51 protein-coding genes, 1 tRNA gene and 1 pseudogene (1 of these 53 running past the window's edge) are annotated in these 57,260 nt (G+C 71.0%); 39 read left to right on the forward strand and 14 right to left on the reverse strand.

The window, feature by feature from the left end; translation table 11 throughout:
* Positions 1-325: 325 nt before the first annotated feature.
* Positions 326-2,128: a methionine--tRNA ligase gene (metG, locus tag GUI43_RS20585; protein ID WP_112699571.1), complete on the forward strand. Its 1,803-nt coding sequence runs from the start codon at positions 326-328 to the stop codon at positions 2,126-2,128.
* A gap of 45 nt (positions 2,129-2,173) precedes the next feature.
* On the opposite strand, the gene GUI43_RS20590 is transcribed toward metG, so the two are convergent.
* A complete protein-coding gene (locus GUI43_RS20590) occupies positions 2,174-3,421 on the reverse strand; it encodes a hypothetical protein (RefSeq protein ID WP_112699556.1) in 1,248 nt (415 codons plus the stop codon).
* Positions 3,422-3,550: 129 nt separating this feature from the next.
* On the opposite strand from GUI43_RS20590, the gene GUI43_RS20595 reads away from it, so the two are divergent.
* The 7 genes from GUI43_RS20595 (at position 3,551) to GUI43_RS20625 (ending at position 10,087) form a co-directional block, all read left to right on the forward strand.
* Positions 3,551-4,450 carry a TatD family hydrolase gene (locus tag GUI43_RS20595; protein ID WP_112699557.1) on the forward strand — a complete coding sequence of 300 codons (900 nt, stop codon included), beginning with the start codon at positions 3,551-3,553 and terminating at the stop codon, positions 4,448-4,450.
* A 46-nt stretch (positions 4,451-4,496) separates the two neighbouring features.
* Positions 4,497-5,366: a 16S rRNA (adenine(1518)-N(6)/adenine(1519)-N(6))-dimethyltransferase RsmA gene (gene rsmA, locus GUI43_RS20600; protein WP_112581645.1), complete on the forward strand. Its 870-nt coding sequence runs from the start codon at positions 4,497-4,499 to the stop codon at positions 5,364-5,366.
* A gap of 32 nt (positions 5,367-5,398) precedes the next feature.
* Entirely contained in the window at positions 5,399-5,983 is a 585-nt protein-coding gene (locus GUI43_RS20605; protein ID WP_225855386.1) for a Uma2 family endonuclease, read from the forward strand.
* The gene (locus GUI43_RS20610) at positions 5,980-6,927 is read left to right on the forward strand and encodes a 4-(cytidine 5'-diphospho)-2-C-methyl-D-erythritol kinase (RefSeq protein WP_112581644.1); all 948 of its coding nucleotides are present in this window, start codon (positions 5,980-5,982) and stop codon (positions 6,925-6,927) included. Before GUI43_RS20605 ends, GUI43_RS20610 begins: the two co-directional genes overlap by 4 nt.
* A gap of 120 nt (positions 6,928-7,047) precedes the next feature.
* On the forward strand, positions 7,048-8,853 hold the full coding sequence (locus GUI43_RS20615) for an ABC-F family ATP-binding cassette domain-containing protein (RefSeq protein WP_112581643.1): 1,806 nt from the start codon (positions 7,048-7,050) through the stop codon (positions 8,851-8,853).
* 100 nt (positions 8,854-8,953) lie between these two features.
* Positions 8,954-9,409 carry a DUF4383 domain-containing protein gene (locus GUI43_RS20620; RefSeq protein WP_112581642.1) on the forward strand — a complete coding sequence of 152 codons (456 nt, stop codon included), beginning with the start codon at positions 8,954-8,956 and terminating at the stop codon, positions 9,407-9,409.
* 201 nt (positions 9,410-9,610) lie between these two features.
* A complete protein-coding gene (locus GUI43_RS20625) occupies positions 9,611-10,087 on the forward strand; it encodes a DUF4383 domain-containing protein (RefSeq protein ID WP_112581641.1) in 477 nt (158 codons plus the stop codon).
* A gap of 6 nt (positions 10,088-10,093) precedes the next feature.
* On the opposite strand, the gene GUI43_RS20630 is transcribed toward GUI43_RS20625, so the two are convergent.
* Both GUI43_RS20630 and GUI43_RS20635 read right to left on the reverse strand, forming a co-directional pair.
* Positions 10,094-10,795 (reverse strand): TetR/AcrR family transcriptional regulator, encoded by a 702-nt coding sequence (locus tag GUI43_RS20630; RefSeq protein ID WP_112581640.1) that lies wholly within the window; start codon positions 10,793-10,795, stop codon positions 10,094-10,096.
* 224 nt (positions 10,796-11,019) lie between these two features.
* A complete protein-coding gene (locus GUI43_RS20635) occupies positions 11,020-11,985 on the reverse strand; it encodes an acyl-CoA desaturase (RefSeq protein WP_112699558.1) in 966 nt (321 codons plus the stop codon).
* A 313-nt stretch (positions 11,986-12,298) separates the two neighbouring features.
* Here GUI43_RS20635 and GUI43_RS20640 point away from each other — a divergent pair.
* From GUI43_RS20640 to GUI43_RS20675, 8 genes are all read left to right on the forward strand, one after another.
* Positions 12,299-12,370, forward strand: a tRNA-Gln gene (locus GUI43_RS20640).
* A 110-nt stretch (positions 12,371-12,480) separates the two neighbouring features.
* A complete protein-coding gene (gene glmU, locus GUI43_RS20645) occupies positions 12,481-14,040 on the forward strand; it encodes a bifunctional UDP-N-acetylglucosamine diphosphorylase/glucosamine-1-phosphate N-acetyltransferase GlmU (RefSeq protein ID WP_112581638.1) in 1,560 nt (519 codons plus the stop codon).
* A gap of 58 nt (positions 14,041-14,098) precedes the next feature.
* Positions 14,099-15,079: a ribose-phosphate diphosphokinase gene (locus tag GUI43_RS20650; RefSeq protein WP_091394633.1), complete on the forward strand. Its 981-nt coding sequence runs from the start codon at positions 14,099-14,101 to the stop codon at positions 15,077-15,079.
* A 333-nt stretch (positions 15,080-15,412) separates the two neighbouring features.
* Complete coding sequence (locus tag GUI43_RS20655; protein WP_112581637.1) at positions 15,413-16,108, forward strand: 50S ribosomal protein L25/general stress protein Ctc; 696 nt, start codon at positions 15,413-15,415, stop codon at positions 16,106-16,108.
* 94 nt (positions 16,109-16,202) lie between these two features.
* Positions 16,203-16,793: an aminoacyl-tRNA hydrolase gene (gene pth / locus GUI43_RS20660; protein WP_112605888.1), complete on the forward strand. Its 591-nt coding sequence runs from the start codon at positions 16,203-16,205 to the stop codon at positions 16,791-16,793.
* 132 nt (positions 16,794-16,925) lie between these two features.
* Entirely contained in the window at positions 16,926-17,756 is an 831-nt protein-coding gene (locus GUI43_RS20665; protein ID WP_091394622.1) for a 3'(2'),5'-bisphosphate nucleotidase CysQ, read from the forward strand.
* 75 nt (positions 17,757-17,831) lie between these two features.
* Positions 17,832-18,743 (forward strand): sulfate adenylyltransferase subunit CysD, encoded by a 912-nt coding sequence (cysD, locus tag GUI43_RS20670; RefSeq protein WP_091394617.1) that lies wholly within the window; start codon positions 17,832-17,834, stop codon positions 18,741-18,743.
* 74 nt (positions 18,744-18,817) lie between these two features.
* Positions 18,818-20,071, forward strand: coding sequence for a sulfate adenylyltransferase subunit 1 (locus tag GUI43_RS20675; RefSeq protein WP_124863102.1), 1,254 nt, complete (start codon positions 18,818-18,820; stop codon positions 20,069-20,071).
* A gap of 390 nt (positions 20,072-20,461) precedes the next feature.
* Here the strand turns inward: GUI43_RS20675 and galK are convergent, their stop codons facing one another.
* Positions 20,462-21,631, reverse strand: a complete 1,170-nt coding sequence (gene galK, locus GUI43_RS20685) for a galactokinase (RefSeq protein ID WP_112581634.1) — start codon at positions 21,629-21,631, stop codon at positions 20,462-20,464.
* The gene (gene galE, locus GUI43_RS20690) at positions 21,628-22,557 is read right to left on the reverse strand and encodes a UDP-glucose 4-epimerase GalE (protein WP_249037803.1); all 930 of its coding nucleotides are present in this window, start codon (positions 22,555-22,557) and stop codon (positions 21,628-21,630) included. Before galE ends, galK begins: the two co-directional genes overlap by 4 nt.
* A gap of 342 nt (positions 22,558-22,899) precedes the next feature.
* Between galE and GUI43_RS20695 the strand changes: the two are divergent.
* The 6 genes and pseudogenes from GUI43_RS20695 to GUI43_RS20720 form a co-directional block, all read left to right on the forward strand.
* Positions 22,900-23,814, forward strand: a pseudogene (locus GUI43_RS20695) (hemolysin family protein); the annotation flags it as partial.
* A gap of 219 nt (positions 23,815-24,033) precedes the next feature.
* A complete protein-coding gene (gene trpS / locus GUI43_RS20700; RefSeq protein WP_112581632.1) occupies positions 24,034-25,059 on the forward strand; it encodes a tryptophan--tRNA ligase in 1,026 nt (341 codons plus the stop codon).
* A gap of 67 nt (positions 25,060-25,126) precedes the next feature.
* Positions 25,127-25,654: a 2'-5' RNA ligase family protein gene (locus GUI43_RS20705; protein ID WP_112602069.1), complete on the forward strand. Its 528-nt coding sequence runs from the start codon at positions 25,127-25,129 to the stop codon at positions 25,652-25,654.
* Between the two features lie 109 nt (positions 25,655-25,763).
* Entirely contained in the window at positions 25,764-26,690 is a 927-nt protein-coding gene (locus GUI43_RS20710; protein WP_112581631.1) for a YihY/virulence factor BrkB family protein, read from the forward strand.
* Positions 26,690-27,076 (forward strand): GntR family transcriptional regulator, encoded by a 387-nt coding sequence (locus tag GUI43_RS20715; RefSeq protein ID WP_112581630.1) that lies wholly within the window; start codon positions 26,690-26,692, stop codon positions 27,074-27,076. The genes GUI43_RS20710 and GUI43_RS20715 overlap by 1 nt, the downstream gene beginning before the upstream one ends.
* 81 nt (positions 27,077-27,157) lie before the next feature.
* Positions 27,158-27,595, forward strand: coding sequence for a hypothetical protein (locus tag GUI43_RS20720; protein ID WP_091394593.1), 438 nt, complete (start codon positions 27,158-27,160; stop codon positions 27,593-27,595).
* A 4-nt stretch (positions 27,596-27,599) separates the two neighbouring features.
* Here the strand turns inward: GUI43_RS20720 and GUI43_RS20725 are convergent, their stop codons facing one another.
* The 3 genes from GUI43_RS20725 to GUI43_RS20735 all read right to left on the reverse strand — a co-directional run bounded on the left by GUI43_RS20725 (position 27,600) and on the right by GUI43_RS20735 (position 30,891).
* A complete protein-coding gene (locus tag GUI43_RS20725; protein WP_112581629.1) occupies positions 27,600-27,971 on the reverse strand; it encodes a VOC family protein in 372 nt (123 codons plus the stop codon).
* Between the two features lie 206 nt (positions 27,972-28,177).
* Entirely contained in the window at positions 28,178-29,812 is a 1,635-nt protein-coding gene (locus GUI43_RS20730; RefSeq protein WP_112699559.1) for a glycoside hydrolase family 13 protein, read from the reverse strand.
* A gap of 32 nt (positions 29,813-29,844) precedes the next feature.
* Positions 29,845-30,891 (reverse strand): LacI family DNA-binding transcriptional regulator, encoded by a 1,047-nt coding sequence (locus tag GUI43_RS20735; protein WP_112581627.1) that lies wholly within the window; start codon positions 30,889-30,891, stop codon positions 29,845-29,847.
* A 199-nt stretch (positions 30,892-31,090) separates the two neighbouring features.
* Here GUI43_RS20735 and GUI43_RS20740 point away from each other — a divergent pair, with 199 nt between their 5' ends.
* The 8 genes from GUI43_RS20740 to GUI43_RS20775 all read left to right on the forward strand — a co-directional run bounded on the left by GUI43_RS20740 (position 31,091) and on the right by GUI43_RS20775 (position 41,160).
* Positions 31,091-32,341, forward strand: a complete 1,251-nt coding sequence (locus tag GUI43_RS20740) for a sugar ABC transporter substrate-binding protein (RefSeq protein WP_112699560.1) — start codon at positions 31,091-31,093, stop codon at positions 32,339-32,341.
* Positions 32,341-33,981, forward strand: a complete 1,641-nt coding sequence (locus GUI43_RS20745; RefSeq protein WP_112699561.1) for an ABC transporter permease subunit — start codon at positions 32,341-32,343, stop codon at positions 33,979-33,981. Before GUI43_RS20740 ends, GUI43_RS20745 begins: the two co-directional genes overlap by 1 nt.
* Entirely contained in the window at positions 33,978-34,907 is a 930-nt protein-coding gene (locus GUI43_RS20750) for a sugar ABC transporter permease (RefSeq protein ID WP_112699562.1), read from the forward strand. The genes GUI43_RS20745 and GUI43_RS20750 overlap by 4 nt, the downstream gene beginning before the upstream one ends.
* An 87-nt stretch (positions 34,908-34,994) precedes the next feature.
* The gene (locus GUI43_RS20755; protein WP_091397247.1) at positions 34,995-35,336 is read left to right on the forward strand and encodes a hypothetical protein; all 342 of its coding nucleotides are present in this window, start codon (positions 34,995-34,997) and stop codon (positions 35,334-35,336) included.
* A 277-nt stretch (positions 35,337-35,613) separates the two neighbouring features.
* Positions 35,614-36,681 carry a BMP family lipoprotein gene (locus GUI43_RS20760; RefSeq protein WP_112699563.1) on the forward strand — a complete coding sequence of 356 codons (1,068 nt, stop codon included), beginning with the start codon at positions 35,614-35,616 and terminating at the stop codon, positions 36,679-36,681.
* 250 nt (positions 36,682-36,931) lie between these two features.
* Complete coding sequence (locus GUI43_RS20765; RefSeq protein WP_346265200.1) at positions 36,932-38,506, forward strand: ABC transporter ATP-binding protein; 1,575 nt, start codon at positions 36,932-36,934, stop codon at positions 38,504-38,506.
* A complete protein-coding gene (locus GUI43_RS20770; protein WP_112699565.1) occupies positions 38,503-39,876 on the forward strand; it encodes an ABC transporter permease in 1,374 nt (457 codons plus the stop codon). Before GUI43_RS20765 ends, GUI43_RS20770 begins: the two co-directional genes overlap by 4 nt.
* Before the next feature lie 3 nt (positions 39,877-39,879).
* A complete protein-coding gene (locus tag GUI43_RS20775; RefSeq protein WP_112581622.1) occupies positions 39,880-41,160 on the forward strand; it encodes an ABC transporter permease in 1,281 nt (426 codons plus the stop codon).
* A 54-nt stretch (positions 41,161-41,214) separates the two neighbouring features.
* Here the strand turns inward: GUI43_RS20775 and GUI43_RS20780 are convergent, their stop codons facing one another.
* Positions 41,215-41,568: a nitroreductase/quinone reductase family protein gene (locus GUI43_RS20780; RefSeq protein ID WP_249037801.1), complete on the reverse strand. Its 354-nt coding sequence runs from the start codon at positions 41,566-41,568 to the stop codon at positions 41,215-41,217.
* Between the two features lie 396 nt (positions 41,569-41,964).
* On the opposite strand from GUI43_RS20780, the gene GUI43_RS20785 reads away from it, so the two are divergent.
* The 3 genes from GUI43_RS20785 to GUI43_RS20795 all read left to right on the forward strand — a co-directional run bounded on the left by GUI43_RS20785 (position 41,965) and on the right by GUI43_RS20795 (position 44,890).
* Positions 41,965-42,669 (forward strand): cytidine deaminase, encoded by a 705-nt coding sequence (locus GUI43_RS20785; RefSeq protein ID WP_091394566.1) that lies wholly within the window; start codon positions 41,965-41,967, stop codon positions 42,667-42,669.
* 146 nt (positions 42,670-42,815) lie between these two features.
* The gene (locus GUI43_RS20790; protein WP_112581620.1) at positions 42,816-44,099 is read left to right on the forward strand and encodes a thymidine phosphorylase; all 1,284 of its coding nucleotides are present in this window, start codon (positions 42,816-42,818) and stop codon (positions 44,097-44,099) included.
* Positions 44,100-44,209: 110 nt separating this feature from the next.
* The gene (locus GUI43_RS20795; RefSeq protein WP_112581619.1) at positions 44,210-44,890 is read left to right on the forward strand and encodes a DUF4272 domain-containing protein; all 681 of its coding nucleotides are present in this window, start codon (positions 44,210-44,212) and stop codon (positions 44,888-44,890) included.
* Between the two features lie 2 nt (positions 44,891-44,892).
* Here the strand turns inward: GUI43_RS20795 and GUI43_RS20800 are convergent, their stop codons facing one another.
* Positions 44,893-45,771 carry a putative RNA methyltransferase gene (locus GUI43_RS20800; protein ID WP_112699566.1) on the reverse strand — a complete coding sequence of 293 codons (879 nt, stop codon included), beginning with the start codon at positions 45,769-45,771 and terminating at the stop codon, positions 44,893-44,895.
* A gap of 1 nt (position 45,772) precedes the next feature.
* On the reverse strand, positions 45,773-46,270 hold the full coding sequence (locus GUI43_RS20805; RefSeq protein ID WP_112581617.1) for a MarR family winged helix-turn-helix transcriptional regulator: 498 nt from the start codon (positions 46,268-46,270) through the stop codon (positions 45,773-45,775).
* A gap of 57 nt (positions 46,271-46,327) precedes the next feature.
* On the opposite strand from GUI43_RS20805, the gene GUI43_RS20810 reads away from it, so the two are divergent.
* Positions 46,328-46,786: a PPOX class F420-dependent oxidoreductase gene (locus GUI43_RS20810; RefSeq protein WP_112581616.1), complete on the forward strand. Its 459-nt coding sequence runs from the start codon at positions 46,328-46,330 to the stop codon at positions 46,784-46,786.
* Between the two features lie 52 nt (positions 46,787-46,838).
* Positions 46,839-47,912: an adenosine deaminase gene (locus tag GUI43_RS20815; RefSeq protein ID WP_112581615.1), complete on the forward strand. Its 1,074-nt coding sequence runs from the start codon at positions 46,839-46,841 to the stop codon at positions 47,910-47,912.
* A gap of 2 nt (positions 47,913-47,914) precedes the next feature.
* Here GUI43_RS20815 and GUI43_RS34670 read toward each other — a convergent pair whose 3' ends face one another.
* Positions 47,915-48,208: a hypothetical protein gene (locus GUI43_RS34670; RefSeq protein ID WP_225855241.1), complete on the reverse strand. Its 294-nt coding sequence runs from the start codon at positions 48,206-48,208 to the stop codon at positions 47,915-47,917.
* Positions 48,209-48,710: 502 nt separating this feature from the next.
* Between GUI43_RS34670 and GUI43_RS20825 the strand changes: the two genes are divergently transcribed.
* The 4 genes from GUI43_RS20825 to GUI43_RS20840 all read left to right on the forward strand — a co-directional run bounded on the left by GUI43_RS20825 (position 48,711) and on the right by GUI43_RS20840 (position 53,824).
* A complete protein-coding gene (locus GUI43_RS20825; RefSeq protein WP_112699567.1) occupies positions 48,711-52,352 on the forward strand; it encodes a nitrate- and nitrite sensing domain-containing protein in 3,642 nt (1,213 codons plus the stop codon).
* Positions 52,349-52,753, forward strand: a complete 405-nt coding sequence (locus tag GUI43_RS20830; RefSeq protein ID WP_030329023.1) for a roadblock/LC7 domain-containing protein — start codon at positions 52,349-52,351, stop codon at positions 52,751-52,753. The genes GUI43_RS20825 and GUI43_RS20830 overlap by 4 nt, the downstream gene beginning before the upstream one ends.
* Positions 52,754-52,851: 98 nt before the next feature.
* Positions 52,852-53,229: a DUF742 domain-containing protein gene (locus GUI43_RS20835; protein WP_091397239.1), complete on the forward strand. Its 378-nt coding sequence runs from the start codon at positions 52,852-52,854 to the stop codon at positions 53,227-53,229.
* Between the two features lies 1 nt (position 53,230).
* On the forward strand, positions 53,231-53,824 hold the full coding sequence (locus tag GUI43_RS20840; RefSeq protein WP_007455465.1) for a GTP-binding protein: 594 nt from the start codon (positions 53,231-53,233) through the stop codon (positions 53,822-53,824).
* Positions 53,825-54,030: 206 nt separating this feature from the next.
* On the opposite strand, the gene GUI43_RS20845 is transcribed toward GUI43_RS20840, so the two are convergent.
* Both GUI43_RS20845 and GUI43_RS20850 read right to left on the reverse strand, forming a co-directional pair.
* Positions 54,031-56,475: a transposase gene (locus tag GUI43_RS20845; RefSeq protein WP_112588247.1), complete on the reverse strand. Its 2,445-nt coding sequence runs from the start codon at positions 56,473-56,475 to the stop codon at positions 54,031-54,033.
* Positions 56,476-56,513: 38 nt separating this feature from the next.
* A protein-coding gene (locus GUI43_RS20850; protein ID WP_112588239.1) for a SatS C-terminal domain-containing protein crosses the window boundary here: on the reverse strand, positions 56,514-57,260 show its 3' portion. The gene runs 195 nt beyond the window's last position; only the last 747 of its 942 coding nucleotides appear in the window; its start codon lies off the right edge, out of view — the gene reads right to left on this strand; its stop codon occupies positions 56,514-56,516.

A 57,260-nucleotide genomic window follows, 5' to 3' on the forward strand; every position in this document is an offset into this window, starting at 1 on the left:
CCCGCCGGGGTGGGCCGCTGCGCACCCGGGTCGGCGCTGGGCTCGAGCCGGGGCTGCGGCGCGACCCCGGCGACCCGGGACGCGGCGGGCTCGGGCCCCGGGTCGTCGCCGACCGCCGGCCCGGTGGGACGGTCCTCGTGGTCCCGTGCCGCTCCTCTGCCCGTCACGATGTTCATTGCACACCGGGCCAGGAGGTGAAACGGGCAGGTGAGCCGCGTGTCGACGACAAATCGGACCAACGGGCGAGGTGGTCGGCCCGGTCCGCCGGTCCGGCACCCCCCATTGGTTCGCGAACGCCCCGGACGGGTCACTAGGCTCACTGCTCATGAGTCACGTTCTCGCGGCAGTGGCCTGGCCGTACGCCAACGGCCCCCGCCACATCGGCCACGTCTCCGGTTTTGGCGTTCCCTCCGACGTCTTCGCCCGGTACATGCGGATGGCCGGCCACGACGTGCTCATGGTCTCCGGCACCGACGAGCACGGCACCCCGATCCAGGTGCAGGCCGACGCCGACGGGGTGACCCCGCGCGAGCTGGCCGACCGGTACAACAAGGTGATCGTCGAGGACCTGCACGGCCTCGGTCTCTCCTACGACCTGTTCACCCGCACCACCACCCGCAACCACTACGCGGTGGTGCAGGAGTTGTTCGAGGGGATGTACCGCAACGGCTACATCGTGCCGAAGACCACCATGGGTGCGATCTCCCCGTCCACCGGGCGCACCCTGCCCGACCGCTACATCGAGGGCACCTGCCCGATCTGCGGGTACGACAGCGCCCGCGGTGACCAGTGCGACAACTGCGGCAACCAGCTCGACCCGATCGACCTGATCAACCCGAAGTCGCGGATCAACGGAGAGACTCCGAAGTTCGTCGAGACCGAGCACTTCTTCCTGGACCTGCCGGCCCTGGCCGAGGTGCTGCGGCAGTGGCTGGACACCCGCGAGGGGTGGCGGCCCAACGTGCTGCGGTTCTCCCGCAACCTGCTCGACGACCTCCAGCCCCGGGCGATCACCCGTGACCTGGAGTGGGGCGTACCGATCCCGCTCGACGACTGGCGCGACCGGCCGGACAAGCGGATCTACGTGTGGTTCGACGCCGTGATCGGCTACCTGTCCGCCTCGATCGAATGGGCCCGTCGCTCCGGCGACCCGGACGCGTGGCGGAAGTACTGGTCCGCCGACGGCGCGGGCAAGGACGCCCAGTCCTACTACTTCATGGGCAAGGACAACATCGTCTTCCACTCGGTGATCTGGCCGGCGCTGCTCTCGGGCTACTCCGGCGAGGGCTCCCGCGACGGTGAGCCGGGCGAGCTGGGTCGGCTCAACCTGCCTACCGAGGTGGTGTCGAGCGAGTACCTGACCATGGAGGGGCGCAAGTTCTCCTCGTCCCGCAAGGTGGTCATCTACGTTCGCGACTTCCTGGAGCGCTACGACGCCGACGCGCTGCGCTACTTCATCGCCGCCGCCGGCCCGGAGAGCAACGACACCGACTTCACCTGGGCCGAGTTCCTGCGCCGCAACAACGACGAGCTGGTCGCCGGTTGGGGAAACCTGGTCAACCGGTGCGTCTCGATGGCCGCTAAGAACTTCGGGGCGATCCCGCCGGTCGACCCGGCCGGGCTCACCGAGGCCGACCAGGCGCTGCTCGCTGTCGCCCGGACCGGGTTCACCACTGTCGGCGACCTGATCGGCCGGCACCGGCAGAAGCAGGCGATCGGTGAGGCCATGAAGGTGGTCGCCGAGGCCAACAGGTACCTCTCCGAGCAGGCGCCCTGGAAGCTCAAGGACGAGGCGGACAAGCCCCGGATGGGCACCATCCTGCACGTCGCCCTTCAGGTGATCAGCGATGCCAACACGCTGCTCACCCCGTTCCTGCCGCACTCCGCGCAGCAGGTGCACGAGCTGCTCGGGGGCACCGGCGTGCACGCGCCGATGCCGGTGATCGAGCAGGTCGACGACCTGGACGGCGGCCCGGCGTACCCGGTGCTCACCGGGGACTACACCGTCGGCGCGCGCTGGGAGTCGGTGTCGATCGAGGCGGGTCGCCCGCTGGCCGCGCCGAAGCCGGTGTTCCGCAAGCTCGACCCGTCGATCGTCGACGAGGAACTGGCCCGGCTCGCCGACTGAACGCACGACGCGCGCGGTGGCGGGGTGCCCTGCCGCCGCGCGCCGTCACATCGCGTACCGGGCGTCCATCACCTGGTCGTCGGTCACCTCGGCGCCCGGCGCCCAGGCCTCGTAGATGCCACGTTCCTGACACTGCGCGCCGGTCGTGACCACGGTGTCCGGGTTCGGATAGCGCAGGCGCACCCGCAGCCAGCCGGCCTCCTCCCGCAGTACCAGGCACGGCACCCCGCGCCACTGGGCGAACCGGACCCGGCGGGCCACCGTGTCCACCGGGTAACGGGCCGCGCGGGTCATCGCCAGCACCCGGAACCCACCGGGTAGGTCGGCGACCGCCTCGTACTCGCTGTCGCCGTACATGCCGACCAGCTGGGTGGAGCGGGGGGCGTCGGCGTTCGGCACGTACTCCTGGTCTGGGGAGAGGCCCGGCACCGCGGCCAGCAGGTGCCGCCACTGCGGGCCCACCATCCGCAGCCACCCGCGCTGCTCGGCCTGGTAGGTGTACAGCACCACCTCCACCCCCTCCGCCGGGTACGCGATGAGGGCGGCGTTCGCCGGCATCGGCAGGTCGGCGAAGTCCCGGGTGATGAACTCGGGGATGAGCTGACCGTTGCTGGGCACGAAGCCGGTGCCGAGCACCGGGGCGCCGAGCCGGTCCCGGGAGGCCAGCGCGGTCAGGCCGCGGTGTGCCGGGCCCACCGGCACGTCGTAGTCGCCCGGGTCGGACGCGCGCCAACGCAGCGCGTACGCCACGTCCGGGCCGTCCCGGCCGGCTTCGCCATCGGTACGCAGCACCGTCGTCGTCGCGGGCGTACGCAGGTGCGCCACGTCGTGCTCGCGATAGCAGAAGCCGTGCGGCAGCCAACCCCGTACGTAGCCGGCGAGCTGCTGGGCCGAGAGCACCTTCATCATCCGGGTGCCCCGCCGGACCACCGCCGACGCGCGCGCCTCCGTCAGCATCGGGTCGCCCGCCGCAGCCGGCTGCTGGCTGAGCTGGTGCAGGTAGGCCCAGCCCCGCTCGCGGTGAGCGGGGATCAGCAGCGGCGTCTCCGGCTCGTCGGCCGGCTCCGTCGCCCCGTGCACCGCGGTCACCTCGGTGACGTGCACGAACCGGTGCCACGGCAGGGCGCTACCCGGGCGGGGTGCCCACTCGAAGCCGGCCACCTCGTCGGCGCTGAACAACTCGTACGCGGCGCCTCGGGCGATCTCCTCGGCCGGGTACACGCCGCCGCCGAACGCCACGTGCAGTCCGGTCCGTTCACCGGCGCTGCCACCGGCCTGGGGAGTGACGCTCATGCCGTCGCCTCGCTGCTCGGTGGGATGAGGTTCGCACGCTGTCGCGTCCGCTCGTGAGCGACCGTAGAGTCGCGCGGCGTAGTCGGGGTGAACGTCGGGTGGCGGGCAGATGGACAGGCCCGGTGTGTGATGCTGTCGCTGATGAGCGAGCCCACTGAATCCCGCCGCGAGCGTGCCGCCCGGCGGGCCGGAGAGTTTCCGCCCGCCCCCGAGTCGTTGCCCCGGGCGGTGCTGGACAGCCACACCCACCTGGACATCACGGTCAGCGAGGCCGGTGTACCCGGCGGCGGGCCGGCCGACGATCCGGTTGCCGTGGCCATCGCGTTGGCCACGAAGGTCGGCGTGGACCGCCTGGTCCAGGTGGGCGTGGACGTCGCCTCCTCCCGGTGGGGCGCGGACACCGCCGACCGGTACCCCGCCGTGCTGGCCACCGTGGCGCTGCACCCCAACGAGGCGCCCCGGCTGAGCGACCTCGACGAGGCGTTGCGGGAGATCGAGGCACTCGCCGCCCGCGACCGGGTCCGGGGGATCGGCGAGACCGGAATGGACTTCTTCCGGACCGGCGACGAGGGGCGTGCCGCGCAGGAGCAGAGTTTCCGGGCGCACATCGCCATCGCCAAGCGGTACGACAAGACGCTGGTCATCCACGACCGCGACGCGCACGCCGACGTGCTGCGGATCCTCGACGACGAGGGCGCTCCCGACCGGGTGGTGCTGCACTGCTTCTCCGGCGACGCCGACTTCGCCCGCGAGTGCGTCCGCCGCGGCTACCTGCTGAGCTTCGCAGGCACCGTCACCTTCAGCAGCGCGACGGCGCTGCGCGAGGCCGCCGCGCTCACCCCGATGGAGCAGATGCTGGTGGAGACCGACGCCCCGTACCTCACCCCGATGCCGTACCGCGGCCGACCGAACGCGTCGTACCTGATCCCGCTCACCGTCCGCGCGCTCGCCGCGACCACCGGCAGTGACCTGGACGAGCTGTGCGCGGCCATCTCCGCCACCGGCGACCGGGCCTTCGGCCCGTGGTGAGCCCGGCCCGACGGTCGGCACCGACCCCGTCGCTACGCTGCCAGCCATGACCGGTCTGCTCGGCCCGGCGGAGATCCGGGAACTCGCCGCCCGGCTGGGCGTCGCGCCCACCAAGAAGCTGGGCCAGAACTTCGTTCACGACCCGAACACAGTGCGCCGGATCGTGACCGCCGCCGGCCTCACCCCCGACGACGTGGCCCTGGAGGTGGGGCCCGGGCTCGGCTCGCTGACCCTGGGGCTGCTGCCGGTCGCCGGGCACGTGCACGCCGTGGAGATCGACCCGGTGCTCGCCGGGGCGCTACCGGAGACCGTCGCGGGGCACGCCGGGGCCGACGCCGCCCGGCTCACCGTGCACCGCGCGGACGCGCTGCGCATCGCCGCCGCCGAGCTGGCCGACCCGGCACCGACGGCGCTGGTGGCGAACCTGCCCTACAACGTCGCCGTGCCGGTGGTGCTGCACCTGCTCGCCGTGCTGCCCACCCTGCGACACGGCCTGGTGATGGTGCAGAAGGAGGTCGCCGACCGGCTCGTCGCCGGTCCCGGCTCCAAGGTGTACGGCATCCCGTCGGTGAAGCTCGCCTGGTACGCCCAGGCCCGGGGCGCCGGCAAGGTGCCGCCGAACGTGTTCTGGCCGGTGCCCAACGTCGACTCCGGCCTGGTCTCCTTCACCTGCCACGAGCCGCCCCGAACCGACGTACCCCGGGAGCGGGTCTTCGCCGTGGTGGACGCGGCGTTCGCGCAGCGGCGCAAGACGCTGCGCGCCGCGTTGGCCGGCTGGGCCGGTGGGGCGGACCGGGCCGCCGCGGCGCTCACCGCCGCGGGCGTCGACCCCGGTGCCCGCGGGGAGTCACTGACCGTCGAGCAGTTCGCCGCCATCGCCGCGTCGGCTCCGGCCGGTACGCCGGCCGGGAAGTAGGCTGACGCCGTGCCCGCCGAGGAGGTGTACGAGTGACCGCGCAGCCGATCGAGCCCGCCGCCCACGGGATGTGGAGTCCGGATCCCGTCCGGCAGCGGCTGGCCAACCACACCATCGAGGACGTGCTGGCCCTGCCCGACGACGCCCCCCGCGTCGAGCTACGTGACGGAGTCCTCGTCGTGGTCCCTTCCCCGACCCTTGGTCATCAGAACATCGGCAACCTGTTGTGGATGTGGCTGCGGCAGCACGCTCCGGACGAGTTGACGCCGGCCACCGCGGTCGGGGTGGCGATCAACTATCGGAACACTCTCGAACCCGACGTCGTCCTACTGAAACGTCCGGTGGCGGCCGACCACCACTACTTCGAGGCTGATCAGGTTGTGCTCGCCGTCGAAGTTGTCTCGCCCGGCACCCGTCGTCGGGACCGGCTGGAGAAGCCGGCCGACTACGCCGACGCCGGTATCCGGCACTACTGGCGGATCGAGCAGAATCCGGTGCACGTGTACGCGTACGACCTGGTCGGCGGCCGGTACGAACTGGCCGCTGACTCCGCCGAGGAGCTGATCGTGGCCAAGCCGTTCGACATCCGCCTGCACCTGCGGGACATCACCCCGTGACCGAGGCCTGGCGACCGGACGACGACGAGCGACGCGGGGCCATCGGCCCGGTGCGGGTGCGGGTGCCGGCGAAGATCAACCTGCATCTCGGGGTGGGCCCGCTGCGGCGGGACGGCTACCACGAGCTGAACACGGTCTACCACGCCATCTCGATCTACGACGAGCTGACGGCCCGCCGGGGCGACACCCTCGCCCTGACCATGGAGGGTGAGGGCACCGGCGAGCTGGCCCTGGACGACACCAACCTGGTGATCCGCGCCGCGCACGCCCTCGCCGGGTACGCGGGGGTTCTGCCGCACGCCCGACTGCACCTGCGCAAGCAGATCCCGCTCGCCGGTGGGTTGGCCGGCGGCAGCGCCGACGCGGCCGCCGCGCTGGTGGCCTGCGACGCGCTCTGGGGCACCGGGCTGTCCCGCGACGAGTTGGCCGGCATCGCCGCCGACCTCGGCTCCGACGTGCCTTTCCTGATCTACGGTGGCACCGCGCTGGGCACCGGCCGGGGTGAGGCGATCAGCCCGGTGCTGGCCCGCCCCACCTCCTGGCACTGGGTGGTGGCGATCGCCGACGTCGGCCTCTCCACCCCGACCGCGTACCGGGAGCTGGACCGGCTCCGCGACTCCGGTGCCGCCGGTGCCCCGCTGGGCAGCACCGACGCGCTGCTGGGCGCGCTGCGCCAGCGTGACCCCCGGGTGCTCGCCCGTACGCTCGGCAACGACCTCCAGGACGCCGCGCTGGCCATGCGCCCAGCGCTGGCCGACACCCTGAAGGCCGGCGAGGCGGCCGGCGCGCTCACCGGGATCGTCTCCGGCTCCGGCCCGACCTGCGTGTTTCTCGCCGCCAACGCGGCCGACGCGGAGCGGATCGCCGCAGAGCTGACCGCCGCGGGCGTCTGCCGGGAGGCGCGGGTCGCGCACGGTCCGGTAGCCGGCGCCCGCGTCGGCTGACGAAGCGTTCCACCGGAGCTGCTGGCGCGCGGCGCGAGCGTTCAGGGCTTCCGCGTACCCTTGAGACAGGCGTCCAGGTGCCCGCCGGCATCGGGACGCCTTGATCATGAAGGGTGGAACGTGGCGAACATCGTCAATCTGGACCGGGTGTCCAAGGGGTACGGCGCCGCCGGGCGGCTGCTCACGGACGTCTCGCTCGGCCTGGACGACGCCGACCGGATCGGCGTGGTCGGCCTCAACGGCGCCGGCAAGTCCACCCTGCTGCGGCTGCTCACCAAGCAGGAGGACCCCGACGACGGTCGGGTGACCCACCGCCGTGACCTGCGTGTGCTCTGGCTGCCGCAGCAGCTCACCCTCGCCCCCGAGGCCACCGTCCGGGACGTGGTGCTCGGCACCGCCTGGCTCGCCGAGGGCATGGGGGCTGAGCACGAGTGGGCCGGCGACTCCGGGGTGCGGGCCATCCTCGACGGCCTCGGCATGCCGCACCTCGGCCTCGACCAGCCGGTCGGCCCGATGTCCGGTGGCGAACGCCGCCGGGTGGCGCTCGCCGCGCTGCTCGTGCGCGACTCCGACCTGCTCATCCTCGACGAGCCCACCAACCACCTGGATGTCGGCGGGGTCGACTGGCTGGCCCGGCACCTGGTCGGCCGCAAGGGCGCCCTGGTCGTGGTCACCCACGACCGGTGGTTCCTGGACGCGGTCTGCACCAACACCTGGGAGGTCGCCGACCAGACCGTCCGCGCCTACGAGGGTGGCTTCGCCGCCTGGACCCTCGCCCGCGCCGAGCGCGAGCGGGTCGCCGCCGCCACCGAGGCCCGCCGGCAGAACCTGCTCCGCAAGGAGATCGCCTGGCTGCGCCGCGGCCCGCCGGCGCGGACCTCCAAGCCGCAGTTCCGCATCGACGCCGCGAACGCGTTGATCGCTGACGTGCCGCCGGCCCGCGACACCATGTCGTTGCAGCGCATGGCCACCTCCCGGCTGGGCAAGCAGGTGTACGACCTGGAGAACGTCGAGCTGCACGCCGGCCCGAAGGAGATCCTTCGCGACGTCACCTGGCTGGTCGGCCCCGGCGACCGGATCGCCATCCTCGGTGCCAACGGCGCCGGCAAGACGACGCTGCTGCGGATGCTCGCCGGCATCACCCGCCCCGATGGTGGCCGCCTCGGCACCGGCTCCACAGTGCGGCCCGCGTTCCTCTCCCAGGAGCTCACCGAGCTGCCCGGGCACCTGCGGGTGCTGGAGGCGGTGGAGGAGGTCGCCCGCCGGGTCCAGCTCGGCGACCGGGAGGTCTCCGCCGCGCAGCTCGCCGAGGTGTTCGGCTTCGACGACCGCCGCCTCTGGACCCCGGTCAGTGACCTTTCCGGTGGGGAACGCCGCCGGTTGCAGATGCTGCGGCTGCTGGCCGGCGAGCCCAACGTGCTGCTTTTCGACGAGCCCACCAACGACCTGGACACGGACACCCTCGCCTCGTTGGAGGACCTGCTCGACTCGTGGCCCGGCACGATCATCGTGGCCAGCCATGACCGGTACCTGATCGAGCGGGTCACCGACACGGCGTACGGGATGTTCGGCGACGGTCGGCTGGTGCACCTGCCGGGCGGCGTGGACGAATACCTGGCGCGGACCGCGGAGCGGGCCGGCTCTCCTCGGGCGGGCGTCACCTCGACCTCCGCGCCCGCTGCCGCCTCGGGGGGTGGCATGTCCGCCGCCGAGGTCCGTCAGGCCCGCAAGGAGCTGACCCGGCTGGAGCGGCAGCTCAGCAAGCTCGACCAGCGCGAGACCACGCTGCTCGGTCAGCTCGCGGCGGACGCCACCGACTACGCCCGGGTCGCCGAGTTGGACACCCAGCTCAAGGATCTGCGCGCCGAACGGGAGCGGATCGAGGAGAGCTGGATGACCCTCGCCGAGGACCTGCCCGAGAGCTGACCGTCCGGGCGCGCCGGCCCGGGCCCCGTGTGCGGCGTCACACCACCACATGCGAGACAATCGTCGGCGACACCTACCCCACGGCGTTGGAGACACAGACATGGCACACACCCCCGTCAACCACCCCGCGCGGCCGATCTACCGGGCGATCGGCGGGCTGACCGGTCTGTACCTGGTCGTCTTCGGTGCGCTCGGCATCATCGCGAGCACCGGCAACGAGATCCTCGCCCAGGACGACACCCGGGTCCTCGGTCAGGGCACCAACCTCGGCTTCTCGCTGCTCAGCGTGCTGCTCGGGATCGTCGTGCTGGTCGGCACCGCGCTCGGCCGCAACATCGACGTGGCGATCAACCAGTGGCTGGCGTACAGCCTCATGGTGGTCAGCCTGGCCGGTCTCGCGTTCATCCGGACCGACGCCAACATCTTCAACTTCAGCATCACCACCGTGATCGTGGTGATGACGGCCGCCCTGGTGCTGCTCATGGTCGGCATGTACGGCAAGGTCGGCACGGAGGATGAGGCGGAGGCGTTCCAGAAGGCTCGCCTGGTTCTCTGATCGTTGGTTGCGGCGGTGGTTTTCGCCGGAGCCCGAACTGCTCCGGGCGGTCAGGCTTGATCCCTGCGCAGCTCGGGCTCCGGCGAAAACCTGACCTGGTCCAGCCTGTCGGCGGACCCCTTCGGCTTTGGGGTTCTGCGGACAGTTAGTGCTGCCCTGGGCGACAATTCCCCTGAAACGGTCACATCAGGGGGTCTGGGCATGCCACATTTTCCGGTCAACCATCCGGCACGGCCGCTCTACCGGGTCCTCTCCGGGCTGATCGGCGTCTACATCCTGATCTTCGGCGTCTGGGGCGTCGCCGAGACGATCGGGGATCCGCTCTTCGCCCGCAGCAGCACCTGGGCCCTCGGGCTCCGGACCAACCTGGCCTTCTCGCTCGCCTCGGTGGTCTTCGGGGTCGTCCTGATCATCGGGGCCTCGCGGCGTACCAACCTCGGCCACTACATGAACCTCACCGCGGGCGTGGTGTTCCTGGTGACCAGCATCCTGATGATGTCGGTGCTGCAGACCGACGCGAACTTCCTCAACTTCTCGATGTCGACAGTGGTCGTGTCGATGCTGTTCGGCCTGATCCTGCTCGGCACCGGCCTCTACGACAAGGTCGGCCCACCGGAATCCGCCGAGGCGGAGCTGGAGCACCGCAAGCACCCGGTGGCCGACGTGCACCGCCGCTGATCGGGGTCAGCTACGCCGCGCGGTGATCAGGGTCGGCTTGGCCTCCAGGTGCGACAACCCGTTCCAGGCCAGGTTGACGAGGTGCGCCGCCACCGTCTCCTTGCGCGGCTTACGCACCTCCAACCACCAGCGACCGGTCAACGCCACCATGCCGACCAGCGCCTGCGAGTACAGCTCGGCGAGCTTCGGGTCGTACCCGCGGCTCTTGTACTCGGCGCCCAGGATGTGCTCGACCTGGTGCGCCACGTCGTTCATGACGCTGCTGAAGGTGGCAGTCCCGGACATCAGCGGCGACTCGCGGACCAGCACCCGGAAACCGCTGGTCTCCTCCTCGATGTAGGTCAGCAGGGCGAGCGCCGCCTGTTCCAGCAGCTCCCGCGGGTGCCCGGCGGTCAACGCCGTGGTGATCCGGTCCAACAGGGCCCGGACCTCCCTGTCCACCACCACCGCGTAGAGCCCTTCCTTGCCACCGAAGTGCTCGTAGACCACCGGCTTGGAGACCTTGGCGCGGGCCGCCACCTCCTCGATGGAGGTGGCGTCGAAACCACGCTCGGCGAAGAGTTGCCGGCCGGTCGCGATCAACTGCTCCCGGCGTTGGGCCGCCGACATGCGGACCCGGGAGGGAGCTTTGGCTTTCGGTGCCGCCGCCGTCGGCGACGCCCGTCGGCCGCCGACAGCTGCCGACGCGTCGTCGCTGACCTCGGGCATGTCGCCGCCTCGCTGGCGCTCGGTGACGCCCTGCCGTGGAATGGTTCCTCCGCTGTGCCCGTTCACGTCGTCGCCTCACTGTCGGGCGGTCCGACCACCCTGACGCGCCGTTCGACCGTACCCGGATCGGGCTCGGCCCCCCGTCCGCCGAGCCGCCCGGTCCCCCCGCATGGCTCGGTCATCCGGCCATCCTGCCAGGCGGCATCCTCGGGCACCGCCCGGTTTCAGCGGGGTGCGACCGGCTTCACCAGCTTGGCGGCGAGGCGCTCGGGCTTTGGCCAGCGCACCTGCGTTGCCGCGCCGACCTTCTCGAACAACCAGATCACCCGCGCGGAGATGTCCACCTGACCGCGCAACACGCCGTGCCGGGCACTGGTCGGGTCGGCGTGGTGCAGGTTGTGCCAGCTCTCGCCGAACGACAGGATCGCCAGCGGCCAGAAGTTCGACGCGCGGTCGCCCTGGCGCATCGCGAACGGACGCTCACCGTAGACGTGGCACACCGAGTTGATCGCCCAGGTGACGTGGTGCAGAAGGCCGATCCGGACCAGCCCCGCCCAGAAGAACGCGGTCAGCGCGCCCTGCCAGGACCAGGTCACCAGACCGCCGATCAGCGCCGGGCCGAGCAGCGAGACGGCCACCAGCGCGGGGAAGAGTCGATCGACCCGGCTGATGTCCCGGTCGGCGATGAGGTCCGGTGCGAAACGCCCGCGGTTGGACAGCTCCCGGCGGAACAGCCAGCCCACGTGTGCGTGGAAAAGGCCGCGGGTCAACGCCCAGAAGCTGGTGCCGAAGCGCCACGGCGAGTGCGGGTCGCCCTCCAGGTCCGAGAACGCGTGGTGGCGCCGGTGGTCGGCGACCCACTGAATGATCTCGCCCTGCACCGCCAGCGAACCCGCGACCGCCAGAGTCACCCGCAGCCACCGCTTGGCCTTGAACGAGCCGTGCGTGAAGTAGCGGTGGAAGCCGACGGTGATGCCGAGCCCGGAGACGACGTACCAGACCAGGCCGATGATCACGTCGGTCCAGCCCAGCCAGCCGCCCCACGCCACCGGCACGGCGACCAGCAGGGCGACGAAGGGGATCACCACGAAAGCCCACAGGGCGGCCAGTATGCCGGGGGACTGGCTGCCGTCGGTGAGTGGTTTGGGGCCGGGTCCGGCGGTGTTGGAATCGAGCAGAGCAGTGGACATGGGACCTCGCAGGGGGATGGTAACGATCACGAAGCTACGCCTACGTCACCGTAACTTACGGCACCGTAGATCGCACGGGGAAGTTTCGAATCGCCTTCGCGTAACTGCTCGAAGTCGCAGGTCAGCCGGTCCGCTGGCGGGTGCCTGCCCGACCCGGGAAGCGGGCGGCCCAGGCGCGCGCCGACCACCCCAGGAAGGTCGACGGCATCGACCGCTCGCCGTGCGGCGGGATGAGCGCTGGCATCCGTCGGCCGGGGCGCTAAGGTGTAGCGGCGGGATGTCCATCCCTCGTGCGACGTGCTCACGTCGCTGATCGGCCGTGGTGTAATTGGCAACACCCGGGTCTTTGGTACCCGTATTTCAGGTTCGAACCCTGGCGGCCGAGCTGCCCACCTGCGTCCGTTTTAGGGTCCGGTGGGGGTAAGAGGGGAACGTGCCGGGCCTCGCGGCTAGCATGGCCGCGAGAGTGTCCGCCGTCCCGACGGGAGCCACGTCGTGCCCCAGCCCCACCTCCGTACCGTCGTCGTACTTGCCGCCGGTGAGGGCAAGCGGATGAAGTCGACACTGCCCAAGGTGCTGCACCCCCTGCTCGGGCGGACGCTCCTCGGTCACGTGCTGAGCGCCGCCGCCCCGTTGGGCGCAGAGCGCACCGTCGTCGTGGTGGGGCACGGCGCCGACCAGGTGCGGGCGCACCTGTCCGAGGTCGCCCCGGACGCCACTCCGGTGCTCCAGGCCGAGCAGCTCGGCACCGGGCATGCCGTACGGATCGCGCTGGAGGCCGTACCGGACGGTGCCGGCACCGTCGTGGTGATCAACGGTGACGTGCCCCTGCTGCGACCCGAGACGGTGGGCGCGCTGGTGACCGCGCACGAGGAGGCCGCCGCGGCGGCCACCGTGCTGGCCGCCGAGGTGCCCGACCCGACCGGCCTCGGGCGGATCGTGCGGGACGCCGACGGCCGCCTGGAGCAGATCGTCGAGGAACGCGACGCCGACACGACGCAGCGCGCGATCCGGGAGATCAACGCCGGCATCTACGCGTTCGACGCGATGCGGCTGCGCGAGGCGCTGGGCAAGCTCTCCACCGACAACGACCAGGGCGAGGAGTACCTGACCGACGTCTTCGGTCTGCTCCGTTCCGCCGGCGAGCCGGTGGCGGTGCACGTCGCCGCGGACCACGTCGAGACGTTGGGCTGCAACGACCGGGTGGAGCTGGCCACGCTGCGTCGCCTGCTGCGCGACCGGATCAACGAGGCGTGGATGCGCACCGGGGTGAGCCTGCTCGACCCCGCCACCACCTGGATCGACGTGACGGTCGCGCTGGACCGGGACGCGGTGGTCGACCAGAACACCCAGTTGCGCGGCGGCACGGTGGTCGGCGCGGGCGCGCTGATCGGGCCGGACGTCACCCTGATCGACACGATCGTCGGCCCCGCCGCGTCGGTGATCCGCAGCCACGCCGTCGGCGCCGAGGTGGGCGCGGGCGCGACCGTCGGGCCGTACGCGTACCTGCGGCCGGCCGCCCAGTTGGCCGAGAAGGCGAAGGTCGGCACGTTCGTCGAGGTGAAGAACTCGCAGATCGGCGCCGGCGCGAAGGTGCCGCACCTGACGTACGTCGGCGACGCGACGATCGGCGAGCAGACCAACATCGGCGCCGCGTCGGTCTTCGTGAACTACGACGGGGTCAACAAGCACCGCACGGTGATCGGCAGCCACGCGCGGACCGGTGCGGACAACATGTTCGTGGCACCGGTAGAGGTGGGCGACGGGGCGTACACGGCGGCTGGCTCGGTGATCGTCGACGACGTGCCGGCCGGGGCGATGGGCGTCGCCCGGGCGCGCCAGCGCAACATCGAGGGCTGGGTGGTCATGCGGCGCGCCGGCACTGCCGCGGCGGAGGCGGCGCAGCGGGCCCGCGACGCGAAGGATGCGCAGCCGGCCGGCGACGCGAAGGGTGCGTCCGGTACGACCGGTGCCGCAAGCCACAGTGAGGCAATCCACGGGGCGGCCGAGACGGTGGGCGGCGCATCCGGCGCGGGAGATACTGCAACCGAATAGTCCCTGACCCACCACCACCGGGTCGGGTACCGCCGACATAACGGGAGCAGACGGGCCCATGGGCAGCATCGTCGCCGAAAACCGCAAAAGCCTGATGCTCTTTTCCGGACGTGGCTTTCCGGAGTTGGCCAAGGAGATCGGCGAGGTGCTCGGCGTCGCGCCGACGCCGGCCGACGCGTACGAGTTCGCCAACGGTGAGCTCTTCGTACGGTTCAAGGACTCGGTACGTGGTTCGGACGCCTTCGTGGTGCAGTCCGTCACGCACGGGGTGAACACCTGGGTCATGGAGACCCTGATCATGGTGGACGCGCTGAAGCGGGGGTCGGCCAAGCGGATCACCGTGGTGCTGCCGTTCTACCCGTACGCCCGCCAGGACAAGAAGCACCGTGGTCGGGAGCCGATCTCGGCCCGCCTTGTGGCAGACCTGCTGAAGACCGCCGGCGCGAACCGCATCCTCACCGTCGACCTGCACACCGCGCAGATCCAGGGCTTCTTCGACGGCCCGGTGGACCACCTCTTCGCGATGGACATCCTGGCCGAGTACGTCGAGCACAAGTACGCCGGCCGGCCGATGACAGTGGTGGCACCGGATTCGGGCCGGGTGCGGGTGGCCGAGCGGTGGACCGACCGGCTGGGCGGCTGCCCGCTGGCGTTCATCCACAAGACCCGTGACCCGATGAAGCCGAACCAGGTCGTGGCGAACCGGGTCGTCGGCGAGGTGGAGGGCCGGGTCTGCCTGATCGTCGACGACATGATCGACACCGGGGGCACCATCGCCAAGGCGGCGGACATCCTCAAGGAGTCGGGCGCGGCGGAGATCGTGGTCGCGTCCACCCACGCGCTGCTGTCCGACCCGGCCACCGAGCGGCTGAAGAACAGCTCGATCAGCGAGATCGTGGTGACGAACACCCTGCCGCTCCCGCCGGAGAAGCAGCTGGACAAGCTCACCGTTCTGTCGATCGCGCCGCTGCTGGCGCGGGCGATCCGGGAGGTCTTCGACGACGGCTCGGTGACCACCCTCTTCGGTGGCCTGAGCTGAGCCTGAGCCCCGTTTCCGCCACTCGACCCGCTGGCGGGGGCGGGGCTGGCAAACTGGCGGAAACGGGGCCGGCGCGCTGGTGGGAGCACCACCGACGCGCCGGTCTTGAGCCGTGATCGGGGACTGCCGGAAACCCTGGAAACAGCTCGGGTAGACTGGTGCGGTTGCCACGGCGAGGGTGCCCGGCGGGCCGCTGAAAAGCGCCGCACGGAGGCACCGTCATCGACGCGGTGCTCCGGGCAGTCGTTCATGACGCATGAGCCCCAGCGAGCCCCTCGCCCCAGCACCGTTAGACGACAAGCCGCCGCAGCGAAAAGCATCAGGAGTTTCCCCGTGTCCGAGGTAAAGATCAGCGCCGAGCCCCGTACCGAGTTCGGCAAGGGTGGTGCCCGCCGTACCCGCCGGGCCGGCAAGGTGCCCGCCGTGCTGTACGGCCACGGCGAGAAGCCCAAGCACATCGCGCTGCCGTCGCGGGAGTTCGCCGCCGCGATCCGCAAGGGCGGTGCCAACCAGCTCTTCGCGATCGACATCGCCGACGGCACCCAGGTGCTGGCGCTGCCGAAGGCGATCCAGCGTGACCCGATCCGCGACACCTTCGAGCACGTCGACCTGATCCTGGTCCGCCGGGGCGAGAAGGTCACCGTCGAGGTCCCGGTCCAGCTGACCGGCGAGGCCGCCCGGGACACCCTGATCGTGCACGACCACGACACCCTCTCGGTGACCGCGGACGCCACCAAGGTTCCGGACCACCTCGAGGCGTCGATCGAGGGCCTGGAGGCGGGCACCCTGGTGACCGCCGGCGATGTCGAGCTGCCGACCGGCGTCGAGCTGGCCGTCGACTCGGAGCTGACCGTCGCGTCGGTGACCGCCGCCCCGACCGCCGAGCAGCTCGAGGCGACGCTGCCCGAGGTCGAGGCTGCCACCGACGAGGCCGAGGCCGAGGTCGGCGAGACCACCGAGGGCTCCGAGGGCGCGGACGCCGCCCCGGCCGAGGGCGCCGAGACGACCGAGGCGCGCACCGAGGCCTGATCGGTTCGTACTGTGCGACAGGCGTCCCCGGATGTTCGGGGGCGCCTGTCGGCATATCGGGAGTCGGTGGGATGGGCGTCGGAAGGGACGGGTCGTGACGGACGAGACGGGGCCGTGGCTGGTGGTCGGCCTGGGAAACCCGGGTCGGGAGTACGCCGGCAACCGGCACAACGTCGGGTTCATGGTGGCCGAGCTGCTGGCCGGGCGGGTGAGTGCGCGTTTCGGCCGGCACAAGCGGGCGGTGGCGGAGGTGGCCGAGGCGCGGCTGGGGTTCGGTGGCCCGAAGCTGGTGCTGGTCAAGCCACTGACGTACATGAACCTCTCCGGCGGGCCGGTCGCGGCGTTGGCACAGTTCTACAAGGTGCCGACCGCGCAGGTGATCGCGGTGCATGACGAGCTGGACATCGGCTTCGGCCAGGTGCGGGTCAAGTTCGGCGGCGGCGAGGGCGGGCACAACGGCCTGCGTTCGATGTCGAAGTCGTTGGGGACCAAGGACTACGCCCGGGTGCGGTTCGGCGTTGGCCGACCGCCGGGGCGACAGGATCCGGCGGATTATGTGCTGTCGGATTTTGGCGCGGCTGAGCGCAAGGAGCTGGATTTCCTGGTGGACCGGGCCGCCGACATGGTGGAGTCGGTGATCACCAAGGGCGTGGAGCCGACCCAGAACCTCTACCACGGCGGCTGAGCCGGGCGGGGCGTACCCGAATCGGAAACGGCGGGCCGGTAGTCTGCGCCTTTCAGCGTGCCGCGACCGGCGACGCGAGTCGCGGCGGATCGGCCCGTGTGGGCAGCGCGGCGAGGCGACGGGAGCGGACAGATGAGCAGTCCTCCGATGATCGATGGCGCGTTCGCCCGATGGTTGGCGTCCCGGGCCGGGCAGGCGCTGCTCGACCTGCGCACGGAGATGGGTTTCGCCGACGCCGGCGCGCTGAAGTCGGCCGGGGACAAGGTGTCGCACGACCTGATCCGCACGGAGTTGGCGAAGTGGCGTCCGGGTGACGCGGTGCTCTCCGAGGAGGACGAGGGGTCGCGGTTGGCCTGGGCCGCGGAGGTGAACACCGGAGCGGTGTCGCGGCTGAACGCGGACCGGGTGTGGATCGTCGACCCGTTGGACGGCACCCGCGAGTTCTCCGAGGAGGGCCGCTCGGACTGGGCGGTGCACGTGGCGCTCTGGGCGCGCAACGCGCCGAGCCCGCACGGGCTGGTCGCCGGGGCGGTGGGGTTGCCGGCGCAGCACCGGGTGCTGGGCACTGACTACCCGCCGGCGTACCCGCCGATGACCGTGGAGGCGGCGACGGCCGGCGAGCGGAAAATTCGCCTGGCCGCGAGCCGGAGCCGGCCGCCGGTGTTCCTGACCGATCTGGCCGAGGACGTCGGGGCGCACCTGGTGCCGATGGGCTCGGCCGGAGCGAAAATCGCCGCCGTGGTCACCGGCGAGGTGGACGCGTACATCCACGCAGGTGGGCAGTACGAGTGGGACTCGGCGGCCCCGATCGCTGTGGCGACGGCCACCGGACTGCACGCTTCCCGGATCGACGGTTCTGCGCTGAAATACAACGAGGCGGATCCGCGGCTGCCCGACCTCCTGGTCTGCCGCAAGGATCTCGCCACCCGGTTGCTTGCAGCGCTGCAGAAACATTCCGGGTAGCCTGAGCGAACTTTCTTGACATGCCCGACCGGAAAGGTCTGGAAATCGGATGAGCGAGCGAATCGAGCCGGTGTCATGACCACCCCCGCGGCGTACCAGGTCTCCCACCTGGACGCCTTGGAAGCGGAGAGCATCTTCGTGATGCGCGAGGTGGTCGCCGAGATGGAACGCCCGGTGATGCTCTTCTCCGGTGGCAAGGACTCGATCGTCATGCTGCGGCTCGCGCAGAAGGCGTTCGCCCCGGCCAACGTCCCCTTCCCGGTCATGCACGTCGACACCGGGCACAACTTCCCCGAGGTCCTGGAATACCGCGACCAACGGGTCGCCGAGCTGGGGTTGCAACTCGTGGTGGCGAGCGTGCCGGAGGCCCTGGCCAGCGGCATGGTCCGGGAGTCCGGTGACGGCATGCGCAACCGCATCCAGACACCGGTGCTGCTGGACGCGGTGGAGAAGCACCGCTTCGACGCGCTGTTCGGTGGCGCCCGCCGGGACGAGGAGAAGGCGCGGGCGAAGGAGCGGGTGTTCAGCTTCCGCGACGAGTTCGGTCAGTGGGACCCGAAGAACCAGCGGCCGGAGCTGTGGTCGCTGTACAACGGCCGGCACCACCCAGGTGAGTCGATCCGGGTCTTCCCGCTGTCCAACTGGACCGAGCTGGACGTCTGGCACTACATCGCCCGGGAACGCATCCCGCTGCCGTCGATCTACTACGCGCACGAGCGCGAGGTGATCGAGCGGGACGGCATGTTCTACGCCGTCAACGAGTTCTTCCGCCCCCGCGCGGGCGAGGAGCGGTTCAAGGCGCAGGTGCGCTACCGCACCGTCGGCGACGCCTCCTGCACCGCCGCGGTCCGTTCCGACGCGGACACCGTGGAGAAGGTCATCGAGGAGGTGGCGGCCACCCGGATCACCGAGCGCGGCGCCACCCGTGGTGACGACCGGGTCAGTGAGGCCGCCATGGAGGACCGCAAGCGGGAGGGCTACTTCTGATGAGCACCGAGATCGTGGCGTCCGCGAATGCGGAGGCGCGGGCTGTTACCGGGGCCGGGCCGGAGGCCCGGCCGATGGACCTGCTGCGGTTCGCCACCGCCGGCAGTGTGGACGACGGGAAGTCGACCCTGATCGGGCGGCTGCTCTACGACACCAAGTCGCTCTTCACCGACCAGTTGGCCGCCGTGGAGGCGGTCAGCGCGGCCCGCGGTGACGAATACACCAACCTGGCGTTGCTCACCGACGGCCTGCGTGCCGAGCGGGAGCAGGGCATCACCATTGACGTGGCGTACCGGTACTTCGCCACCCCCCGGCGCAAGTTCATCATCGCCGACACGCCAGGCCACATCCAGTACACCCGCAACATGGTCACCGGGGCATCGACCGCCGACCTGGCGTTGATCCTGGTCGACGCGCGCAAGGGCCTCGTCGAGCAGTCCCGCCGGCATGCGTTCCTCTGCTCCCTGCTGCGGGTGCCGCACCTGGTCCTCTGTGTCAACAAGATGGACCTGGTCGACTGGTCGCAGGAGGTCTACGAGCGGATCGCCGACGAGTTCACCGCGTTCGCGGCGAAGCTCGACGTACCGGACCTGACCGTGGTGCCGGTCTCCGCTCTGCGCGGCGACAACATCGTCACCCGGTCGGACAACATGCCCTGGTACGAGGGCCCGTCGCTGCTGCACCACCTGGAGCGGGTGCACATCGCCAGCGACCGCAACCTGGTCGACGTCCGGTTCCCGGTCCAGTACGTGATCCGTCCGCAGTCCACCACGGTCACCGACTACCGCGGCTACGCCGGCCAGGTCGCCTCGGGCGTGCTGAAGCCGGGTGACGAGGTGATGGTGCTGCCCTCCGGCTTCACCAGCCGGATCGCCGCCGTGGAGACCGCCGACGGACCGGTCCCGGAGGCGTTCCCGCCGATGTCGGTGACGGTACGACTGGCCGACGAGATCGACATCTCGCGAGGTGACCTGATCTGCCGGCCGAACAACGCGCCGGCGGTGGCCCAGGACATCGAGGCGATGGTCTGCTGGATGGACGAGACTGCTCCGCTACGGGTCGGCGGCCGGTACGCGATCAAGCACACCACCCGGTCGGCACGGGCGATCGTGCGCGGGCTGCACTACCGGCTGGACATCAACTCTCTGCACCGCGACGAGTCCGCAGACGAACTGCGGCTCAACGAGATCGGCCGGGTGCGACTGCGCACGACGGTGCCGCTGCTGGCCGACGAGTACCGCCGTAATCGCACCACCGGCGGCTTCGTCATCATCGACGAGGCGACCAACCGCACGGTAGGTGCCGCCATGATCGTCGAAGCCAGCTAACCCCAACCCGCCGGCGGCGGCTCGCCGGTTTGCCCGCCGCCGGCGGCTCGGCCGCCCGCCCCGCGCCCGCGCGCAAGATCGCGCTCGATCCAGGATGTAGTGGCCTCGCCCGTTGACGAGGCCACTACATCCATGAACAAGCACGATCTCCATCGCCGTCTGCGCCCGGCCCTCGGCCCACGCCCGGCCCTCGGCCCACGCCCGGCCCTCGGCCCACGCCCGGCCCTCGGCCCACGCCCGGCCCTCGGCCCTCGCCCGGCCCCGCCGGCTCCCGGCCCCTGACCGGTGATCAAGGGGTTTGCGTCAGGATTCGGGCTCGAGTTGACGCAAACCCCTTGATCACCGCAGGGGTGGGGTGGGCGGTGGGGTGGGCGGTGGGTGGGGTGGGGGTTAGGGCAGGCGGGTGGCGCCGGGGGAGGGGAGGACCGTCACGGTGCCGGGGGCGGTGAAACCCCGTTGCGCGTACGCGTCGGTCACGGCGGCGGCTACCGCGTCGGCACGGTCGGCCTCGATCAGCGCGAGCACGCAGCCGCCGAAGCCGCCGCCGGTCATCCGGGCACCCAGCGCACCGGCCGCCAACGCCGCCTCGACCGCCGTGTCGATCTCCGGCACGGTGATCTCGAAGTCGTCGCGCATCGAGACGTGGGAGGCCGTCAGAAGCGGGCCGATGTCGCGGACCCGGGCGGCGCGGAGCAGCGCCACCGTGTCCAGTACGCGCTGGTCCTCGGTCACCACGTGCCGGACCCGTCGCCGGGTCTCCTCGTCGTCGAGCCGCGCCAATGCGGCGTCGAGCTGGTCGACGCCCACGTCGCGCAGGGCGGCAACGCCGAGCGCACTGGCCCCGGCCTCGCAGGAGCGGCGGCGGGCCGCGTACTCCCCGTCGGCGTGGCGGTGCGGTGCCCGGCTGTCGATGACCAGCACCGCCAGCCCGTCGGCGTCCAGGTCGAACGGGATGTGCTCGACCGACTCGTCGCGGCAGTCCAGGAAAAGGGCGTGCCCAGCGCGGCAGCGGATGGCCGCGGACTGGTCCATGATCCCGGTCGGCGCGCCCACGTAGACGTTCTCCGCCCGTTGCGCCAGCCGGGGTTGCAGTTCCGGGGCGAGCTCCAGCTCGCCGAGGTCGAGCAGGGCAGCAAGCACGGCCGACTCCAGCGCGGCCGAGGAGGAGAGCCCGGCGCCCAGCGGCACGTCGGAGGCGATCGCCAGCCGGGCACCCGGCACCGGGTGACCGGCCTCGCGCAGCGCCCAGACCACACCCGCGACGTACGCGCCCCAACCGGTGACCCGACCCGGCTCGGCGACGTCGTCCGCGCCGAAGGTGATCGCCTCGCCGGAGAGCTCGGACCAGGCCGTCCAGTGCTCCCCGTCCTGCCGGTCGGCCGCGACGACGGTACGCATCGGCAGCGCGAAAGGCAGCACGAAGCCTTCGTTGTAGTCGGTGTGCTCACCGATCAGGTTGACCCGTCCAGGGGCCGCCCAGCGGCCGGAGGCCTCGGCGCCGAACTGCGCGGAGAAGCCGGCCGCAGCCCGCTCGGCGACGTCACTGCTCGGGTGGGTCATGACTGCCCCAGGATGTGCGTGCGGTAGAACGCCCAGGCATCCCCGACCATGTCGTGCAGGGTCGGCTTCTGCGGCACCCAGCCCAGCTCCTCGCGGGCCAGCGCGGAGGACGCGACCAACTCGGCCGGGTCGCCCTCGCGGCGCGGCGCGACCTCGACGGGCAGTTGGTGCCCGGTGACCTCGCGGACCACGTCGACGACCTGCCGGTTGGTGAAGCCGTTGCCGTTGCCCAGGTTGTAGATGCGGTGCTGGCCGCCGGTGGCCGCGCCCAGCGCCAGCAGATGCGCGCGGGCCAGGTCGGCGACGTGGATGTAGTCGCGGACGCAGGTGCCGTCCACTGTGGGGTAGTCGTCCCCGAAGAGCTGGAGCTTCTCGCGCCGGCCGGCGGCGACCTCCAGCGCGATCGGGATCAGGTGCGTCTCCGGGTCGTGCCGCTCGCCGAGCGTGATGTCGCCGTCGAGGTGGGCGCCGGCCACGTTGAAGTAGCGCAGCGACACGGCGGCCAGCCCGTGCGCGATCGCCTCGGAGGTGAGTGCCATGTCGACGGCGAGTTTGGTGGCGCCGTACGTGTTGGTGGGTGCCTTGACCGCGTTTTCGGTGATGGGCAGCTCGGTGGGGTTGCCGTAGACGGCGGCGGTGGAGGAGAAGACCATCCGGGGCACCCCGGCGGCCCGGACCGCGTCGATCAGCGCGAGCGTGCCGATGGTGTTGTTGTGCCAGTACAGCTCCGGCTTGACCATCGACTCGCCGGCGGCGATCAGGGCGGCGAAGTGCAGCACTCCGTCGAACCCGGCGTCCGCGGTGATGACCTGGGCGGCGTCGTGGATGGACGCCTCCACGTGGGTGGCGTCCGGGGCGAGGGCCTCGCGGTGGCCGGTGCGCAGGTCGTCCAGGATGACCACCTGGTGACCCGCGTCGAGCAGCATCCGGGTCACCACGCTCCCGATGAAGCCGGCGCCCCCGGTGACGAGCAGTTTCACGTCGTTGCCTCCTGCCTGGCCCGCCCGGGACGTGGCCCTTCGGTGATCACACTAGGGCGGTGGCCGGCGCTCTCGCCGTTGCCACCGTCAACCCCATTCCATCATAATCTCTCATGATTAAACAGAGCCGAACATCTCTCCGCCGCTCCGCGTGATCCCCGGTGCGGTGGGCCCACGGTGTCTACCATCTCTGTCATGCGGGAAGCGGCCCGTACCGGGCTCCGGCGACACGCGCGGGCACACCCCCGCCGCGACCCTGGCCCGCTCGCCCGGGCCGTCGCCCGGGTGCTGGTGCGCGCCGCGGATGGCGCCACCCGACTCGTCACCGATCTGCTCGGGACCGGTCCGACGGCCGGCCGGGAGCACATCTCCGAGGCCGATCTGCGGGACCTGGTCGCGGCGAACACTGTGCTCGACCCGGACGAGCGTCGGATCATCGACGAGGTCCTGGTGGCCGGTGCCAGTCTGATCCGCGAGGTGATGATGCCGCGCACCGAGGTGGTCTTCCTCCCGGCGCGGCTGACCATCGTCGAAGCCGCCCGACTGGTCCGCGCCGAAACGCACACCCGTTACCCGGTCACCGACGGCACGCACGACGACGTGGTCGGCTTCGTGCACCTCCGTGACGTACTGCTGCGCCCGGACGCCGACCCGTGCGTCACCGTCGGCGAGTTGGCCCGGGAGGTGAAGCGGCTCCCGGGCAGCAAACGGGTGCTCGCCGCGCTGACCGAGATGCGCCGGGAGGGTCAGCACCTCGCGGTGGTGGTCGACGAGTACGGCGGCACGGCCGGGATCGTCACCCTGGAGGACCTCATCGAGGAGTTGATCGGCGAGATCCACGACGAGTACGACGCCACCCCAGACCCGGTGCACGCCGGCCTGCCCGCCGTGGTGGACGGCCGCCTCAACCTCGCTGACTTCGCCGAGCGGACCGGGGTGGCACTACCCGCCGGACCTTACGAGACGGTGGGCGGGTTCGTCATGGCCGCGCTGGGCCGGCTCCCGGTGACCGGCGACGAGGTGCCGGTGCCGGGTGAGCCCGCCGAGGTGGGCGCGCCCGATCCGCCCGAGCTGCCGGCGGGCTGGCTGCTGCGGGTGCTCACGTTGGACGGCCGCCGGGTGGCCCAGATCGCCGTCTCCGCCGTCCGCACCGAGCAGCGCCGCGAGCAGAGCACCGAGCCGGACCGCGAGCAGAGCACCGGGCGGCGCCGCGAGTACGACGCCGCGTCGGCCTCGGCGGGCGGTGGCCCCGAGCCTGCCCGGGAGGCGATGGCGGGGCAGCACCGCCGGGTCGCGGTCGGGCCGACGCGCCGGGTCGGCGCGGGCGAAGCAGGCGAGGTCAGCACCCCGGCACCGGCGGGCCGGAGCCGACCCGCCGGCCCGTCATGACGGACCGGGTTGCTTGCTGACAGAATTATCGCCATGTCCGACGTTCCCGCCCGGCCCCGCGTCTTCTCCGGCATCCAGCCGACAGCCGACTCGTTCCACCTCGGCAACTATCTCGGCGCGGTGCGGCACTGGGTGGCGCTACAGGACACCCACGACGCGTTCTACTGCGTGGTGGACCTGCACGCCATCACCGCGGGGCACGATCCGGCGCTGCTGCGCCAGCGGACCCGGGTGGCCGCGGCCCAGCTCTTCGCGGTCGGGCTCGACCCGGAACGCAGCACCCTGTTCGTCCAGTCGCAGGTGCCCGAGCACCCGCAGCTGGCCTGGGTGCTCGGCTGCATCACCGGCTTCGGCGAGGCCAGCCGGATGACCCAGTTCAAGGACAAGTCGCAGAAGCAGGGTAACGAGCGGGCCAGCGTCGGGCTGTTCACCTATCCGGTCCTCCAGGCCGCCGACATCCTGCTCTACCAGGCCAACGCGGTCCCGGTCGGCGAGGACCAGCGCCAGCACCTGGAGCTCTCCCGGGATCTGGCTCAGCGCTTCAACTCGCTGTTCGGCGCGACCTTCACGGTGCCCGCGCCGCACATCGTCAAGGACACTGCCAAGATCACCGACCTGCAGGACCCGACCGCGAAGATGTCGAAGTCGTCGTCCTCGCCGGCCGGCATCATCGACCTGCTCGACGATCCGGCCCGGTCCGCGAAGAAGATCCGTTCGGCGGTGACCGACACCGGTCGGGAGATCGTCTTCGACGCCGAGACCAAGCCGGGTGTGTCCAACCTGTTGACCATCTACTCGGCGCTCAGCGGCCGCAGCATCGACGAGCTGGTGGCCGCGTACGCGGGCCGTGGCTACGGCGATCTGAAGAAGGAGCTGGCCGAGGTGGTGACGGACTTCGTCCGGCCGATCCAGGAGCGCACCCGCGGCTACCTCGACGATCCGGCGCAGTTGGACAAGCTGCTCGCGGCCGGCGCGGAGAAGGCCCGTGCGGTGGCCGCGACGACCCTGCGGTCCGCGTACGAGCGGGTCGGGTTCTTCCCGCCCGTGCGCGGCGAGTAGCTCCGCGGTACAGGTGGACGGCTCGGTGGTCGGAGGGGCGGCGCGAAGCGTGGATCGCAGTGGCGGGATGCCGCCGACCGGCGACACCATCCAGATCGGCATCGCGGTGGACATCCCCGAGCCGTGGGGTGCCCTGCTCACCCGGCGGCGGGTCGAGGCCGGTGATCCGCTGGCGGTGCCCGCGCACGTGACGTTGCTCGGGCCCACCGAGATCCGGACGGCCAACCTGCCGGCGGTCGAGCGGCACCTGGCCGCCGTCGCCGCCGCGCACCTGCCGTTCACGCTGCACCTGCGGGGCACCGGCACGTTCCGTCCGGTCACCCAGGTGGTGTTCGTCGCGGTGGCCGCCGGGATCAGTGAGTGCGAACTGCTGGCCGCGGCCATCGCCGCGGCGCCGGGCCTGCACCGCGAGCTTCGGTTCCCGTACCATCCGCACGTCACAGTGGCTCAGGACGTGGCGCCGGAGGCTCTGGACAAGGTGTACGAGGATCTGGCCGACTTCTCCGCGATGTTCGAGGTCGACGGGTTCACCCTCTTCTCGCACAGCGGGCAGGCCAGGTGGCAGCCGCGTCGGGACTTCCGCCTCGGCAACTGAAGCGCCGGCAACCGAACCGCCAGCACCTGAAGCATCGGCGACGCGCCGGCCGGCGAGCATCGGGAGCCGGTTGCCACTACAGCGGTGGGAGATCGGCGAGGATGATCGCGTGAACGTGATCGGCCGGATCGAGGCGGGCATCGACCGCTGGGTGAGCGCCGCGCGCCACCGGTCGGGGCTCTTCGATCATGTGTGGCGGGCCGGGGTGCTGTACGGCGAGGTGCTGGCCGGCCGACTGGCAGCCGCCATCGCCTACTACGGTTTCTTCGCCGTGTTCGCCCTCGCCCTGGTCGCGTTCTCCATCTTCGGGGCGATCCTGGAGGACAACGACGAGGTCAGCGCGGCGGCGGCCGACTTCCTCAAGGAGAATCTGCCGTTCCTGGACGCCGAGCAGATCGCCAACTCCAGCGGCACTGTCGGTGTGGTCGGCCTGGTCATCCTGGTCTTCACCGGGATCGGTTGGGTCGAGGCCATCCGGTCCTCGCAGCGGTTGATGTACCAGCTCAACCAGCAGCCGGGCAATCTGGTGGTGCGGCGGCTCGTAGACCTGGGCGTGATGATCGGCGTCTTCGTGCTGCTCGGCGTCTCGGTCGCGGCGGTGGACGCCTTGGAGTCGCTGCTGCGTTTCCTGCTGCGTAGCACCGGGTCGGTGGGTCTGACCACCATCAGCGCGGTGCTCAGCGTGCTGGTCAACACCGTGCTCGCCACCGCGTTGCTGCTGGCCGTGCCCCGGCTGCGGATGAGCCGGTCCCGGCTGCGCCCGGTGGTGGTGCTGGTGGCGGTCGGCATCACGCTGCTGAACACCGTTGGGCGGTACTACGTGGTGCGGACCGAGCGGAACCCGGCGTACACAGTGGTGGCCGGCGCCGTCGGTCTACTGCTCTACCTCTACCTGCTCAACCAGTTGGTGCTGTTCGGCGCGGCGCTCCTGGCGACCAGCACCAACGGCCGAGTGGTGGACCTGGCGGAGACCCCCGCCGCACCGAAGGATGTCGACGAGGGCATCGACCCCGGTACGCCGGGCGGTGCGGGCTGATGACGGAAGGCGCGCAGGTGCTGATCTCGGTCGACCAGGACTCGTCGGTACCCCCGTACGAGCAGGTGCGCGTGCAGCTCGCCGAGCTGATCGGCGACGGCCGGTTGCCGGTGGGCAGCCGACTGCCCACCGTCCGGCAGCTCGCTGCCGACCTGCGATTGGCCGCGAACACGGTGGCCCGCGCGTACCGGGAGCTGGAGACGGCCGGGCTGCTGGAGACCCGGGGGCGCAACGGCACCTTCGTCGCTCCCGGGCGGGACGACGCCGTCGACCGGTTGCAGCGGGCGGCAGCCGGCTACGCGGCGGAGGCGGCCCGGCTCGGCGTGCCGCCGGCCACCGCGCTCGCCCTGGTCCGCGCCGCCCTGGACGCGGTCCGCCCCGGCTGACCGGCCGCCGATCGACAGTCAGACGGGCGATAACTGAGCAGAATGGCGTCGTCGCTCGCGTTCGCGGACCATGATGAGCCGGTGGGCGCACTCATGACACTGGACCTGCCGGCGGACTCACCGCTCCTCGGCCTGCCATGGATCATCACTTTCGGTCCGCTCGGTGATCTCGACGAGTGGGAGCCGGTGGTCTGCGGGCCGTACGAGCGACCGCACGCGTTGGCCCTGGCCGAGGCGGTGGTGGCCGAGGAGCAGCTGATGGCCGTGGTGGAGCCGCTGCTGCCGGCGCTGTCCGCCGACGAGATCCGCAGCGAGATCGCCGCCGCGCAGGTTGCCGCCGAGGACGAGGCCCGCCAGGTGGAGGGCGCCGACCTGTACGGGGACTTCGAGGACGTGATCGACGAGGAGCTGGACGCGGCAGCCGACGAGGCCGGCCACGGTGAGCCCGCCGAACCGCCGGACGAGGCCGAGGTACGCGCCGGCTTCACCCGGATCGCGGCGTTGCTCACCGCGAAGTGAGACGTCAGCGGGTCGGCGCGCGGTCCAGCACGCAGAACTCGTTGCCCTCCGGATCGGCGAGCACCGTGAACTGTTCGGCTCCGGTCTGCCCGACGTCGACCTGCTGCGCGCCGAGGCTCAGCAGCCGCCGTACCTCGGACTGGGGGTCGGTGTCCGCGACCAGGTCGAGGTGCAGCCGGTTCTTGCCCCGCTTGGCGGTGCCCGAGCCCTGCAACCACACGGTGGGCGCGGCGGCGGACGGCTGCCCCGGCGGCCAGAGCTTCGCGCTGCCGTCGTCGCCCTTCTCGACCTCGTAGCCGAGCGCCGCGGACCAGAACGAGACCATCAGGTCCAGGTCCTCGACGTCGAGCGTGCACTGGGCGATCCGTACCACCATGGGTCACCTCCGTAGTGATGGTGCCCGATTCGGTACCCCAGACATCTGCGGATCTAACCACCGGCGGCACACGGACACCGGCGCCACGCGGAGCGGACTCCGCGCGGCGCCGGTGGCACCTCACCCCCCACCACAAGGGGCCGGTAGCCCAGTCGCCCGTCGGCGCGGGGCACGACGAACGACCAGGTCGAGCACGAGTTACCCGTTCAGCGCCGTTCCAACCAGACTGCCGCGTCAATTGGCAGCAGCTGGCCGGAGCCCTGTTCGGTGAGCTCGTCGCTGGCGACGAGTGGCTGACCGTACCCGTCGATCAGGACCGGCGCGCCGCTGAAGTTGACCACGCAGGTCAGCACTGTCGAGCCGGAGGTGCGGGAGAAGGCCAGCACGCCCGGCTCGCTCTCCCGCCAGGTGACCCCGTCGGCGTCGAGGGCGAGCGCGGGATGAACGTGGCGGATTCGCAGCGCGGTCCGGTACAGCTCCAGGGTCGAGCCGGGTACGCCGGTCTGCGCCGTGACGGACAGCGCCTGCCAGAGCGCCGGGGCGGGTAGCCAGCTCAGCTCACTGCCGGCCGGCCCGAAACCGTACGGGGCCAGCTCGCCGCTCCACGGGATGGGCACCCGGCAGCCGTCGCGGCTCTCGCCGGTGCGCAGGAACGCCGGATCCTGGCGCAGCTCGTCGGGGAGGTCGAGAACCTCCGGCAGGCCCAGTTCCTCGCCCTGGTAGAGGTAGGCACAGCCGGGCAGGGCGAGCATCAGCAGGCTGGCGGCCCGGGCTCGGCGCAGCCCTTCGACGCCGTCGCCGTACCGGGTGACGTGCCGCTGCTTGTCGTGGTTGGACAGCACCCAGGTGGTCGGCGCTCCGACGACTGTCGCCTCGGCCAGCGCGGTGTCGATCACCTTGCGGAACGAGTCGGCCGACCAGGTGGCGTCGAGGAAGTCGAAGCTGAACGCCTGGTGCAGCTCGTCCGGGCCGATGTAGCGGGCCAGGCGCTGTGGCGTCTCGGCCCACGCCTCGGCGACCGCCATCCGACCGCCCGGGTAGCTGTCCAGGATGGGCCGCCAGGCCCGGTAGATCTCGTGTACCTCGTCCTGGTCGAAGTACGGCAGCCGGCCCTTGCCGAGCAGTTCGACCTGGCGCTGGCCGGTGGTCATCGAGCTGAAGCCGACGTCCGGCAGCCCTTCCGCCTTGATCATGCCGTGCGCCACGTCGATGCGGAATCCGTCGACGCCCCGGTCCAGCCAGAACCGCAGCACGTCCTCGAACTCGGCGCGGACCTCCGGGTGACGCCAGTTCAGGTCCGGCTGCGACGGGTCGAACAGGTGCAGATACCACTGACCGTCAGCGATCCGGGTCCAGGCGGGGCCGCCGAAGATGCTCTCCCAGTCGTTCGGGGGCAACTCGCCGTGCGCGCCCTGGCCGTCGGCGAAGAGGTAGCGGGCCCGCTCCGGTGAGCCGGGGCCGGCGGCGAGCGCCGCGGTGAACCAGTGGTGCGCGCTGGAGGTGTGGTTGGGTACCAGGTCGACGATGATCCGCAGGCCGTGGGCGTGCGCGTCGGTGATCATCGCGTCGAAGTCGGCGAGGGTGCCGAACATCGGGTCGACGTCCCGGTAGTCGGCCACGTCGTACCCGCCGTCGATCATCGGCGAGGTGTAGAAGGGGGTCAGCCAGAGCGCGTCCACCCCGAGGTCGCGCAGGTACGGCAGGCGCTGCCGGATGCCCTGGAGGTCGCCGGTGCCGTCGCCGTCGCTGTCGGCGAAGCTGCGGACGTACACCTGATAGACGACTGCGGAGCGCCACCAGTCGTCGTCGGTGGCATGTGGCGGGGTGGTGGTGCTGATCATTCGAGCAATATGCCGGCCCGTCGCTGCAAGAGTCAAGCAGATCTTGCGTAAGACAGGCGTGCGGAACTCGGCGCGACAGCTGTGGAGCCACGCACCACCAGCTCCGGGCGGAACAGGTACTCCGAGTGCGGGGCGCCGTGCCCGTTGATCTCGTCCACCAGGGCGCGGACGGCGGCCACCGCCATGGCGGTGACCGGCTGCCGCATGGTGGTCAGCGGCGGGTCGGTGAAGGCCATCAGCGGGGAGTCGTCGTAGCCGACCACGGAGAGGCCGTCGGGGACGTCGAGGCCGCGTTGGCGGGCGGCCCGGATCGCGCCGAGCGCCATCAGGTCGGAGCCGCAGACCACGCCGGTGACGCCGCGGTCCAACAGGCGGCCGGCCGCCGCCTCGCCACCCTCCACTCCGAACAGTGAGAGCTCGGCCAGCGGACCCAGGTCGGCCTCGGCGACGCCGGCCAGCCGGGTCATCGCGGAGCGCCAGGCAGCCACCTTGCGCTGCACCGGGACGAACCGGTCCGGGCCGGTGATCAGGCCGATCCGTCGATGCCCGAGCGCGACCAGGTGGGCGACGGCCAGTTCGGCCGCCTCCCGGTCGTCGCAGGAGACGAAGGGAGCCCCGATGCCGGGCACGTACCCGTTGATCATCACGACCGGCAACGGCCGGGCGAGCAGCGCCCGGTAGCGGTCGTGGTTGGCGGCCGTGTCGGCGTGCAGACCGGAGACGAAGACGATCCCGGAGACCTGCCGGTCCAGCAGCATCTCCACGTACTCGTCCTCGGTCACGCCGCCGGCGGTCTGTGTGCAGAGCACCGGGGTGAAGCCGCTCTGCGCCAGTGTGGACTCGATGACCTGGGCGAAGGCGGGGAAGATCGGGTTGTCCAGCTCCGGCACCACCAGGCCGACCAGACCGGCGCTGCGCTTACGCAGCCGGGCTGGGCGCTCGTAGCCGAGCACGTCGAGGGCGGTGAGGACGGCCTGCCGGGTCTCGGGGGCCACGCCGGGGCGGTCGTTGAGCACCCGCGACACCGTGGCCTCGCTGACTTCGGCCTGCTGGGCGATGTCGGACAGTCGAGCGCGCATGGCGGCACTTTAGCCCACCGGCAAGTTCTTGCGGGGTGCTCTGCAAGCCCTTCCATTACTTGCAACGTCTTGCTAACGTCCCCGCAACATGCGAGAGCAGCGGCGCAGCATCAATGCGCCGGTTGGCAAGAAATTCCAGAGGTTTCCACTGGCGGGCCGCCCTTCCCCCGGCGGACCCGCCATGACGACAGGAGTACCGATGCGCATCCGTACCGCGGGTGTGGTCGCCCTCTTCGCCCTGGCGCTCGCCGCCTCAGGCTGCGGCGGCGACAGCGACGAGCCGGCCGCGAAGGACACCCCCAAGGCCGCCGGCGGCAAACTGGTGATCTGGGCGGACGACAAGCGGACCGCCGCCCTCAAGCCGTTCGTCGAGAAGTTCGGCCAGGAGAACGGCGTCACCGTCGAGGTCCAGGCCGTCCCGAACGAGGATCTCCAGAACAACTTCGTGACCGTGTCGAGCCAGGGCGGCGGCCCGGACGTGGTGATCGGCGCGCACGACTGGATCGGCAACCTCGTCCAGAACGGTGCCATCGACCCGGTGCAGCTGTCCGACGAGCAGAAGACCGCCTTCAACGAGACCGCCGTCAAGGCCGTCACGTTCAACGGCCAGCTCTACGGCGTGCCCTATGCCCAGGAGAACCTGGCGCTGATCCGCAACACCGAACTGGCCCCCGAGGCACCGAAGACGATCGAGGACCTGGTCGCCACCGGCAAGCAGCTCAAGGCCCAGAAGAAGGTCACCGAGACGCTCTGCCTCCAGGTCGGCCAGAAGGGCGACGCGTACCACATCTACCCGCTGTACACCTCGGCCGGCGGCTACCTCTTCGGCACCACCGCGAACGGCGACTACGACCCGAAGGACCTGGGCGTGGGCAAGCCGGAGTCGATCGCCGCGTTCAAGAAGATCGCCGCGCTCGGCGAGAAGGGCGAGGGCGTGCTGAAGCGCTCGATCGCCGACACCAACTCGACCGCCACCTTCACCGGCAAGAAGTGCGCCTTCCTGGTCTCCGGGCCGTGGGCCACCGCCGACGTGAAGAAGGCCGGCATCAAGTACGACGTCTCCGCCGTACCCGGCTTCGCCGGCGGCAAGGCGGCCGCGCCGTTCGTGGGCGTCCAGTCCTTCTACGTGGCGGCCAAGGGCAAGAACAAGGCTCTCGCCCAGGAGTTCGTCGCCAACTACGTCACCAAGCCGGACCTGGCCATGGCGCTCTACCAGGCCGACCCGCGCCCGCCGGCGCTGACCGCCGCGCTGGACCAGGTCAAGAGCAGCGACCCGGACCTGGCCAAGTTCATCGAGGCCGGCAAGAACGGCCAGGTGCTCCCGGCCATCCCGGCCATGGCCGCGATCTGGGACCCGTTCGGCAAGGCCGAGGCCGCCGTCATCGGCGGCGCCGACCCCACCAGCACGGTTACCGCGGCCGGTAAGACGATCGCCGGTTCGATCAAGTAATGAGCACACCGCTGTCCGGCCCGGAGTCTGCCCAGCAGGCCCCGGGCCGGGGGCCCGTCCGCACCGGGTCCCCGCGCACCTCCCGTACCGCGCGGAACCACGCGCCGATCACCGCGGCCGGCCTCGCCGCGAAGGTGATCCTGCTCGGCCTGGTGGCCGGGATCGCGATCTGGGCGGCCTTCCCGCTCGTGGCGGCCGCGAAGTGGGTCGGGCTGGCGGTGCTGGTGCTGACCAGCGCCGCACTGTTCTATCTGTACCTGGGCCGCCGGCACGTCCCGGCGAAGTACCTCATCCCCGGCACGCTCTTCCTGATCGCCTTCCAGGTCGTGCCGGTGCTCTACACCGCGAGCACGGCCTTCACCAACTTCGGCGACGGCCACCGCGGCAGCAAGGACGACGCGATCGTCGCGATCCAGAGCTCGTCGGTCAAGCAGGTCCCGGGGTCCCCCCAGTACCCGTTGTCGGTCGCCACCAAGGGCGACCCGGCCACCGGCGCCCTGGTCTTCCTGATCACCAAGCCAGGAACCGACACGGTCTCCGTCGGCGACGCCGGAGGCCTGCGCCCGCTCGATCCCGGCGCGGCCACCGTCGGCCCCGGCGGGAAGGTCACCGCGGCCGACGGCTACACGGTGCTGAACTTCGGCCAGGCCAGCGCCCGCAGCAAGGACATCACGGACCTGGTGGTGCCGACCGCCGGAGGCGCGCTGCGCTCGTCCGGCCTGTCCCGGGCCTACGAGGGCAAGGCCGTTCGGGCGTACGACGCCGGCTGCGACTGCGTCAAGGACAGCGACAGCGGCAAGACCTGGACCGCGGACGGCGAGGTCGGCGCGTTCGTCGCCGCCGACGGCGAGCGGCTGGCCCAGGGTTGGAAGGTGAACGTCGGGCTGTCCAACTTCACCCGCGTGCTCACCGACGAGCGGATCTCCGGGCCGTTCCTCGGCACGCTGATCTGGAACTTCGCCTTCGCCATCGGCTCCACCGGCGGCACGTTCATCCTCGGCATGTTGATCGCCCTGGCGCTGCACTCGCCCCGAATGCGGGGCACCAACCTCTACCGGATGTTGCTGATCCTGCCGTACGCCATGCCGTCCTTCGCGATGCTGCTGGTCTGGCGGGACATGTTCAACACCGACTTCGGGCTGATCAACAATCTGTTCGGGCTCAGCGTCGACTGGTTCGGGCAGGGCTGGTCGGCCCGCGCCGCGGTGATCCTGGTGCAGCTCTGGCTCGGCTACCCGTACATGTTCCTGGTGGCCACCGGCGCACTACAGGCCATCCCACGGGAGCTGACAGAGGCCACCTCGGTCGACGGGGCGTCGCGCTGGCAGTCGTTCCGGGCGGTCACCCTGCCGCTGCTGCTGGTCGCGCTCTCGCCGCTGCTGATCTCGTCGTTCGCGTTCAACTTCAACAACTTCAACGCGATCTACCTGACCACCGAGGGTGCGCCGTTCCCGGCGGACAACCCCAGCAACGGCGCCACCGACCTGCTGATCACCTACACCTACCGGCTGGCGTTCGGCGGGCAGGCCGCACAGTTCGGCTTCGCCGCGGCCATCTCACTGTTCATCTTCGCCATCGTCGCGGTGGTGTCGGCGATCAGCTTCCGGCGGACCCGGCAACAGGAGGAGGTGTACGCATGACCATGCTCACCGGCACCGCCGTCACGCGCGGCGCGAACGGACCGGCGGCGGTCAACCGCAACCCGGGCAAGCGTAAGAAGCGATGGTTCGCCGAGGTCGGCTGGCGGCACCTGGTCGGCCTCTTCGGCGTGCTGTTCAGTCTCTTTCCGCTCGTGTTCGTCGTCTCGGCGGCGCTCAATCCGCTCGGCACCCTGTCGTCCACCGAGTTGGTGCCGACCGGCGGGGTGTCGTTGGAGAACTTCGGGAATCTGTTCGCGCGCACCGAGTTCGCTGACTGGTTCCTGAACTCGCTGCTCATCGCCGGTGGGGCCGCGTTCGCCTCGGTCTTCCTCTCCGCGCTCGCGGCGTACGCCTTCTCCCGGATGCGGTTCCAGGGGCGACGGGTGGGGTTGCTGTCACTGTTGTTGATCCAGATGTTCCCGCAGTTTCTGGCGATCGTTGCGATCTTCCTGATCTTCGGCAGGATCACCGACCTGTGGCCGGCGATCGGTTTCAACACCCCGTGGGGTCTGTTGCTGCTCTACCTGGGTGGCGCGCTGGGCGTGAACACCTGGCTGATGAAGGGCTTCTTCGACACCCTGCCCCGGGAGCTGGACGAGTCGGCCACCGTGGACGGCGCCTCACACGCCCAGGTCTTCTTCCGGATCATGCTGCCGTTGGTGGCGCCGATCCTCGCGGTGACCGGACTGCTCGCCTTCATCAACACCATCAACGAGTTCCTGATGGCGAGCGTCTTCCTCACCGACACGGACGCCAAGACCCTCGCGGTCGGCATGCGGGGCATGTTGCAGGGCGGCGAGCGGAACACCAACTTCGGGATCTTCGCGGCCGGCACCCTGCTGACCGCGATCCCGACGGTGCTGGTCTTCCAGTTCCTTCAGCGGTACATCGTCTCCGGCCTCACCTCCGGCGCCGTGAAGGGATAGGTCGTCGACAGTGGCCGGGCGGCCTGGACGCGCCGACCGGCCCACCCCACTACTACAAAGTGTCGTTGATGGGGGAGGATGGGCGGCGTGGAAGCACTCCGACTCATCCTCCTCTACGTCCATCTGATCGGGTTCGCCCTGCTGCTCGGTGGCTCGATCGCCCAGTACGCCAGCGGTCGGCTGCGGATCAACCCGGCCATGCTGTGGGGCGCGGTGATCCAGTTGCTGACCGGGCTCGGCCTCTCCGCGCCGCTGCGCGACGGCGACGAGCCGGCACCGGCAAAACTTGTGACGAAGTTGGTGATCGCGCTGCTGATCTTCGTCATGGTCTTCTTCTCCCGGAAGCGGGACGTGGTCAACCGCGGTCATTTCCTCGCGATCGTCGGTCTGACCCTGGTCAACGCGGCGGTCGCGGTCTTTTGGCGGTAACGTCCGAGGAGGAAAACGCCTCCAGAAAACGGACGTTGCGGACGCCGTGGCGCTTGCTTACCAGCACGAAGAGTGACTTGCCCCACGCAAGGGTTACACCCGGGTAACAGGCGCTCAACAGTCGTGCACGATTGTCGGCCGGTGGGTGGACGCGGGCGTACGCTCCCGTCCGTAACGTGGGACAGCCGGCGGCACACCCGCAGGTCGGCTGATGGGCTGCCACCGCACAAGGCGCGGTGTGCAATGGGAAGGAGACGTCTTGCGCTCGGTGCGTGGGATGCGGATCGCCTCGATCATCGCGGTGGGTGGGCTCGCGCTCACCGCCGCCGCTTGTGGCGAGGCGCCCAAGGATGACAACAACGCCGGCAGTGGCGCCAAGAAGTTCAGCGCCTGCATGGTGACCGACGTCGGCGGCATCGACGACAAGTCGTTCAACGCTTCGGCCTGGAAGGGCCTGCAGGAGGCCAAGGCCGCCAACGACAACATCGACATCAAGTACGTCGCGTCGAAGGCCGAGGCCGACTACGAGCCGAACCTGACGCAGTTCGTCAACCAGAAGTGCGACTTCATCCTGGCGGTCGGTGGCCTGATGGGCGACGCCACCTCGAAGATCGCGAAGGCGAACCCGAACCAGCAGTTCGGCATCGTCGACGCGAACCCGGGTGACGCCAACGTCTACCCGATGCAGTTCGACACCGCCCAGGCCGCGTTCCAGGCCGGCTACCTGGCCGCCGGGATGAGCAAGAGCGGCAAGGTCGGCACCTACGGTGCCGTACCGATCCCGCCGGTGACCATCTTCATGGACGGTTTCGTCGACGGTGTGAAGTACTTCAACACCACCAAGGGCAAGAACGTCCAGGCCCTGGGTTGGAACAAGGAGACCCAGAAGGGTTCCTTCTCCAACGCCTTCGACAAGCAGGACGAGGGCAAGAAGGTCTCCGACGCGCTGGTCGCCCAGGGCGCGGACATCATCATGCCGGTCGCCGGCGGCTCCGGCCTCGGCACCACCGCCGCCGCCAAGGCGTCGGGTGGCAAGTACAGCACCATCTGGGTGGACGTCGACGGCTGCGAGAGCACCCCGGACTGCTCCGCGATCGTGACCACCGTGGTCAAGAACATCCCGGAGGCCGTCAAGGAGGCCGTGGTCAAGGCTGCCGGTGGCGAGAAGCTGGAGGCCAAGCCGGGCTTCGTCGGCACCCTGGCCAACACCGGTGTCTCGATCGCCCCGTACCACGACTTCGACAGCAAGGTTCCGGCCGAGCTGAAGGCCGAGGTCGACAAGATCAAGGCGGACATCGCCGCTGGCACCATCACCGTCACCTCGAAGGCCCAGCCGACCAAGTGACAACCGGCCGGCCGCTCCGGTGAGATCATCGGGGGGATCGGCGGGGGACAGGTACGACCGATCGGCCGCTCCGGCTCTGCGGATACCCCGCGGGGTCGGAGCGGCCGATCGCGCACCACGGCGGCCGGCCCGGTCCGGTCGGTTCCACGGCAGCTAGGCTGCACCATCGCTCGCACTCCAGGAGGTTGCGCTGAGACTCGAACTGCGCGGCATCACCAAGCGGTTCGGTGATCTGGTCGCCAACGATCACATCGACCTGACGGTGGAGCCTGGAGAGATTCACGCCCTCCTCGGCGAGAACGGCGCGGGCAAGTCGACCCTGATGAACGTGCTCTACGGGCTCTACCAGCCCGACGAGGGCGAGATCCTGGTCGACGGCAAGCCGCTGAAGCTGAAGGGCCCGTCCGACGCGATCGGGGCCGGGATCGGCATGGTGCACCAGCACTTCATGCTGGTGCCGGTCTTCACCGTCACCGAAAACATCATGCTCGGCGCCGAGCAGATCCGGGGCGGCATCGCCGGCTTCCTGGACCGGCGGCGGGCCCGGCGCGAGGTCACCGAGGTGTCCGAGCGCTACAACCTGCGGGTCGACCCGGACGCGGTGATCGAGGACCTGCCGGTCGGCATCCAGCAACGCGTCGAGATCGTCAAGGCGCTCACCCGCGATGTCGACCTGCTCATCCTGGATGAGCCGACCGCGGTGCTCACCCCTCAGGAGACCGAGGAGTTGCTGACGGTCATGCGGTCGCTCAAGGCGGCCGGCAAGTCGATCGTCTTCATCACCCACAAGCTCGGCGAGGTCAAGGCCATCGCCGACCGGATCACAGTGATCCGACGCGGAAAGACCGTCGGCACCGCCTCGCCGGAGGCCAGTCGGGATGAGCTGGCCGCGTTGATGGTCGGGCGCAACGTCCGGCTCACAGTGGACAAGACCCCGGCCACGCCGGGCGAGCCGGTGCTGGAGGTGGCCGGGCTGGTCGTCGACGACGACCGGCAGATCCGCGCTGTCGACGGCGTCGACCTGACCGTGCGCGCGGGCGAGGTGCTCGGCGTGGCGGGCGTACAGGGCAACGGTCAGACCGAGCTGATCGAGGCGATCATGGGCCTGCGCCCGGCGCTCGCCGGCACGATCAGCCTGGCCGGTGACCGGATCAACGGCTGGAAGCCCAAGAGGGTGCTCCGGGCGGGCGTCGGTTACGTGCCCGAGGACCGCAGCGTGGACGGCCTGATCAAGGAGTTCAGCGTCGCGGAGAACCTGGTGCTGGACATCTACGACCGGCCGCCGTTCGGTGCCGGGCTCGCGCTGAAGCCGGACGCGATCGCCGCCTCGGCGAAGGAGCGGATTGAGCAGTTCGACGTCCGCACCTCATCGGCCGACGCGGCGGTGGGCACCCTCTCCGGTGGCAACCAGCAGAAGGTGATCGTGGCACGGGAGCTGTCCCGGCCGCTGAAGCTCCTCATCGCCGCCCAGCCGACCCGTGGCGTCGACGTCGGATCGATCGAGTTCATCCACAGCCAGGTCATCCGCGAACGGGACATCGGCACCGCCGTTCTGGTGGTCTCCAGCGAACTCGACGAGGTGATCGGGTTGGCCGACCGGATCGCGGTGATGTACCGCGGCCGGATCATCGGCATCGTCGGCCCGGACACCCCACGTGAGGAAATCGGCCTGCTGATGGCCGGCATCGGCCCAGACGCGGCCCACGACGCCATCGCAGCACCCGCCGCCGACAAGCCCGGTGCGGCGACCGCCGTCGACAAGCCCGCAGCGGCCGACGGGGGCCCGGCGAGCGACGCAGGTTCCGCGAGCGAGGACGAGGCATGACCAACCCCAACCCGCAGTCGGGCTCCCCGGACAAGGAGCCGGCGAGCGAGGCGCAGGCCGCGCAGAACGCGCTCGGCAACACCGAACGCGCCGAGGTGGCGACCGAGCCGGACCGCTCGGTGGCGAAGCCGGGCCCGGAGCCGGAGCCGAGGCCGAGCCTGGGCCGGTTGTTCCTGGACAACCTCTGGGCGGCCAACACCTTCACCGTGACGCTGTTGTCGTTGGTGCTGGCGATCGTGGTCGGCGCGGTGCTGATGATCATCTCTGATCCCGACGTGCTCTCCACCTACTCGTACATCACCTCGCGCCCGTCCGACGCGATCAACTCCAGCTGGACGCTCGTCAGCGAGGCGTACGCGAACCTGTTCAAGGGCTCGATCTTCGACCCCGAGGCGTTCTCCGGCTGGTTGAACGGCGCCAACGGCTGGCAGGCCGTGCTCGCGCCGATCTCGGAGACGCTGACCTACGCGGCGCCGCTGGTCTTCACCGGTCTGTCGGTGGCGCTGGCCTTCCGGGGCGGCCTGTTCAACATCGGCGCCCAGGGCCAGGCCACCATCGGCGTGATCATGGCGGCGCTGGCCGGCTTCCTGCTGCCGCTGCCGCCCGGCCTGCACCTGCTGGTGGCGGTGCTGGCCGGCGCGCTGGGCGGAGCGATCTGGGGTTTCATCCCCGGCATCCTCAAGGCCCGTGCCGGAGCACACGAGGTGATCAACACGATCATGCTCAACTACGTCGCCACGTACTTCCTCACCTGGTTGATCGTGCAGAACGGCGTGCAGGACCCGAACCGTACCGACGCGATCAGCAAGGGGGTGGACAGCTCCGCCCAGCTGCCCCGATTGCTCGGCGACAACCTGCGGGTGCACGCCGGCATCCTGCTCGCCGTGCTGGCCACCTGGGCGGTCGCCTGGCTGCTCAACCGCTCGACGCTCGGCTTCGAGCTGCGCGCGGTCGGCGCCAACCCGGACGCCGCCCGGACCGCGGGCATCAGCGTCACCCGGACGTACATCCTGATCATGGTCTTCGCCGGAATCCTGGCCGGCCTCGGCGGCTCGAACATGGTGCTCGGCTCCACCGCCAGCGCGTTGACCCCGCTGGTGGTCGCGCAGATCGGCTTCGACGGCATCCTGGTGGCGCTGCTCGGGCGGGTGAAGCCCTGGGGGGTGCTGCTGGCCGCGCTGTTGTTCGGTGCGCTGCAGGCCGGTGGTAACCGGATGCAGTCGTACTCCGGGATCTCGCTGGAGCTGGTGACCGTGCTCCAGGCGCTGATCGTCATCTTCATCGCCGCACCGGCCCTGGTGAAGGCGATCTTCCAGCTCCGGGCCGCGCGCGCCGCCCGGTTGCAGACGAGCCTGGCGAAGGGCTGGTAACTCATGTCCACCATGGCTGTCCCCGACATCGCGGTCGCCCCGGTCGACGAGGGCTTCTGGACCCGCAGCCGGAAGGTCGGTCTCACGCTGCTGGCGCTCGGCCTGCTGTCGGCGGTGCTCTTCGGCGCGCTCGCCACCGACCAGCAGGCCCGGTTCACGCTCAGCGACGACGCGGCCGGCGCCGCGTTGGAGATCAACGGCACGATCGGGGCGATCCTGTTCGGGATCATCACGATCGCCGCCGGCGCGGCGCTGCTCGCCGGGGTGCCGAAGCGGTGGTTCCTTCCCGTGCTCGGCGTCGGGCTGGTCGCCTTCGTGCTGTCGTTCCTCTGCTGGCAGGTTTCCGCCGCGCCGACCGGGCAGAACTTCATGCCGCTGGTCAACATCATCCGGGGCACGTTCATCCTGGCCCTGCCGCTGATCTTCGGCGCGCTCGCCGGGGTGCTCTGCGAGCGGTCCGGCGTGGTCAACGTGGCCATCGAGGGACAACTGCTGATGGGCGCGTTCAGCGGGGCCCTGTTCGGCAGCATCTCCGGCAGCGTGTGGGTGGGCCTGGTCGCCGCCGCCATCGGCGGCGCGTTCATCTCGCTGCTGCTGGCCGTCTTCGCCATCCGCTACCTGGTCGACCAGGTCGTCATGGGCATCGTGCTGAACCTGCTGGCCGTCGGCGTCACCGGCTTCCTCTACGAGCGGCTGATGCAGACCGACGCCGCGAAGTACAACAGCGCGCCCCGCTTCAGCAACTGGGAGATCCCGCTGCTGAAGGACATCCCGGTACTCGGGCCGGCGTTGTTCCGCGGCAACATCTTCCTCTACCTCGGGCTGCTCCTGGTCCTGGTGATCCACATCGGGCTGTTCCGCACCCGGTGGGGGCTGCGGACCCGCTCGGTCGGCGAGCACCCGATCGCCGCAGACACGCTCGGCGTCAAGGTGTTGCGGGTCCGCTACCGCAACGTGCTGCTGGCCGGCGTGGTCGCCGGCATCGGCGGGGCGTCCTACACGCTGGCGCTCTACTCGTTCACCAAGAACATGATCGGCGGTAAGGGCTTCATCGCCCTGGCCGCGCTGATCTTCGGCCGGTGGAACCCGACAGGCGCGCTGCTCGCCGCGCTCTTCTTCGGTTTCGCCGACCAGCTCGCCACCTACCTGGGGGCGATCAACAGCGTCATCCCCAGCCAGTTCCTGGCCATGCTGCCGTACCTGGCGACCATCCTGGCGGTCGCCGGGCTGGTCGGCCGGGTCCGGGCACCGGCCGCCGACGGCAAGCCGTACATCAAGGGCTGACACCCGAGCTGTGCCCGGCGGGACTCCCGTCGGGCACAGCGAGGTCCGCGCCAGTCATCTCACGGGTGCCGTCTCGATACGGAACGCGGGGTACTGTGCCGCGATTGCCGCAAACTCGGACAGGGGCGCGTGCCGGTCGACGGGGAGATGCGGCCGGGCTCCGGGGACCGTCGCCAGATACCGCTTGAGAATCGGTGCACGCTCGTCGACCGGCACCTCGACCAGGCGGCAGAGCCGGGTACGCCTGTGCCGAATGGTCACCAGGCCGTCGGCCGCACGTACGTTTCGGACCCAGTTGCAGTTCTCGCCCAGCATCGGGACCAGATACCAGTCGCCCTGCCAGTCGGCCATACCCAGCGGGAAGCGGGTGATCCGACCGGTTCGGCGTCCCACGACCTCCAGCGTCACCCACCGCCTCGGGTGCAGGCCGGCGCCGTACACGGCCGCCCAGAGTCGGGCGAAACGGCGGGCCGCAGCGTTACCCCGGCCCCCCGCGTACATCCGACGAAGAGTGTCCTCGGACAACGGCCAGCTTCCCAACTTCGCCATCACATGTCCCCTCGGTCGCACGTGTCCAACCTCGGCTTCAGGGTTGGCTGACCCGAGCGGAAGATGCAGGGCCGAACGTCCCTTTCACCCCGAGCCGTCATCCTCGGCATTGCCTCCCACTGTGGTGACGACTGACCGCTGCTTGCGCTGCGGTGGCGCGGCCGATGAGTCGGGCTCACGCCCGGCACGGCTGCGCCCGCCCGTGGACACGGCCCTGCCCGCTTCTGACCTGGGCTGCTTGGGCAGAATGGCGGCATGACCGACATTGACTGGGCACGGTTGCGCGCTGCCGCCATCGAGGCGATGCGGCACGCGTACGCGCCGTACTCGACGTTTCCGGTCGGCGCGGCGGCGCTGGTCGACGACGGCCGTGTGGTGGTCGGCTGCAACGTGGAGAACGCCGCGTACGGGGTGACGCTCTGCGCCGAGTGCGGGGTCGTGTCCAGCCTGCACGCCACCGGTGGCGGCCGGCTCGTCGCGCTCTCCTGCGTCGATGCGACCGGCGAGCCGTTGATGCCGTGTGGCCGCTGCCGGCAGCTGCTCTGGGAGCACGGCGGGCCGGAGTGCCTGATCGAGAGCAAGACCCGGCCACTGCGGATGGCCGAGCTGCTGCCGCACGCCTTCGGCGTGGAGGATCTGGAAGCCGTCACCGGGGAGACACCGGTGCCGGTGGTCCCGGAGCGGCTCGCCGCCTGGCGCGGGCGCGGCACCGTCTTCGTGCACCCGGACATGTCCGCCGGTCAGCAGGTCTGGACGGCGTACTGGGAGCGGTCGGCCGGCGACGACGCCGGCGCCGAGACCGGGGTGCTGGAGGAGGCGCCGAGCTGGGACGACCCGGCCGAGGCGATCACCTGGGGCCTGGCCCGGACGCCCCGGGTGGTCGTGGTGGACGCCACCGGCACGATCTTCTGGGCCGGTGAGGGTGAGCCGCCGGCGGAGATCCCGGTGCGCTGGTCTTGATTGTGGTTGCTGTTCGGGGCCGGGGCCGACCGTGCCCGGCTCCGGGCGGTCAGGCTTGATCCCTCCGCCGGGCACGGTCGGCCCCGGCCCCGTCGTGGTAACCGGCCGTGCGTCGGTGCCGCCAATCGACTAGAAGAGATCTTCTGATGAGTAGTGGTTTTGCTGCTGTTGACGTTATTCGCGTGAAGCGGGATGGCGGTGTGCTGTCGGACGCGCAGATCGACTGGGTGGTCGACGCGTACACCCGGGGGGTCGTCGCCGACGAGCAGATGTCCGCGCTGGCCATGGCGATCCTGCTCAACGGCATGACCGGGCCGGAGATCGCCCGGTGGACCGCCGCGATGATCGCCAGCGGTGAGCGGTTGGACCTGTCGGCGGTACGCCGGCCGACGGTCGACAAGCACTCCACCGGTGGCGTCGGCGACAAGATCACTCTGCCGCTCACCCCGCTGGTGGCGGCATGTGGCGCGGCCGTGCCGCAGCTGAGCGGCCGGGGTCTCGGGCACACCGGCGGCACGCTGGACAAGTTGGAGTCCATCCCGGGCTGGCGGGCCACGGTGAGCAACGACGAGTTCATCGCCCAGCTGGACGAGGTCGGTGCGGTGATCTGCGCGGCCGGTGCCGGGCTCGCCCCCGCCGACCGCAAGCTGTACGCGTTGCGCGACGTGACCGGCACCGTGGAGGCGATCCCGCTGATCGCCAGCTCGATCATGAGCAAGAAGATCGCCGAGGGCACCGGGGCGCTGGTCCTCGACGTCAAGGTCGGCTCGGGCGCCTTCATGAAGTCCGTCGACCAGGCCCGCGAGTTGGCGCGCACCATGGTCGAGCTGGGCGGTGCGCACGGGGTGCGGACGGTCGCCCTGCTCACCGACATGTCCACCCCGCTCGGCCTGGCGATCGGCAACGCGGTCGAGGTGACCGAGTCGGTCGAGGTGCTGGCCGGTGGTGGACCGGCCGACGTGGTGGAGCTGACCCTCGCACTGGCCCGGGAGATGCTCGACGCCGCCGGTCTGCCGGACGCCGATCCGGCTGCGGCGCTGCGCGACGGCCGGGCCATGGACTCCTGGCGGGCGATGATCCGGGCGCAGGGCGGCGACCCGGACGCGCCGATGCCAACGGCTGCCGAGGTGGAGGTGGTCCGCGCCGAGCGGGACGGGTACGTCGCGGCCGTCGACGCGTACGCCATGGGGGTTGCGGCGTGGCGGCTCGGCGCGGGTCGGGCACGCAAGGAGGACCCGGTCAGCGTGCCGGCCGGTGTGGTGTTGCACAAGCGGCCGGGTGACGAGGTGCGGGCCGGTGACCCGCTCTACGAGCTGCGTGCCGACGACGCGACGCGGATTCCGGCAGCGCTGACCGAGGCCGCCAACGCGGTGCGGATCGCGCCGACGGCCCCGGCGGCGACGTCGTTGGTCATCGAACGCATCGGCTGATCGATTCGACGTCGCCCTGGCGTGGTGCCGGTCACCTGGGAGCGCTATTGTCGCAGGCCAAGGGGGGACCACCGGCCTTGCGCCGGCGCGAGCAGACAGGAAGATCCGCCGTGAGCGTTGCTGCCCCCGACCCACGTGAGGTGCGCGAGGCGAGCCTGGACGAGCTGTCCCGGCTCGGCCTGCCGTTGCCGCCGGCCCAGTTTCCCCTCGTGTGGGAGCCGGGTGACCAGATCGACCTGCGCCCGACCGCGGAGATCGAGGCGCGGATCGCGGTGCTGCACCTGATCCTGGCCCGCTGTTTCGGGATGCCCCCGCAGGCGGCGATGAGCTGGCTGCTCGGCTCGCACCTGGTCGACATGGTCACCCCGCCTGAGTGGCAGTTCGTGATGGGCGGCAAGGGGGACCACCGGTCGTTCGTGCTGCACCACGACGCGCTCTTCGCGCTGGCCTGGGTGCTCGGGCTGAGCAAGCAGCTCGACCCGACGCTGGCCGTCGACGAGCGGCTGGTCGAGCGGCTGCCGCACATCGCCGAGGGGGAGACCTTCCCGCACTGGCGCTCCCGGATCCTCACCGCGCCGCAACACCCGGCCGACGCGGCCGCCCTGCTCGACCTGCACTACTGCCTGGACTGGGCGTACCTGGAGACCGAGCGCGGCGGCCGGCGGGCACCGGGCCTGGTCGACGCGAACGCGATCGGGCAGCGGCGTTGGGCGCTGGAGTGGGCGGTGATCCTGCGCGGGCCGTACCACGACGAGCCGCCCGGCTGGGAAGAGGTCGACCTCTCCACCTGAGGTCAGCGAGGTCGCAGGACGTCGAGCCGGACCGCCACTGTGACCCGGACCGGTTCGGGCAGCGCGGCCAGCCGGGTGGCGAGCGCCGCCGGGTCGGTGTGCCAGGCGCTGGGGCCCATCCCGACCAGGGTGGCGACCTCCGGCCGGGTCAATGCCAACTCGGCCCGGTGCGCGGCCGAGCTGACCGGCGTGAAGTGCCCGCCCAGGCTGGCGGCCACCCGGTCGGCCTTGTCCGGGTCCACCCGCAGCAGGTCGAGGACGTCCACCAACTCGGCGAGGTGGTCGGTGTCGGGCGTGACCACCAGCAACGCGCCGGCCGGGTCGAGCACCCGGTGGAACTCCGGGCCGTTGCGCGGGGCGAACACGTTCAGGAGCACGGCGGTCGAGGCGTCCGCGAGCGGCAGTCGCTGCCAGGTGTCGGCGAGCGCGGCGGCGGCCCGGGGATGCGCGCGGGCCGCGCGGCGCAGCGCCGGCTTGGACACGTCCAGGGCCAGGCCCACGGCGTCCGGCAGCGCCGCCAGCACCGCGCCGAGGTGCCGGCCGGTACCGGCGCCGGCATCCACCACCAGGGGGTACGCCCCGAAGTCGGGTGTCGGCGACGCGCGGAGCCGACCGGCGGCTTCCGTCGCGGCGTCGGAGAGGGCGGCCGAGATGAGGTCGTAGTGCCCGGCGGCGAGGAAGTCCGCCCGGGCGGCGACCATCTCGGCGCTGTCGCCGATGTGCGGGGCGCGCCCGGCGAGGAGGTTGACGTACCCCTGCCGGGCGATGTCGAAGCTGTGCCGGCGCGGGCAGCGCAGCGCACCGGTGGTGCCGGCGGTCGCCTCGGTCAGCGGCTCGCCGCAGACCGGGCAGCGCAGCCGGTCGAGGATGCGGGGGTCCACGTCAGGCCTTCGCCGCGGGCTGCGGCCGGGTGGCTTGGAGGCCCGGCTCGGCGAGGTGGTCGACGACCCGGTGGGTGAGCGCGCCGAGGGCGTCGACCTCCGCGGGGGTGAGCAGGTCGATCAGGTGCCGGCGGACGGCGGCCACGTGACCGGGGGCGGCGGACTCGATGGCCTGCCGGCCCGCCGGGGTGAGCACGACGATCGAGCCGCGGGCATCGTCGGCGCACTCCTCGCGGGTCACCAGGCCACGCTGCTGCATCCGGCTCAGGTGGTGGGAGAGCCGGCTACGTGACCACAGCATCCTGTGCGCCAGCTCGCTGAGGCGCAGGCGCCCCTGGGGTGTCTCGGAGAGGTCGGACAGCACGTCGTAGTCCGGCTCGGAGAGGCCGGCGTCCTGGGACAGCTCCCGGGCCAGCTCCAGGTCGAGCAGTCGACGCATCCGGCGGTAGCCGCGCCAGGCGCGGTCCTCCCGTTCGTCCAGCCACCGGGGTGCGTCCATCCGTGGAGTCTAACGCTTTCGTTGACATGTCATCGATCTGCCTCTAGCTTCGATGACATGTCAACAAATTTTCTCCGGCGGCCGAGTGCGACGACCGACGCTGCGGGCGATCGACTGTGGCAGCTGTTCGGTCAGCGCGGGCGCGGAGTGCTGGTCACCCTGCACCGGGACGGGCGGCCCCAGCTGTCCAACCTCGACTACCTGGCCGAGCCGGGGTTGATCCGCTGCTCCACCACTGGAGGCCGGGCGAAGGTGCGCAATCTGCGCCGCGATCCCCGGGCCAGCTTCCACGTGACCACGCCGGACGGCGGCGCGTACGCGGTGGCGGAGGGGGTCGTGACGCTCAGCGAGCCGGCCGTGGCCACCACCGACGAGACGGTCGACGAACTGGTCGAGGTCTACCGCCGGATTCGCGGCGACCACCCGGACTGGGCGGACTACCGCGCCGCCATGGTTGCCGACGGACGGCTCGTGATCCGCCTCGACGTGCACCGGGTGTACGGCTGGCGGCCGTGACGCCCGGCCGGTCCCGTACCGGTCCGCCCAGGCCGCTGACTAGGGTCTGAGCATGGTCGCAACTATCCGGTACGAGGACATCGTCAAGGTCCCGAAGGCGCTGCTGCACGACCACCTCGACGGCGGGCTGAGGCCGGCGACGATCGTCGACCTGGCCGCCGAGGTGGGCCACGAACTGCCCACCACCGACCCGGAGGCGCTCGGACGCTGGTTCGCGGACGCGGCGGACTCCGGTTCCCTGGAGCGCTACCTCGAGACGTTCGCGCACACCGTGGCGGTCATGCAGACCGCGCCCGCGTTGCGTCGGGTGGCCCGCGAGTGCGCCCTTGACCTGGCCTCCGACGGTGTGGTCTACGCCGAGGTGCGTTTCGCCCCTGAGCAGCACCTGGAACGGGACCTCAGCCTGGACGAGGTGGTCGAGGCGGTGCTGGCCGGCTTCGCCGAGGGCACCGCCCAGGCGGTCGAGGCAGGCCTGACCATCCGGGTGGGCACCCTGCTCACCGCGATGCGGCACGCCGCCCGTTCCCAGGAGATCGCCGAGCTGGCCGTGCGGCACCGGGATGCCGGGGTGGTCGGCTTCGACATCGCCGGCGCCGAGGCGGGTTTTCCGCCCACCCGGCACCTGGACGCCTTCGAGTACCTCCAGCGGGAGAACTTCCACTTCACCATCCACGCCGGCGAGGCGTTCGGTCTGCCGTCGATCTGGCAGGCGATCCAGTGGTGCGGGGCGGACCGGCTCGGCCACGGGGTGCGGATCGTCGACGACATCGCCCCCGACGGCTCGCTCGGCCGGCTGGCCGCGTACGTCCGGGACAAGCGGATCCCCCTGGAACTGTGCCCCTCGTCGAACGTGCAGACCGGTGCGGTGGACTCGATCGCGGACCACCCGATCGGCCTGCTGCGGGACCTGCGTTTCCGGGCGACGGTCAACACCGACAACCGGTTGATGAGCGGCACCTCGATGTCGCGGGAGATGTCGCTGCTGGTGGAGACGTTCGGCTACGGCTGGAAGGAGCTGCAGTGGTTCACCATCAATGCGATGAAGAGCGCCTTCATCCCGTTCGACGAGCGACTGCGGATCATTGATGACGTGATCAAGCCGGCGTACGCGAAGTTGATGGCCTGAGCTCAGCCATGTGGGTGGCCGGCGAGCAGCCCGGCCACCCGGCGCAGCACCTCCCGGGCCCGGGCCGCCTCCGCGCCGAGGCCCATCTGCCGGCGCAGCACCGCGGGCTCGGCCCGCAGCAGCGCCACCCCGCGCCGAAACAGCACCCGAGGCGCCTTGCGCTGCTCGGACAGGTCGCGGGCCAGCCGGCGCACGAAGGTGGCCCCGCGCGGGCGGCGCAGCGCGTACGCCCCGGCGAGCAGGCCGCGGCGACGGCACTCCTCGACGATCTCGGCGGCGAAGATCCCTTCGGCCACGAAAAGTGGCGATCCGGCGACATCAAATGGCCGGGTGGCCACCCGTCGATCGGCGCCGATCGCATAAACCGGCACATCGGCTCGGCCCTCGCGGGCAAGTTGGGCAATGATTTCCACCGCACTGGGGGCGTCCCAGGAGTGCGGCGATTCCCAATCCACCTGGCCGTTTCGTCTCGGCAACGTAGGGTCATCGCCGTCTTTGTAGAAGTCGTCCAAGCACAGCACCGGCAACCCGGTTTGCTGCGCTATGTACGACTTTCCGGACCCCGATGGGCCGGCCAGTAGGACAACTCGGTGCGGATGTTCCATTACCTTCAGTTACTCCGGCCAGACAGACTGCTATCAAATCGCATCAACATCTCATCACACCTTCGGTCTGGGACAACCTGGGCTTTCTTCTTGTCGACCGGCGTGATGGAATCTCGGGGGTCCGACCCGCCGGGTCGGTCGCTGGGCGTTGCCCGGGGCAACGCGTTCAAGCTGTAATCGCGAGGGCGGTGACGTGAGCAAACGGCCAAAGACGGCGGGCTCCTTCCTGTCGCGGCTGCGCCGGCCGGCCAGCCGGCTCCGGGACATGCCGATCTGGTCCAAGCTCGGTCTCATCATGATCGTGCCGACCATCGCCACGGTCGTGGTGGGCACCAGTGGTCTTATCGACCACGTGGAGACGCTCAACAATGCCAACCGAGCTGGCGACCTGGCGAATCTGTCGAGCTATTCAGGTGACCTGGTCGACAGTCTGCAGGACGAGCGGACCGCCGCCGTGCTGCTGCTGGGCGCGGACGGGACGCAGCCGACGGCGCAGTACCAGGAGGCATACAACCGGGTGAACTCCCGGGTGGATCAGGATGCGATCCCCTACCGGCAGCAGCGGACCGAGATCGAGGACCTGCCGGGCAGCCTGGAGAGCCTGCTCGACAGCATCGACCAGAACCTGCAGGACCTGTCGGGCGTCCGCAGCCAGGTGTTCAACGGAAAGCTCGCGCTCACCGAGACCGTGCAGGCGTACGAGGGTCTGATCAGTGACCTGCTCGCCATCCGCGACTCGTCCACGCAGCTCGCCGGTGACAACCAACTCAGCGACCGGATGCGCGCCGCCGCGGCGGTCGCCCGGGAGAAGGAGTTCCTCGCCGTACGCCGGGTCGTGGTGCACCGCGCGCTGGGCGTGAAGGGCGGACAGCGCCTGACTCCGGCACTGCGCAGGGACTACGTCGCCAGTGACACCGGCCAGCAGCAGGCCCTGCAGAGCTTCAAGGCCGTCGCCACCCCGGACGACGCGAAGTTCCACGACCAGACCGTCGCGGGCGGCGACCGCCGGCAGGCACAGAACTACACCGGCTGGATCGACGGCAACACCACCGGCAACATGCGCGGTGCGCCGTTCGGCCCGGACCAGTGGGAAGCCGCCATGACGGCCAACGCCAAGCTGATCCGCACCGTCGAGCGGAAGCTCGACAGTGAAGTGGTCAACCAGGCCGACACCCTCCGCTCGGACGTGCAGCGCCAGGTTTTCCTGGAGACCGGCCTGCTGCTCAGCATGCTGCTGCTGGCGATCCTCTTCGCCTACCTGGTGGCCCGCTCCATGGCCCGCTCACTGCGTGAGCTGCGGCAGGGCGCGCTCTCAGTGGCCCAGTACGGCCTGCCACAGGCCGTGGCCCGTCTGCGCGACCCGCAGGTAGTCGGGCAGCTCTCACCGGTGCAGCTGGCCAACCAGATCGCCGAACCACTGCCGGTGCGCAGCAAGGACGAGTTCGGCCAGGTGACCGAGGCGTTCAACGCCGTCCACCTGGAAGCCGTCCGCACGGCCGCCGAGCAGGCGGCACTGCGCGCCTCCGTCGCGACCATGTTCGTCAACCTGGCCCGCCGTTCCCAGATCCTGGTCGACCGCCTCATCGGGCACCTCGACCGGCTGGAGCGCGGCGAAGAGGACCCGGACCGGCTGGCCGAGCTGTTCCAGCTCGACCACCTGGCCACCCGGATGCGCCGTAACGACGAGAACCTGCTGGTGCTCGCCGGTGCCGACTCCACCCGCGTGCAGCGTGAGCCGGCCGCCCTCATCGACGTGCTGCGCGCCGCGCAGTCCGAGGTCGAGCACTACACCCGGATCGAGTTCGGTGTCATCGACCGCGACATCGAGGTCGCCGCGCACGCGGTCAACGACCTGGTGCACCTCGTCGCGGAGCTGTTCGACAACGCCACCGCGTTCTCCCCGCCCGACTCGCAGGTCATGGTCGAGGCCCGGCGTGTCGGCGACCGCTCCTCGCTGTACGTCGAGGACCGCGGTATCGGCATCAGCGCCGAGCAGCTGCACGACCTCAACGAGCGGCTCGCGACGCCGCCGCAGGTCGACGTGGCCGTGTCCCGGATGATGGGCCTGGTCGTGGTGGCCCGGCTGGCGTCCCGGCACGGTGTCCGTGTCGAGCTGCGCCCCGGCAACGATCGCGGCACGGTCGCCGACGTGACCCTGCCCACCTCGGTGCTGGTGCCTCGGGCCCTCTCCGGTCGGGTGCAGCAGCCTCCGGCGCTGCCGGCGGCCGGTGCTCCCCAGTTCGGTGGTCCGCAGTCCGGTGGGCCCGCGCCGGTCTTCGGCGCGCTGCCCGCGCTGGGCAACGGCCCCGGCCCTCGCCCGAGCGAGTCCGGCAACCAGGTCACCCTGGGCGGTCGCCCGTTCGACCCCGCGACGCGCAACGGTGCCGGCACCCCCGCCAACGGTGGCGCGTACCGGTCGATGCCGGCGTGGTCCGATCTGACCGGCGCGGCCGGGACGAACGGCGTCAACGGCGGCGACGGGTTCACCCCCCGGTCGGCCAACGGCCAGGGCACCGACCCGCTGCCGCAGCGCCGGGGCGGGGACGAGACCCCGACCACCGGCCAGCAGCCGTCCATTCCGCGTCAGCTGCCGAGCAGCCCCGAGGCGCACCCGTACTCGGCGCCGCCGGTCTCCGCGCAGCCCTACTCCGGTGCGCCGGTCTCCGCCTCGCCGGCCTCCGGCCAGCCGTACTCCGGGCAGCCCTACTCGGGTGCGCCGTACGGCGGCGCGCCGGTGTCCGCCGCTCCGGCCTCCGGGCAGCCGTACGCCGGTCCGCCGGTGTCCGCGTCGCCGGTCTCGGCCTCGCCGGCGTCCGGTCAGCCGTACTCGAACCAGCCGTACTCGGCGCCGCCGGTCTCCAGCCAGTCGTTCAGTGGCTTCGCGCCCCGATCCGCCCCGCCCGCGCAGGCACCCAACGCCCCGGCGCCGCCGGCCTGGCCGCCAGTGCCGGGTAGCGACCGGGACACGGCCACCCCGCCGGTGCCCGAGCGGCTCGCCGCCGCGCTCGACATGACGACGGAGCTGCCGCGGGTGCCGCGACCCGGCGAGCAGCCGGCCGCAGCCCAGCCTCCGGCTCCTGCGCCGACCCCGGCAGCAGCGCCCGCTCCGGCTCCGCAGACTCGGCCAACGCCGCAGACTCGGCCGGCGCCGCAGCAGCCGCAGGCGCAGAACCGTCAGCGGTACGCGGATGAGACGATGGAGCTGCCGATCTTCCGGGAGCTCGAGTCGGCCTGGTTCCGTACCCGTCGCCCGGGCTCCGAGGAGACCGCGGCCGGTGCCCAGCCAGCGACGAACGGCGACTCCGCGACCCAGCAGTTCGCCACGGTCGAGGCCACCGGTCGGGCAGTCCACAAGACACCACCCGGGACGACAGGTAACACACCGATGGCAGACACTCCGACGGTCGGAGGAGCGCCGCGGGACAACGGCTCCACAGCGAACGAGGGCACCCGCCCCAGCCTCGCCGAGAGCCTGCCGAACCGCCGGCCCCAACCGCAGAGCAACGGCTGGCAGACCGCCGCCGACGACGGCTGGCGTGCTGCCTCCGCGGCGGCCGGCGCGGCGCCGGTGAGCGAGACCACCACGACCGGTCTGCCGAAGCGCAAGCCGATGGCGCAGCTGGTACCCGGTGCGGTAGAGAAGCCCACCACCTCGGTCCAGCGGCGCTCCCCGGAGGCGGTTCGTGGCCTGCTCTCCGCCTACCACCGGGGCGTGCAGCGAGGGCGTAGCACCTCGGACAACCCGACCAGCCCGGAGGCGACTCCGGGAGGGCAATCCTCGCAGTCTGGCTCAGGCCCGGTGGCCGGGAGCGGGCAGAAGGAGCAAGAAGGATGACAACTACGCAGGATCTTGGTTGGCTGCTGGCCAACTTCGCCGACCGGGTGCCCGGCGTCGCGCATGCGGTCGCCGTATCGGCGGACGGCCTACTCCTCGCGTCGTCACGGGATCTGCCGCGCGACCGGGCAGACCAGCTCGCCGCGATCTCATCGGGTCTGGTCAGCCTGACCCAGGGGGCAGCACGCTGCTTCGAGGGAGGCGCGGTGTTGCAGACCGTCGTGGAGATGGACAATGGCTTCCTGTTCCTGATGTCCATCTCGGACGGCTCGTCCTTCGCCGTGCTGGCAGCTCGCAGCTCCGACGTGGGCCAGGTTGGCTACGAGATGGCGCTGCTGGTCGACCGGGTGGGCGACGCACTGACCCCGCAGCCGCGTGCGGCTGCGGGCATGCTGGGCTGACGTCTCGCCGATCGTGAGGTCGGCACGACTGCAAAAACGACAACGACGGGTTTCACCGGTGGGAGCCGGTAACGGGTGCGAAGGAGGTGAGCGGCGAGATGGCCGATCGTGACGAACCAACCGGAGCGTTGGTCCGTCCATACGCCGTGACCCGTGGTCGCACCCGTCCCCGGCTCGACATCGCGCTGGAGGCGCTCGTCGAGACGACGGTGCGCGGCCGGGCCCTTGCCAATGGCAACGGTGGCCAGGGCCGCGAACACCAGTACATCGCCGCGCTGTGTGACGGACGCGTGCAATCGCTCGCGGAGATCGCGGCGCGGATGCAGCTCCCGCTCGGTGTGGCCCGGGTGCTCATCGCCGACATGGCGACGGACGGCCTGGTCGCGGTCCACGAGCCGACCATTTTGGACGACTCCGACGACGCGGTGGGCACTGAACTGCTGGAGAGGGTGCTGAGTGGACTTCGCAGGCTCTGACATGTCGCACCGCCCGCCGAACCCGAGCGGCCGCGTGACGTCGGCGAAGATCGTTATCGCCGGTGGATTCGGCGTCGGTAAGACGACGCTGGTCGGCTCGGTCTCGGAGATCACGCCGCTGACCACCGAGGCCATCATGACCTCCGCTGGCGTGGGCGTCGACGACACCCGGCAGGTGCCGGGCAAGACGACGACCACGGTGGCCATGGACTTCGGCCGGATCTCGATCGACCGTGACCTGATTTTGTACCTGTTCGGTACGCCGGGTCAGACCCGTTTCTGGTTCATGTGGGACGAACTGGTGCGGGGTGCGATCGGTGCGGTCGTGCTGGTGGACACCCGCCGGCTGGCCGACTGCTTCGCGGCGATCGACTTCTTCGAGCACCGACGCCTGCCGTACCTGGTGGCGATCAACTGCTTCGACGGGATGCAGTACCACGACCCGCAGGACGTCCGGGACGCCTTGGCGATCTCGAGCGACGTGCCGGTGGTGGCCTGCGACGCCCGTAACCGGGAGTCGACGAAGCACGTGCTGATCTCGCTGGTCGAGTACGTGCTGACCATGCGCCGTACGCGCGCCGTCGCCCCGGCCTGATCGGGACGCTGCACGCCCCGGTGGTGGCTCCGGCCGCCACCGGGCGCTGCCAGCCGCCCCGGTGAATGCCTCCGCGCTGGTTCGTCGCTCAGACGAGCCAGCGCGCCGCCAAGCCGCCTCCTGACGACCTGGAAGCTGTCAGCCCCTTCCCGGGGCACAGGCCCACCCACGGTCCTCGCGAGGCGGCTTCCGCGTGTGAGAAGGGATCAGGACTGGTAGCCCGCCGAGCGGTACTCGTACTCCCGGTCGTCGTCGCGGTCCCCGTGGTCGCGGCTGAAGTCCCAGCCGCCGGCAGCCTCGCGACCGGGCCGGCCACCCACAGCGAAACCGCCGATCTCCTGGCCGCGACGCCAGCCACGGAAGTAGCCGGTCGTGTTCTCCGCGAGGCTTGCCGCATCACGCACTATGCGCAATGGGCGCTCCTCCCGCAGCGGCGATCCCGGCACCAGGTTGGCCTGCGGCACGCGCTTCGGCAGCCCGGCGTTGGTCTCGGCGCCCACCGCCGGGCGGGCGGCCTGCTCCGCGGCCTGCCAGCCGGTGTCGGCGGTGGTCGACCAGTCCAGGTCGGACTCCTCGGCCTGCCCGACGAACCAGGCCGACTTGGCCTGCGCGAAGATCAGCAGATCGCCGTCGCCCTCGTCGGCGACCGGCGGCGGCCGGTGCTCCATCGGCGGTGGCCGGTGCTCGACCGGGGGCGACGGCCGGTGCTCGGCGGCGCGCTCGGGGCGGGCGGCCGCCCGACCGTTGCGAGCGGCCTGCTCGCGGTCGACCAGGCGCAGCGGTGGCGTCTCCAGGTGCTGGTCCGCGGGAGGGCTGAGCCCCTCGCGCAGCGCCCGGTCGGCCAGCGGCGGCGGCTCCACCAGCCGCAGCATCGGCGGCTCCGGTGGCAGGTCGTCCGCCAACCACGGCGGGGTGACCCGACCGTCGGCCCGACCCGGGTCGGTCGGGGCGTCGACACCGCGGCTGCCGCCGTACGAGTAGGCCACCGGGTTGTTCGGTGAGCTGTCGGACGGGTCTTCCGGGTTGTTGACCAGCGGCCAGTTGGCACGGGAGCCGGGCGGCGGGGCCTCCTGACCCGGTCGGGGGGTCGGCACCGGAATGCTGAGATCGGTGGCGCTGAACCCGCCGGTGGGTGCCTCGTCGACCGGGCGTTGCAGGTGGCTCGGCCGGGGCTCGCCGTTGGTCTTGGGCCGGGGCGGAATGACAGTCCGCTGCCGCTCGGCCCGCGCGTTGTTGATCGCGGCAGTGGTCAGCGTCGGCCGGAACGGCTCACCGGCCTCGGCCGGCGGAACCATGCCGCGCTGCGCCGGCGCGATCGGGGTGATCCCGGGCGGCGGAGGCGGCGGCGAGGAGACGGGCCGGTTGGTCGGGCCGTCGATCCGGCTGGGAAGCGGCTCGCTGCGACTGGGCAACGTGGACGCCGGCGGACCAGCCATCGCCGCCGGAGTCATCGGCGCGGGTGCGACCGGTGGCGGCGTGACCGGCGCGGGTGCGACCGGCGGTGGCCCGAGCGGGCGGGGCGACGCCAACGGCGCGTTACCGGGAACCGGCTCGGGACGGCTGCGCCGCCCGACAGCGGGTGCCGGGTCGGCGGCTGGCGGGGTGGGTCGGACCGACCGCAACCCGGCGTTGGTGCCGGCGAGGCCGGTCAACCCGGCGTTGGTGCCGGCCAGCCCGGTCAACTCGCCGACGGACTCGCCACGGCGGGCCGCGGCCCGGCGGCCGGGTGCCTGGACAGGCGTGCTGACCCGTGAGCTGAGCGCGCTGACCAGCGCCTCACACCCGGCGTCGCAGGCCCGTACGGAGGCGACAGCCTGACGGACCGTCTCGGCCACCGCGGACGTGAGCGCCCGGTTGACCGCGGCACGTCGAGGTGTCTCGGAGATGGCGACCCGCAGGGCGGTGACCGCCTCGTTGATCTCCTCGGCATCGGCGACCCCGTCCGCGGCGAGGTGCGCGGCGATGGCATCCGCCGCGACCGACACCTCGCGGCCCCGGGCCACGGTGCCGCCGAGCATGCCCGGCTCGGGCAGCGCGTCCAGCACGGCCAGAGAGACCGGCTCGGCCGGGTCCGGGTAGGCGCGCAGGGCCGCCGGGTAGAGCTCACGCAGAACCTCGCGCAGCGCCACGGCGGCGGAGTGTCGGCCACTGGCCAGCGCGGCGTGCGCGGAGAGCACCTGCTTGTAACCGGCGAGGTCCCGGGGCGCCGGCAGGGTGACGGCGGAGAGCGCCCCCGCCTGCAGCGCGCGGGCGAGGCCGACCGCCCGTCGTTCGGCCGGAGGTGACTGCATCTCCTCAAGGGAGTCGTCGTCGGCGAACCGCTCGGCGAAGTCGTCCACCGAGTCGTCGTCGGCGATCGCCAGGGGTCGCCCCGCCGCGCTCAGCAGCGAGGTGACCGTGTGGTCATCGCTGTCGGCGGCGATGGCCGCACCGCTCGGCCCGCCCGACCGCTCCACGAGCAGCGCGACGAGCTGGGCGTAGCCAGCGGCGTCATCGCTGATCTCGCAGACATGCAGCAGACGGCCTGCGTCGTCGACCACAGCGGACGTCAGCGTCGAACCGGCGGAGGCCGGTCGGTCAGCCGGATCCGCCGAGGCCAGACCGCAGTAAACGCGCACGAGCGCCACGGCGTCGTCCTCCTCCCGGGACAGGTCTTCCTCTGCCAGCAACTGATGCTCCCCGGTACGGGTCAGTCGCGCCAGTCCACCACCGCAGAGATCTTGCCGACAATGGTGCGCCAACCCAAACTTGCGGTCTGCGCCCCGATCTTCTTCAGCCGTCGCCGAGCCATGAACGCGCCGATCCCACCGTTGGCGGTGCCACGCAGCGCCTCGTCCAGGTCGTCGAGGCTGGAGCCGGCGGAGAGCATGTCGAGTACCGCAGGCAGCCGCAATGCGTACGAGAGGTCACGCGCGGCCTCGCCCGCCTCGATCAGCAGGGTCGAATCCCACGTGTCGTGCCCGCCGCGCAGGTTCTCCACGACCAGGTCGAGCTCGTAGGTGTCCTCGTCGAGCGGAGCGATATCTGCCGGCTCCACCCGTTCGGACAATTCATTCCAGCTGTCCAGTTGGGACAGATCGTTTGGCGCACCGGATCGGATGAAACTGACAAGCGACTCGGGGGTCTTGAACAGCAGGAGCTTGCCTCGGTGGCTGAGGAAGACCGGCACTTCCTCGTCGTCCGCCTCGTCCGTGACGGCCTCGTCCGACTCGTCGTCGGTCTCGGTGGCGGCGCTGTCCCGGCGGCGCGTCGACTCGTCGTCCTCGTCGGCGAACTCCTGGGCCAGCTCCTCGTCGAGGATGACGACGGTCTCGTCGTCCTCCTCCTCCTCGATCGCCTGGCGGCGGGCGAGGAACGGGTCGTCCTGGTCGCGCTCGGTCACGTCGGTGGGAGTCAGCGAGCTGGCCGGTCGGTACGCCCGGAGCGTGAAGCCGGT

It is taken from the genome of Micromonospora noduli (assembly GCF_003264365.1).
In the GTDB taxonomy this organism is placed as follows: Bacteria; Actinomycetota; Actinomycetes; order Mycobacteriales; family Micromonosporaceae; genus Micromonospora; species Micromonospora noduli.

Bases quoted from the DNA above. Each gene is read 5' to 3' on its own strand.
- GUI43_RS20750 (WP_112699562.1), top strand. From the start codon at position 33,978: ATGACCATGCTCACCGGCACCGCCGTCACGCGCGGCGCGAACGGACCG.
- GUI43_RS20805 (WP_112581617.1), bottom strand. From the start codon at position 46,270: ATGGACGCACCCCGGTGGCTGGACGAACGGGAGGACCGCGCCTGGCGC.
- GUI43_RS20730 (WP_112699559.1), bottom strand. From the start codon at position 29,812: ATGATCAGCACCACCACCCCGCCACATGCCACCGACGACGACTGGTGG.
- GUI43_RS20665 (WP_091394622.1), top strand. From the start codon at position 16,926: ATGAGCAGTCCTCCGATGATCGATGGCGCGTTCGCCCGATGGTTGGCG.
- GUI43_RS20770 (WP_112699565.1), top strand. From the start codon at position 38,503: ATGACCAACCCCAACCCGCAGTCGGGCTCCCCGGACAAGGAGCCGGCG.
- GUI43_RS20725 (WP_112581629.1), bottom strand. From the start codon at position 27,971: ATGGTGGTACGGATCGCCCAGTGCACGCTCGACGTCGAGGACCTGGAC.
- GUI43_RS20835 (WP_091397239.1), top strand. From the start codon at position 52,852: ATGGCCGATCGTGACGAACCAACCGGAGCGTTGGTCCGTCCATACGCC.
- GUI43_RS20815 (WP_112581615.1), top strand. From the start codon at position 46,839: ATGGTCGCAACTATCCGGTACGAGGACATCGTCAAGGTCCCGAAGGCG.
- GUI43_RS20735 (WP_112581627.1), bottom strand. From the start codon at position 30,891: ATGCGCGCTCGACTGTCCGACATCGCCCAGCAGGCCGAAGTCAGCGAG.
- GUI43_RS20840 (WP_007455465.1), top strand. From the start codon at position 53,231: ATGTCGCACCGCCCGCCGAACCCGAGCGGCCGCGTGACGTCGGCGAAG.
- galK (WP_112581634.1), bottom strand. From the start codon at position 21,631: ATGACCCACCCGAGCAGTGACGTCGCCGAGCGGGCTGCGGCCGGCTTC.
- GUI43_RS20785 (WP_091394566.1), top strand. From the start codon at position 41,965: ATGACCGACATTGACTGGGCACGGTTGCGCGCTGCCGCCATCGAGGCG.
- metG (WP_112699571.1), top strand. From the start codon at position 326: ATGAGTCACGTTCTCGCGGCAGTGGCCTGGCCGTACGCCAACGGCCCC.
- GUI43_RS20625 (WP_112581641.1), top strand. From the start codon at position 9,611: ATGCCACATTTTCCGGTCAACCATCCGGCACGGCCGCTCTACCGGGTC.
- GUI43_RS20675 (WP_124863102.1), top strand. From the start codon at position 18,818: ATGGACCTGCTGCGGTTCGCCACCGCCGGCAGTGTGGACGACGGGAAG.
- trpS (WP_112581632.1), top strand. From the start codon at position 24,034: ATGTCCGACGTTCCCGCCCGGCCCCGCGTCTTCTCCGGCATCCAGCCG.
- GUI43_RS20635 (WP_112699558.1), bottom strand. From the start codon at position 11,985: ATGTCCACTGCTCTGCTCGATTCCAACACCGCCGGACCCGGCCCCAAA.
- GUI43_RS20630 (WP_112581640.1), bottom strand. From the start codon at position 10,795: ATGCCCGAGGTCAGCGACGACGCGTCGGCAGCTGTCGGCGGCCGACGG.
- GUI43_RS20590 (WP_112699556.1), bottom strand. From the start codon at position 3,421: ATGAGCGTCACTCCCCAGGCCGGTGGCAGCGCCGGTGAACGGACCGGA.
- GUI43_RS20760 (WP_112699563.1), top strand. From the start codon at position 35,614: ATGCGGATCGCCTCGATCATCGCGGTGGGTGGGCTCGCGCTCACCGCC.
- GUI43_RS20620 (WP_112581642.1), top strand. From the start codon at position 8,954: ATGGCACACACCCCCGTCAACCACCCCGCGCGGCCGATCTACCGGGCG.
- GUI43_RS20790 (WP_112581620.1), top strand. From the start codon at position 42,816: ATGAGTAGTGGTTTTGCTGCTGTTGACGTTATTCGCGTGAAGCGGGAT.
- cysD (WP_091394617.1), top strand. From the start codon at position 17,832: ATGACCACCCCCGCGGCGTACCAGGTCTCCCACCTGGACGCCTTGGAA.
- GUI43_RS20705 (WP_112602069.1), top strand. From the start codon at position 25,127: ATGCCGCCGACCGGCGACACCATCCAGATCGGCATCGCGGTGGACATC.
- galE (WP_249037803.1), bottom strand. From the start codon at position 22,557: ATGCTGCTCGACGCGGGTCACCAGGTGGTCATCCTGGACGACCTGCGC.
- GUI43_RS20740 (WP_112699560.1), top strand. From the start codon at position 31,091: ATGCGCATCCGTACCGCGGGTGTGGTCGCCCTCTTCGCCCTGGCGCTC.
- rsmA (WP_112581645.1), top strand. From the start codon at position 4,497: ATGACCGGTCTGCTCGGCCCGGCGGAGATCCGGGAACTCGCCGCCCGG.
- GUI43_RS20595 (WP_112699557.1), top strand. From the start codon at position 3,551: ATGCTGTCGCTGATGAGCGAGCCCACTGAATCCCGCCGCGAGCGTGCC.
- GUI43_RS20650 (WP_091394633.1), top strand. From the start codon at position 14,099: ATGGGCAGCATCGTCGCCGAAAACCGCAAAAGCCTGATGCTCTTTTCC.
- GUI43_RS20775 (WP_112581622.1), top strand. From the start codon at position 39,880: ATGTCCACCATGGCTGTCCCCGACATCGCGGTCGCCCCGGTCGACGAG.
- GUI43_RS20745 (WP_112699561.1), top strand. From the start codon at position 32,341: ATGAGCACACCGCTGTCCGGCCCGGAGTCTGCCCAGCAGGCCCCGGGC.
- GUI43_RS20830 (WP_030329023.1), top strand. From the start codon at position 52,349: ATGACAACTACGCAGGATCTTGGTTGGCTGCTGGCCAACTTCGCCGAC.
- GUI43_RS20810 (WP_112581616.1), top strand. From the start codon at position 46,328: ATGTCAACAAATTTTCTCCGGCGGCCGAGTGCGACGACCGACGCTGCG.
- GUI43_RS20715 (WP_112581630.1), top strand. From the start codon at position 26,690: ATGACGGAAGGCGCGCAGGTGCTGATCTCGGTCGACCAGGACTCGTCG.